The organism is Helicobacter pylori (assembly GCF_003636935.1).
GTDB lineage: Bacteria > Campylobacterota > Campylobacteria > Campylobacterales > Helicobacteraceae > Helicobacter > Helicobacter pylori_CH.
The window spans coordinates 1-57671 of record NZ_MVVH01000007.1 but is presented as its reverse complement, the minus strand read 5'-3'; the positions used below and the strand labels follow the sequence as shown (position 1 = coordinate 57671).

55 protein-coding genes, 4 tRNA genes and 3 pseudogenes (1 of these 62 running past the window's edge) are annotated in these 57671 nt (G+C 38.7%); 27 read left to right on the top strand and 35 right to left on the bottom strand.

What is annotated here, in order from left to right; all coding sequences use genetic code 11:
* Window positions 1–119: the end of a Hop family outer membrane protein HopJ/HopK gene (hopJ, locus tag EAL87_RS05595; protein WP_120913574.1), read on the top strand. Its footprint begins 982 nt before the window's first position; only the last 119 of its 1101 coding nucleotides appear in the window; its start codon lies off the left edge, out of view; its stop codon occupies window positions 117–119.
* Window positions 120–186: 67 nt separating this feature from the next.
* Here hopJ and EAL87_RS05590 read toward each other — a convergent pair whose 3' ends face one another.
* Window positions 187–393 carry a 2-hydroxymuconate tautomerase family protein gene (locus tag EAL87_RS05590; RefSeq protein WP_001115888.1) on the bottom strand — a complete coding sequence of 69 codons (207 nt, stop codon included), beginning with the start codon at window positions 391–393 and terminating at the stop codon, window positions 187–189.
* A gap of 115 nt (window positions 394–508) precedes the next feature.
* Between EAL87_RS05590 and recR the strand changes: the two genes are divergently transcribed.
* From recR to EAL87_RS05535, 11 genes and pseudogenes are all read left to right on the top strand, one after another.
* Window positions 509–1090 carry a recombination mediator RecR gene (gene recR / locus EAL87_RS05585; RefSeq protein WP_033757337.1) on the top strand — a complete coding sequence of 194 codons (582 nt, stop codon included), beginning with the start codon at window positions 509–511 and terminating at the stop codon, window positions 1088–1090.
* On the top strand, window positions 1087–2232 hold the full coding sequence (gene truD / locus EAL87_RS05580; protein ID WP_120913572.1) for a tRNA pseudouridine(13) synthase TruD: 1146 nt from the start codon (window positions 1087–1089) through the stop codon (window positions 2230–2232). The genes recR and truD overlap by 4 nt, the downstream gene beginning before the upstream one ends.
* Entirely contained in the window at window positions 2219–3151 is a 933-nt protein-coding gene (gene htpX / locus EAL87_RS05575; protein ID WP_240444241.1) for a zinc metalloprotease HtpX, read from the top strand. The genes truD and htpX overlap by 14 nt, the downstream gene beginning before the upstream one ends.
* Window positions 3152–3694, top strand: a complete 543-nt coding sequence (gene folE / locus EAL87_RS05570) for a GTP cyclohydrolase I FolE (RefSeq protein WP_001943282.1) — start codon at window positions 3152–3154, stop codon at window positions 3692–3694.
* 15 nt (window positions 3695–3709) lie between these two features.
* The gene (locus tag EAL87_RS05565) at window positions 3710–4621 is read left to right on the top strand and encodes a polyprenyl synthetase family protein (RefSeq protein WP_120913568.1); all 912 of its coding nucleotides are present in this window, start codon (window positions 3710–3712) and stop codon (window positions 4619–4621) included.
* Complete coding sequence (gene surE / locus EAL87_RS05560; RefSeq protein ID WP_120913566.1) at window positions 4618–5421, top strand: 5'/3'-nucleotidase SurE; 804 nt, start codon at window positions 4618–4620, stop codon at window positions 5419–5421. The genes EAL87_RS05565 and surE overlap by 4 nt, the downstream gene beginning before the upstream one ends.
* Window positions 5418–6077, top strand: a complete 660-nt coding sequence (locus EAL87_RS05555) for a hypothetical protein (protein WP_000037493.1) — start codon at window positions 5418–5420, stop codon at window positions 6075–6077. Before surE ends, EAL87_RS05555 begins: the two co-directional genes overlap by 4 nt.
* Window position 6078: 1 nt before the next feature.
* Window positions 6079–6681: a 6-pyruvoyl trahydropterin synthase family protein gene (locus EAL87_RS05550; RefSeq protein WP_120913564.1), complete on the top strand. Its 603-nt coding sequence runs from the start codon at window positions 6079–6081 to the stop codon at window positions 6679–6681.
* On the top strand, window positions 6678–7433 hold the full coding sequence (locus EAL87_RS05545) for a 7-carboxy-7-deazaguanine synthase QueE (RefSeq protein ID WP_120913561.1): 756 nt from the start codon (window positions 6678–6680) through the stop codon (window positions 7431–7433). Before EAL87_RS05550 ends, EAL87_RS05545 begins: the two co-directional genes overlap by 4 nt.
* Window positions 7434–7530: 97 nt before the next feature.
* The gene (locus tag EAL87_RS05540; RefSeq protein ID WP_120913559.1) at window positions 7531–8016 is read left to right on the top strand and encodes a GNAT family N-acetyltransferase; all 486 of its coding nucleotides are present in this window, start codon (window positions 7531–7533) and stop codon (window positions 8014–8016) included.
* Between the two features lie 239 nt (window positions 8017–8255).
* A pseudogene (locus EAL87_RS05535) lies at window positions 8256–8612 on the top strand (hypothetical protein); the annotation flags it as partial.
* On the opposite strand, the gene EAL87_RS05530 reads toward EAL87_RS05535, so the two are convergent.
* The 8 genes and pseudogenes from EAL87_RS05530 to EAL87_RS05495 form a co-directional block, all read right to left on the bottom strand.
* Complete coding sequence (locus tag EAL87_RS05530; RefSeq protein WP_120913557.1) at window positions 8588–9952, bottom strand: MFS transporter; 1365 nt, start codon at window positions 9950–9952, stop codon at window positions 8588–8590. The pseudogene EAL87_RS05535 and the gene EAL87_RS05530 overlap by 25 nt on opposite strands.
* 261 nt (window positions 9953–10213) lie before the next feature.
* Window positions 10214–11925, bottom strand: a pseudogene (locus tag EAL87_RS05525) (DUF262 domain-containing protein).
* A gap of 63 nt (window positions 11926–11988) precedes the next feature.
* Window positions 11989–12702, bottom strand: coding sequence for an amino acid ABC transporter permease (locus tag EAL87_RS05520; protein ID WP_120913580.1), 714 nt, complete (start codon window positions 12700–12702; stop codon window positions 11989–11991).
* Complete coding sequence (locus EAL87_RS05515) at window positions 12686–13456, bottom strand: amino acid ABC transporter substrate-binding protein (protein WP_120913582.1); 771 nt, start codon at window positions 13454–13456, stop codon at window positions 12686–12688. Before EAL87_RS05515 ends, EAL87_RS05520 begins: the two co-directional genes overlap by 17 nt.
* Window positions 13457–13522: 66 nt before the next feature.
* Window positions 13523–14656, bottom strand: coding sequence for an alanine racemase (gene alr, locus EAL87_RS05510; RefSeq protein ID WP_120913555.1), 1134 nt, complete (start codon window positions 14654–14656; stop codon window positions 13523–13525).
* 6 nt (window positions 14657–14662) lie between these two features.
* On the bottom strand, window positions 14663–16015 hold the full coding sequence (locus EAL87_RS05505; RefSeq protein ID WP_120913553.1) for an alanine/glycine:cation symporter family protein: 1353 nt from the start codon (window positions 16013–16015) through the stop codon (window positions 14663–14665).
* A 40-nt stretch (window positions 16016–16055) separates the two neighbouring features.
* Window positions 16056–17288: an NAD(P)/FAD-dependent oxidoreductase gene (locus EAL87_RS05500; RefSeq protein ID WP_120913551.1), complete on the bottom strand. Its 1233-nt coding sequence runs from the start codon at window positions 17286–17288 to the stop codon at window positions 16056–16058.
* Between the two features lie 25 nt (window positions 17289–17313).
* Entirely contained in the window at window positions 17314–17691 is a 378-nt protein-coding gene (locus EAL87_RS05495) for a RidA family protein (protein ID WP_108243033.1), read from the bottom strand.
* A 315-nt stretch (window positions 17692–18006) separates the two neighbouring features.
* On the opposite strand from EAL87_RS05495, the gene EAL87_RS05490 reads away from it, so the two are divergent.
* The 6 genes from EAL87_RS05490 to EAL87_RS05465 all read left to right on the top strand — a co-directional run bounded on the left by EAL87_RS05490 (window position 18007) and on the right by EAL87_RS05465 (window position 20765).
* Window positions 18007–18081 (top strand) — tRNA-Gly (locus EAL87_RS05490).
* Window positions 18082–18122: 41 nt separating this feature from the next.
* A tRNA-Leu gene (locus EAL87_RS05485) sits at window positions 18123–18209 on the top strand.
* Between the two features lie 53 nt (window positions 18210–18262).
* A tRNA-Cys gene (locus EAL87_RS05480) sits at window positions 18263–18337 on the top strand.
* Between the two features lie 48 nt (window positions 18338–18385).
* A tRNA-Ser gene (locus tag EAL87_RS05475) sits at window positions 18386–18473 on the top strand.
* Window positions 18474–18598: 125 nt separating this feature from the next.
* Window positions 18599–20089, top strand: coding sequence for a Na+/H+ antiporter NhaC family protein (locus EAL87_RS05470; RefSeq protein WP_120913549.1), 1491 nt, complete (start codon window positions 18599–18601; stop codon window positions 20087–20089).
* A 313-nt stretch (window positions 20090–20402) separates the two neighbouring features.
* Entirely contained in the window at window positions 20403–20765 is a 363-nt protein-coding gene (locus tag EAL87_RS05465; protein WP_120913547.1) for a hypothetical protein, read from the top strand.
* Between the two features lie 373 nt (window positions 20766–21138).
* Here the strand turns inward: EAL87_RS05465 and EAL87_RS05460 are convergent, their stop codons facing one another.
* From EAL87_RS05460 to accD, 3 genes are read right to left on the bottom strand one after another with little or no spacing between them, the layout of a single operon-like run.
* Window positions 21139–22152, bottom strand: a complete 1014-nt coding sequence (locus EAL87_RS05460) for a LapA family protein (protein WP_120913545.1) — start codon at window positions 22150–22152, stop codon at window positions 21139–21141.
* A gap of 9 nt (window positions 22153–22161) precedes the next feature.
* Entirely contained in the window at window positions 22162–22614 is a 453-nt protein-coding gene (gene rlmH, locus EAL87_RS05455; RefSeq protein ID WP_120913543.1) for a 23S rRNA (pseudouridine(1915)-N(3))-methyltransferase RlmH, read from the bottom strand.
* A 13-nt stretch (window positions 22615–22627) separates the two neighbouring features.
* Window positions 22628–23497 (bottom strand): acetyl-CoA carboxylase, carboxyltransferase subunit beta, encoded by an 870-nt coding sequence (gene accD / locus EAL87_RS05450; protein WP_001917307.1) that lies wholly within the window; start codon window positions 23495–23497, stop codon window positions 22628–22630.
* 80 nt (window positions 23498–23577) lie between these two features.
* On the opposite strand from accD, the gene recO reads away from it, so the two are divergent.
* Both recO and EAL87_RS05440 read left to right on the top strand, forming a co-directional pair.
* Window positions 23578–24192, top strand: a complete 615-nt coding sequence (gene recO, locus EAL87_RS05445; protein WP_162972642.1) for a recombination protein RecO — start codon at window positions 23578–23580, stop codon at window positions 24190–24192.
* A 10-nt stretch (window positions 24193–24202) separates the two neighbouring features.
* Window positions 24203–24859 carry a CinA family protein gene (locus tag EAL87_RS05440; RefSeq protein ID WP_120913541.1) on the top strand — a complete coding sequence of 219 codons (657 nt, stop codon included), beginning with the start codon at window positions 24203–24205 and terminating at the stop codon, window positions 24857–24859.
* 2 nt (window positions 24860–24861) lie between these two features.
* Here EAL87_RS05440 and EAL87_RS05435 read toward each other — a convergent pair whose 3' ends face one another.
* The 19 genes from EAL87_RS05435 to glyS form a co-directional block, all read right to left on the bottom strand.
* Window positions 24862–25428, bottom strand: a complete 567-nt coding sequence (locus EAL87_RS05435) for a hypothetical protein (protein WP_120913539.1) — start codon at window positions 25426–25428, stop codon at window positions 24862–24864.
* A 64-nt stretch (window positions 25429–25492) separates the two neighbouring features.
* Window positions 25493–26125, bottom strand: a complete 633-nt coding sequence (gene rdxA / locus EAL87_RS05430) for an oxygen-insensitive NAD(P)H-dependent oxidoreductase RdxA (RefSeq protein ID WP_120913537.1) — start codon at window positions 26123–26125, stop codon at window positions 25493–25495.
* Entirely contained in the window at window positions 26122–26976 is an 855-nt protein-coding gene (gene lgt / locus EAL87_RS05425; protein WP_120913535.1) for a prolipoprotein diacylglyceryl transferase, read from the bottom strand. The genes rdxA and lgt overlap by 4 nt, the downstream gene beginning before the upstream one ends.
* Before the next feature lie 9 nt (window positions 26977–26985).
* Window positions 26986–27714, bottom strand: a complete 729-nt coding sequence (locus EAL87_RS05420; RefSeq protein WP_120913533.1) for an RluA family pseudouridine synthase — start codon at window positions 27712–27714, stop codon at window positions 26986–26988.
* 11 nt (window positions 27715–27725) lie between these two features.
* On the bottom strand, window positions 27726–28907 hold the full coding sequence (gene waaA, locus EAL87_RS05415) for a lipid IV(A) 3-deoxy-D-manno-octulosonic acid transferase (RefSeq protein ID WP_120913531.1): 1182 nt from the start codon (window positions 28905–28907) through the stop codon (window positions 27726–27728).
* The gene (locus EAL87_RS05410) at window positions 28908–29675 is read right to left on the bottom strand and encodes a zinc ribbon domain-containing protein (protein ID WP_120913529.1); all 768 of its coding nucleotides are present in this window, start codon (window positions 29673–29675) and stop codon (window positions 28908–28910) included.
* A gap of 9 nt (window positions 29676–29684) precedes the next feature.
* Window positions 29685–30416: a GTP cyclohydrolase I gene (locus EAL87_RS05405; protein WP_120913527.1), complete on the bottom strand. Its 732-nt coding sequence runs from the start codon at window positions 30414–30416 to the stop codon at window positions 29685–29687.
* Window position 30417: 1 nt separating this feature from the next.
* Entirely contained in the window at window positions 30418–31314 is an 897-nt protein-coding gene (glyQ, locus tag EAL87_RS05400; RefSeq protein WP_120913525.1) for a glycine--tRNA ligase subunit alpha, read from the bottom strand.
* Window positions 31315–31327: 13 nt separating this feature from the next.
* Window positions 31328–32266: an NAD(P)H-dependent glycerol-3-phosphate dehydrogenase gene (locus EAL87_RS05395; protein WP_000401705.1), complete on the bottom strand. Its 939-nt coding sequence runs from the start codon at window positions 32264–32266 to the stop codon at window positions 31328–31330.
* A gap of 29 nt (window positions 32267–32295) precedes the next feature.
* Window positions 32296–32457 (bottom strand): hypothetical protein, encoded by a 162-nt coding sequence (locus tag EAL87_RS08065; RefSeq protein WP_162972631.1) that lies wholly within the window; start codon window positions 32455–32457, stop codon window positions 32296–32298.
* Complete coding sequence (locus EAL87_RS05390; RefSeq protein WP_120913523.1) at window positions 32454–33839, bottom strand: dynamin family protein; 1386 nt, start codon at window positions 33837–33839, stop codon at window positions 32454–32456. Before EAL87_RS05390 ends, EAL87_RS08065 begins: the two co-directional genes overlap by 4 nt.
* Window positions 33836–36175, bottom strand: coding sequence for a dynamin family protein (locus tag EAL87_RS08060; RefSeq protein WP_162972640.1), 2340 nt, complete (start codon window positions 36173–36175; stop codon window positions 33836–33838). Before EAL87_RS08060 ends, EAL87_RS05390 begins: the two co-directional genes overlap by 4 nt.
* Before the next feature lies 1 nt (window position 36176).
* Window positions 36177–37823, bottom strand: a complete 1647-nt coding sequence (locus EAL87_RS05375) for a dynamin-like GTPase family protein (RefSeq protein WP_162972651.1) — start codon at window positions 37821–37823, stop codon at window positions 36177–36179.
* Window positions 37824–38029: 206 nt separating this feature from the next.
* Window positions 38030–38317: a virulence factor gene (locus EAL87_RS05370; protein ID WP_000271452.1), complete on the bottom strand. Its 288-nt coding sequence runs from the start codon at window positions 38315–38317 to the stop codon at window positions 38030–38032.
* A 69-nt stretch (window positions 38318–38386) separates the two neighbouring features.
* Window positions 38387–38668 carry a DUF3240 family protein gene (locus EAL87_RS05365; protein WP_000880319.1) on the bottom strand — a complete coding sequence of 94 codons (282 nt, stop codon included), beginning with the start codon at window positions 38666–38668 and terminating at the stop codon, window positions 38387–38389.
* A 10-nt stretch (window positions 38669–38678) separates the two neighbouring features.
* Window positions 38679–41738 carry an efflux RND transporter permease subunit gene (locus EAL87_RS05360; protein ID WP_162972637.1) on the bottom strand — a complete coding sequence of 1020 codons (3060 nt, stop codon included), beginning with the start codon at window positions 41736–41738 and terminating at the stop codon, window positions 38679–38681.
* The gene (locus EAL87_RS05355) at window positions 41738–42787 is read right to left on the bottom strand and encodes an efflux RND transporter periplasmic adaptor subunit (RefSeq protein ID WP_162972648.1); all 1050 of its coding nucleotides are present in this window, start codon (window positions 42785–42787) and stop codon (window positions 41738–41740) included. The genes EAL87_RS05360 and EAL87_RS05355 overlap by 1 nt, the downstream gene beginning before the upstream one ends.
* 20 nt (window positions 42788–42807) lie before the next feature.
* On the bottom strand, window positions 42808–44109 hold the full coding sequence (locus tag EAL87_RS05350; protein WP_162972634.1) for a TolC family protein: 1302 nt from the start codon (window positions 44107–44109) through the stop codon (window positions 42808–42810).
* Window positions 44099–46204, bottom strand: a complete 2106-nt coding sequence (glyS, locus tag EAL87_RS05345) for a glycine--tRNA ligase subunit beta (protein ID WP_120913513.1) — start codon at window positions 46202–46204, stop codon at window positions 44099–44101. Before glyS ends, EAL87_RS05350 begins: the two co-directional genes overlap by 11 nt.
* A 115-nt stretch (window positions 46205–46319) precedes the next feature.
* On the opposite strand from glyS, the gene EAL87_RS05340 reads away from it, so the two are divergent.
* The 3 genes from EAL87_RS05340 to gatC are packed head-to-tail and all read left to right on the top strand — an operon-like array spanning window position 46320 to window position 49194.
* A complete protein-coding gene (locus tag EAL87_RS05340; protein WP_120913511.1) occupies window positions 46320–47408 on the top strand; it encodes a hypothetical protein in 1089 nt (362 codons plus the stop codon).
* Window positions 47409–47419: 11 nt separating this feature from the next.
* Window positions 47420–48898 (top strand): 2,3-bisphosphoglycerate-independent phosphoglycerate mutase, encoded by a 1479-nt coding sequence (gene gpmI / locus EAL87_RS05335; RefSeq protein ID WP_120913509.1) that lies wholly within the window; start codon window positions 47420–47422, stop codon window positions 48896–48898.
* 14 nt (window positions 48899–48912) lie between these two features.
* Complete coding sequence (gene gatC / locus EAL87_RS05330) at window positions 48913–49194, top strand: Asp-tRNA(Asn)/Glu-tRNA(Gln) amidotransferase subunit GatC (protein ID WP_120913507.1); 282 nt, start codon at window positions 48913–48915, stop codon at window positions 49192–49194.
* A gap of 122 nt (window positions 49195–49316) precedes the next feature.
* Here gatC and EAL87_RS05325 read toward each other — a convergent pair whose 3' ends face one another.
* Window positions 49317–50627, bottom strand: a complete 1311-nt coding sequence (locus tag EAL87_RS05325) for an adenosylmethionine--8-amino-7-oxononanoate transaminase (protein WP_120913505.1) — start codon at window positions 50625–50627, stop codon at window positions 49317–49319.
* Window positions 50628–50749: 122 nt separating this feature from the next.
* On the opposite strand from EAL87_RS05325, the gene EAL87_RS05320 reads away from it, so the two are divergent.
* The 3 genes from EAL87_RS05320 (at window position 50750) to ftsZ (ending at window position 54991) form a co-directional block, all read left to right on the top strand.
* The gene (locus EAL87_RS05320; protein WP_120913503.1) at window positions 50750–52213 is read left to right on the top strand and encodes a peptidylprolyl isomerase; all 1464 of its coding nucleotides are present in this window, start codon (window positions 50750–50752) and stop codon (window positions 52211–52213) included.
* Between the two features lie 10 nt (window positions 52214–52223).
* A complete protein-coding gene (ftsA, locus tag EAL87_RS05315) occupies window positions 52224–53705 on the top strand; it encodes a cell division protein FtsA (RefSeq protein ID WP_120913501.1) in 1482 nt (493 codons plus the stop codon).
* A gap of 128 nt (window positions 53706–53833) precedes the next feature.
* Window positions 53834–54991 carry a cell division protein FtsZ gene (gene ftsZ, locus EAL87_RS05310; protein ID WP_120913499.1) on the top strand — a complete coding sequence of 386 codons (1158 nt, stop codon included), beginning with the start codon at window positions 53834–53836 and terminating at the stop codon, window positions 54989–54991.
* Window positions 54992–55431: 440 nt separating this feature from the next.
* On the opposite strand, the gene EAL87_RS08145 is transcribed toward ftsZ, so the two are convergent.
* Window positions 55432–55662 carry a hypothetical protein gene (locus EAL87_RS08145; protein WP_240444240.1) on the bottom strand — a complete coding sequence of 77 codons (231 nt, stop codon included), beginning with the start codon at window positions 55660–55662 and terminating at the stop codon, window positions 55432–55434.
* A 153-nt stretch (window positions 55663–55815) separates the two neighbouring features.
* Here EAL87_RS08145 and EAL87_RS08360 point away from each other — a divergent pair, with 153 nt between their 5' ends.
* On the top strand, window positions 55816–55944 hold the full coding sequence (locus tag EAL87_RS08360; protein ID WP_276205129.1) for a hypothetical protein: 129 nt from the start codon (window positions 55816–55818) through the stop codon (window positions 55942–55944).
* Between the two features lie 27 nt (window positions 55945–55971).
* Here the strand turns inward: EAL87_RS08360 and mscS are convergent, their stop codons facing one another.
* Window positions 55972–56793 carry a small-conductance mechanosensitive channel MscS gene (gene mscS, locus EAL87_RS05300; RefSeq protein ID WP_120913495.1) on the bottom strand — a complete coding sequence of 274 codons (822 nt, stop codon included), beginning with the start codon at window positions 56791–56793 and terminating at the stop codon, window positions 55972–55974.
* 118 nt (window positions 56794–56911) lie between these two features.
* Window positions 56912–57113 (bottom strand): annotated as a pseudogene (locus tag EAL87_RS08240) (hypothetical protein).
* Between the last annotated feature and the right edge of the window lie 558 nt (window positions 57114–57671).

Below are 57671 nucleotides of genomic sequence, written 5' to 3'. Positions count from 1 at the left end.
GATTAAAGATCCCTTTAGCGGTCAATTCCTTTTATGAAACGCATGGCAAAGGGTTAAATACCTCTCTCTTTTTCAAACGCCTTGTGGTGTTTAATGTGAGTTATGTTTATAGTTTTTAGGGGGGTAGGGAAACAGACACCCCTTAAATATTGGCGTATCGCAATCTTTGAATTTTAAAAACTAGATTTAGTTTTTTTGCCTCAAATGATGGACGCTCTCGCCCCCAAGACCATAATTATTAGAATCCACCTCATCTATAATGACCACGACAGAAGCCTTATTTTTGTTTAACACCTTAACCATCAAATCTGAAACCCCTTCAATCAATTGTTGTTTTTGCTCGTTTGTTGGCCCTCCATTTTCTGGCACAAGTTTGATATTGATAAACGGCATGTTATTCCTTAAAATTGAGATAACGCATTATAGCGTTTTTTCATCTTAAACCCTCTTTTAAAAACAATAAAAAACCCTTTTATCTCTTTCAAGTCAAGTTGGATATACTAACAGAATGAATACTTATAAAAACAGCTTGAACCACTTTTTAAATTTAGTGGATTGTTTAGAAAAAATCCCCAATGTGGGTAAAAAGTCCGCCTTTAAAATGGCGTATCATTTGGGTTTGGAAAACCCCTATTTGGCACTCAAGATCACGCACGCCTTAGAGAACGCCCTAGAAAACCTTAAAACATGCACATCTTGTAACGCGCTCAGTGAGAGTGAGGTTTGTGAGATTTGCTCTGATGAAAGCCGACAAAATTCCCAACTTTGCATGGTTTTACACCCAAGAGATGTGTTTATTTTAGAAGATTTAAAGGACTTTTTAGGGCGCTATTATGTGTTAAATTCTATAGAAGAAGTGGATTTTAACGCCCTAGAAAAACGCCTGATTGAAGAAAACATTAAAGAAATCATTTTCGCTTTCCCTCCCACTTTGGCTAATGATTCTTTAATGCTTTATATTGAAGACAAATTACAGCATTGCCGCCTCACTTTCACTAAAATCGCTCAAGGCGTGCCTACTGGAGTGAATTTTGAAAACATTGACTCCGTTTCGCTCTCAAGGGCGTTCAATTCAAGGATCAAAGCATGAATTTAAATTTTATGCCCTTATTGCATGCTTATAACCATGCGAGCATTGATTTTCATTTCAATTCTAGCGCTAGGGATTTTTGCGTGCATGAAGTGCCTTTGTATGAATTTAGCAACACAGGCGAACATGCCGTTATTCAAGTGAGGAAAAGCGGTTTAAGCACTTTAGAAATGCTTCGCATTTTTTCTCAAATTTTAGGGGTAAAAATCGCTGAATTGGGTTATGCGGGCTTGAAAGATAAAAACGCGCTGACGACTCAATTCATCTCACTCCCTAAAAAATACGCCCCCTTACTAGAAAAAAACACGAGCAACTTTCAAGAAAGAAACCTTAAAATCCTGTCTTTGAATTACCATCATAATAAAATTAAATTAGGGCATTTGAAAGGGAATCGCTTTTTTATGCGTTTTAAAAAAATGACCCCCCTAAACGCTCAAAAAACGGAACAGGTTTTAGAACAAATCGCGCAGTTTGGCATGCCTAATTATTTTGGCTCGCAACGCTTTGGGAAGTTCAATGACAACCATAAAGAGGGTTTAAAAATCTTGCAAAATAAAACGAAATCCGCTCATCAAAAATTAAACGCTTTTTTAATTTCAAGCTATCAAAGTTATTTGTTTAATTCGCTTTTAAGCAAACGACTAGAAATCAGTAAAATCATTAGCGATTTTAGTTTAAAAGAAAATTTAGAATTTTTTAAACAAAACAATTTAAGCGTTGATTCAAACACTCTAAAAACCCTTAAAAACCAAAATCACCCCTTTAAAATCCTAGAAGGCGATGTGATGTGCCATTACCCTTATGGGAAGTTTTTTGACGCTTTAGAATTAGAAAAAGAAAGCGAAAGGTTTTTGAAAAAAGAAGCTGCGCCTACAGGGTTACTAGACGGCAAAAAAGCTCTTTATGCAAAAAATTTGAGTTTAGAAATTGAAAAAGAATTCCAGCATAATCTTTTAAATAGCCACGCTAAAACGCTAGGTTCTAGGCGGTTTTTTTGGGTGTTTTTAGAAAATGTAACCTCTCAATATATCAAAGAAAAAGCGCAATTTGAATTGGGATTTTACTTGCCTAAAGGGAGTTATGCGAGCGCATTGCTCAAAGAAATCAAGCATGAGAAAGGAGAAAATAATGACGAATTTTGAAAAGATTATCGCGCAAAACAGACTCAAAACGAACGCGGTTTTAGCCACTTATTGTGCGATCTTTGCTTTTATCGGGTTGTTGGTGGATGTTATTAGAATTAATGCTAATGATTTGGGCATAGCTCTTTTTAAACTCATCACTTTTCAAATTTTTCCTGCAATCACCATTATCATGTTTTTAGCGGCTTTTGTCGTTATTGTTGTTTGTATCCAAAATTTTAGCTCTATCATGTTAAGCGGTGATGAATACAAGCTTATTGACACAAGCAAGGTTTTAAGCTCTAAAGAAAATCAAATCCATCGCCTTTTGTTAGAGCTTTTAGAAGAGGCCAAACTTCATTTTGAGCCTAAGCTTTATATCATTAACGCCCCTTACATGAACGCTTTTGCGAGCGGTTGGAATGAATCTAATTCTCTTATCGCTCTTACAAGCGCTTTAATAGAGAGATTGGATAAAGATGAATTAAAAGCCGTGATCGCTCATGAGCTCAGCCATATACGGCACAATGACATCCGCTTGACCATGTGCGTGGGGATTTTAAGCAATATCATGCTGTTGGTGGCTAATTTCAGCGTGTATTTTTTCATGGGGAATCGCAAGAATAGTGGGGCGAATTTGGCCCGAATGATTTTATTGGCTTTACAGATCATCTTGCCTTTTTTAACGCTTATTTTACAAATGTATTTGAGCCGCACACGAGAATACATGGCCGATAGCGGGGCGGCGTTTTTAATGCATGACAATAAGCCCATGATCAGAGCCTTACAAAAAATTTCTAACGATTACACCAATAACGATTATAAAGAAATAGATAAAAATAGCACCCGATCAGCGGCTTATCTTTTTAGTGCTGAAATGTTTAGCACCCACCCTAGCATTAAAAATCGTATCCAATCTTTATCCAAGCGTGTGATCTAAATGGAAAATTTTTTCAACCAATTTTTTGAAAATATCGGCGAAGACAAGAACAGAGAAGGCTTGAAAGAGACGCCTAAAAGGGTTCAAGAATTATGGAAATTCTTGTATAAAGGCTATAAAGAAGATCCTAGAGTGGCTTTAAAAAGCGCGTATTTTCAAGGCGTTTGCGATGAAATGATAGTGGCTCAAAACATTGAATTTTACTCCACTTGCGAGCACCATTTGCTCCCTTTTTTGGGGAATATCAGTTTAGGATATATCCCTAAAGAAAAGATTGTAGGCATTAGCGCGATCGCTAAACTCATTGAAATTTATAGCAAACGCTTGCAAATCCAAGAAAGGCTGACCACTCAAATTGCAGAAACCTTTGATGAAATCATAGAGCCAAGAGGCGTGATCGTGATTTGCGAGGCCAAACATTTGTGCATGAGCATGCAAGGGGTGCAAAAGCAAAACGCGATCATTAAAACAAGCGTGTTGAGAGGCCTATTCAAAAAAGACCCTAAAACCAGAGCTGAATTTATGCAACTCTTAAAATCTTAGGTTATAATTCTATGCATGAATAGCCCTAATTTATCCTTTTATTATAATGAGTGCGAGCGTTTTGAAAGCTTTTTAAACCACCATCATCTACACCTTGAAAGCTTCCACCCTTATTTGGAAAAAGCCTTTTTTGAAATGGTGCTTAATGGAGGCAAAAGGTTCCGCCCCAAGCTTTTTTTAGCCGTGCTTTGTTCTTTAGTGGGTAAAAAAGATTATTCTAACCAACAAACAGAATATTTTAAAATCGCTTTAAGCATTGAATGCTTGCACACTTATTCGCTCATCCATGACGATTTACCTTGCATGGATAATGCCGCTTTAAGGAGAAACCACCCCACTTTACACGCTAAATACGATGAAACCACAGCCGTTTTAATCGGCGATGCGCTCAACACTTACTCTTTTGAATTGCTCTCAAACGCTTTGTTAGAAAGCCATATCATTGTGGAATTAGTCAAAATCTTAAGCGCTAATGGGGGGATTAAAGGCATGATCTTAGGGCAGGCTTTGGATTGCTATTTTGAAAACACGCCCTTAAATTTAGAGCAGCTCACTTTCTTACACGAGCATAAAACCGCTAAATTGATTAGCGCGAGCTTGATGATGGGGCTTGTTGCAAGCGGTGTTAAAGATGAAGAGCTTTTTAAATGGCTTCAGGCTTTTGGGTTAAAAACGGGTCTTTGCTTTCAAGTGCTAGATGATATTATAGATGTTACACAAGATGAAGAAGAAAGCGGTAAAACCACTCATTTAGACAGCGCTAAAAACAGCTTTGTGAATTTATTGGGGCTAAAAAAGGCAAGCGATTACGCCCAAACTTTAAAAACAGAGGTTTTAAACGATTTAAATCTACTAAAACCCGCTTATCCTTTATTGCAAGAAAATTTAAACGCATTATTGAACACTCTATTTAAAGGCAAGACATGAAAAAAATTCTACTCACCAATGATGATGGCTACCATGCAAAAGGCATTAAAGCTTTAGAACAAGCTTTAGAAGAAATGGCAGAAATTTATGTGGTCGCCCCTAAGCATGAAAAAAGCGCATGCTCGCAATGCATCACCATCAGCGCGCCTTTAAGAGCGGAGAAAATTAAGGGCAAAGAAGGCAGGCATTACAGGATTAATGATGGCACGCCGAGCGATTGCGTGTATCTGGCTATCAATGAGCTGTTCAAACATGTCTCTTTTGATTTAGTGATTTCAGGGATCAATCTTGGATCTAACATGGGCGAAGACACGATTTATTCGGGAACGGTGGCCGGAGCGATTGAAGGCACCATCCAGGGCGTGCCTTCCATTGCGATTTCTCAAATCCTTTCTAACAAAAATAAAAACACTCCCCTAAATTTTGATCTGGCTCAAAAGATCATCCAGGATTTAGTCCAAAACATTTTCAAAAACGGCTACCCTTTAAAAGGGCGCAAACTCTTAAACGTGAATGTCCCTAATTGCTCCTTACAAGAATATCAAGGCGAATGCATCACCCCTAAAGGCTATAGGGTGTATAAAAAAGAAGTACACAGGCGCACAGACCCCAAAAATGAAAGCTATTTTTGGCTAGGGTTACACCCCTTGGAGTGGCAAAAGCGTGAAAATGAAGACAGACTCTCTGATTTTGACGCTATCGCTTCAAACCATGCCTCTATCACGCCTTTAAATTTAGACTTAACCAGTTATGATGATTTGAAAAACTTGGAATCTTGGCATGAGGGAATGTTAAAGTGAGTAAAAAGCACCGCTTGGCTTTTTTAGGGCTAATTGTTGGGGTGTTTTTTTTCTTTAATGCATGCCAACACCGCTTGCACATGGGGTATTATTCAGAAGTTACAGGGGATTATTTGTTCAACTATAATTCCACTATCGTGGTGGCTTATGACAGAAGCGATGCGATGACTTCTTATTATATCAACGTGATTGTTTATGAATTGCAAAAATTAGGCTTTTATAATGTCTTCACGCAAGCGGAATTCCCACTAGATAAAGCCAAAAATGTGATCTATGCGCGCATTGTCCGTAACATCTCAGCTGTGCCGTTTTATCAATACAATTACCAATTGATTGATCAAGTCAATAAGCCTTGTTATTTTCTTGGGGGGCAGTTTTATTGTTCCCAAACCCCTACCGATTACTACGCTATCAATGGCTTTAGCGAGCAAATTTTAATGAGCGCTAATTCGCATTTTATTTTGGATTGGTATGATGTGGTGTTGCAAAAACGGGTTTTATACGTGGATGGGAGCGTGAGCGGGAGGACTTGCGGCTATCAAATGCTTTATAGGGATTTGATTAAAAGCACAATCAAGCGCATTGATTTTAACCGCCCTGAACGCTACTACTATAATTTAAGACTGCCCCTTTATCAGCCATGTTATAGGCAATAAAATGGTTATCAGGCGGTTGTATAAATTTTGCGCTAGCCATGTGGTGCGCAATTGCTCCTCTTTAAAATGCGCTCAAAATATCCATGGGCATAATTATGAAGTGGAAGTCTTTATTGAAACCAACCGCTTAGATAGCGCGAACATGGCATTAGATTTTGGGTTGATGCAACAAGAAATGCAGGTTTTCATTGAGTCGTTTGATCATGCCCATCATTTTTGGGATAAAGAAAGCGATGAGTTCCAGCGTTTTATAGAAAATCATTGCGTTCGTTACGTGAAATGCTCGTTTAATTTGAGCGCAGAAAGTTACGCCCTCATGTTTTTATACTACCTGACAAGGATTTTACAAAAAAGCGTTTTTTCTAATGATGAAGGGGAGTTAAAAGTCTCTAGCGTGCGCGTGCATGAGACTAAAAACGGCTACGCTGAAAGCTCTTTAAAAGATTTAGAAAACCCCCATTTTAAAACTTTAGTGCATCCAAACTGCGTCTCTTTCTCGCAAGGCATTCAAAATTTGTGGCAAGATAAGGATTTTTTCAATAAAATCATCAGCGATGAAAAACAATGCTTTTTTCATGCTAAGCCCTTACACCAGATCCCATGAAACTCCCGGTCGTTGAGAGCTTTTTTTCCTTACAAGGTGAAGGAAAAAGGATAGGCAAGCCCAGTCTTTTTTTACGCTTAGGGGGGTGCAACCTTTCTTGCAAGGGCTTTAATTGTAAAACCATATTGGATGATGAAATTCTAACAGGTTGCGATAGTTTGTATGCGGTGCATCCTAAATTCAAAGAAACTTGGGATTATTACAACGATCCTAAACCCTTGATTGAACGATTAGAGGATTTAGCCCCTAATTATAAACATTTTGATTTCATTCTCACAGGCGGGGAGCCAAGCTTGCATTTTAATAACCCTATTTTAATCAGCGTTTTAGAGCATTTTTATCGCCAAAAAATCCCTTTATTTGTAGAGAGTAATGGCTCTATTTTTTTTGAATTTAGCCCTATTTTAAAAGAATTGCATTTCACTTTAAGCGTCAAACTCTCTTTGTCTTTAGAGGAAGAAAGCAAGCGGATCCATCTTAAAGCCTTGCAAAATATCTTAAATAATGCTAAAAGCGCGCATTTTAAATTTGTTTTGGACAGCCAAAACGCCGCTCAATCTATTATAGAAATTCAAAGCCTTTTGAAACAACTCTCCTTAAAAAATAATGAAATCTTTTTAATGCCCTTAGGCACAACCAACGACGAGCTAGACAAAAATCTCAAAACCCTAGCCCCCCTAGCCATAGAGCATGGTTTCAGGCTGAGCGATAGGCTCCATATCCGTTTGTGGGATAATCAAAAAGGGTTTTAAAATCCATCATATCATACAAAGCGTTATTATTTTAAGCTAAAAATTGTTATCATTACATTCATTAAGGGATCATTTTATCTTTGGAAGTTAGAAAATCATGACCATCAGAGTTTTTTCGCCCAAATACCCCACTGAATTAGAAGAATTTTATGCTAATCGCATCGCTGATAACCCTTTAGGGTTTATCCAACGCTTGGATCTTTTGCCTAGTATTAGCGGTTTCGTTCAAAAATTGCACGAGCATGGCGGGGAATTTTTTGGAATGAGGGATAATGGGAAGCTCATTGGGATCTGCGGGCTTAATCCTATCAATAAAACAGAAGCAGAGCTGTGTAAATTCCACATTAATACCGCTTATCAATCCCAAGGGCTGGGTCAAAAACTCTATGAGAGCGTGGAGCGATACGCTTTCATTAAAGGCTATACTAAGATCTCTCTGCATGTGAGCAAGAGCCAGATCAAAGCATGCAACCTCTATCAAAAGCTGGGTTTTTTGCAAGTCAAAGAAGAGGATTGCGTGGTAAAATTGGGCGAAGAGACTCTGATTTTCCCTACGATTTTTATGGAAAAGATTCTGTCTTAATTAGTGCATCCATTTGACACACGCCCAAGCGACATTCAAACTATCGAACTTTCATTAACACAACCCAATTAACGCTAAATAAACCCTAAAACAAACGCTTGTTTTTAAAATTTTGTTTCAATATGAAATTCTAAAGCCCTTGTAAAAATAAACAAACAATCCCCTTGAATTGTATAATAAAGACACTATAAACTAAAAAGAGATAGACATGAAAAAACTATTCATTCCATTTTTATTATTCAGCGGTTTGGCAACAGCTCATCAATCAAAACGCCTTGCCGATCAACTACGCTAACTTAGGGAGTCAAACAAACTACAATCTAAACGCTAGTTTGAACACGCAAGATTTAGCCAATTCCATGCTCAGCACCATTCAAAAAACCTTTGTCACTTCTAGCGTTACCAACCACTATTCTTCAAGCGCTTCGCAAAGTTTTAGAAGCCCTATTTTAGGGGTTAACGCTAAAATAGGCTATCAAAACTACTTTAATGATTTCATAGGATTAGCTTATTATGGCATCATCAAATACAATTACGCTAAAGCTATTAACCAAAAAGTCCAACAATTGAGCTATGGTGGGGGGATAGATTTGTTATAAATTGGAGCCATTAAAAGCGATACGATAAAAGCAATTAAAGCAACCACAAAAATATAAAAGCTTAAACCATAACTTTGCAAACTTTCAGGCGCTGCTATAGCTTTTGCGTTTAACCAGCTTGAAAGTTGAGGGGTAAAGCCAGCGGTTATGGCATAGGCTATGTTATAAGCGAAGGAAATCCCGCTAAAACGGATTCTAGCGCTAAACACATCGCTCATAAAAATAGGGCAAAAATTCATAATGCCTGCGCAAAAACAAGCTAAAAAGTATAAAACTATGGTATTTACTAAACTTGGCGCGTTAGAATAAAATTCTTTGAAGAATAAAAAGCCAAAAAAGCCAAAGGCCACACTAAAAGCCATGCAAACTTTGTGCGGTTTGATTTTATCGGCCAAAAACCCGGTTAAAATAATAGAACTTACAATACCGACAAGCCCTAAAATTTGAAAATAGGTTTTTTCAAAAGGAGTGAAATTAAAATTGGGATACATGAGGGTAAAATTGGGAACAAAAAGGATAAAAATCAAAATACAAGCGGTTAAAACCCAAGTGATAAGCATGGAGATTGATATGCCAAAGCGAGAGTTTTTAAACACCTCTTTAAGCGGGAATTTAACCAAGGCATCGTCCTGCTTCATTTGCTGAAAAACAGGAGTTTCTTCTAAAAAGCGCCTCAAATAAACAGAAATGATACCAAAAACCCCTCCAAGTCCAAAGGCAACCCTCCAAGCCCAATCTTCAACAACAGCCTTATCAAAAACCATATAAATCCCAATATAAACCAAACTCCCAAGCAAAATCCCGGAAACTACAGAAGCGGTTAAAAAACCGATATAAGTGTTTTTTTGGCCTTGCGGAGCATGTTCATGGACAAAAACCCAAGCGCCAGGCAATTCACCACCCACAGCAACGCCTTGACAAATCCTAACAAACACCAAAAAAACAGGAGCTATATAACCAAGATAATGAGCGTTTTTTAGGCTAAGTCCCATGCTATCAACGCCAAAACCCACCAAATGATCAAAAGTTGGCATCAAAGCGAGTGCAAAGGTTGGGATTACCATCAATAAAATAGAGAGCATGAACATGTTTTTACGACCGAATCTATCCCCAAAGTGGGCCATCACTATGCCACCAAGCGGGCGCGCCAGATAACCTGCAGCAAAGATACCATAAGTGTTGATTTCAGACCAAATAGGGCTGAGCGTGTTTGGGAAAAAGTGCTTGGCAATGATGCTTGTAAAAAATACAAAGATAATAAAATCGTAAAATTCTAAAGTCCCGCCAAGCGAAGATAACCCTAAGGTTTTTATCTCTTTTCTGCCTAAATGTTTTATTGATTATCCTTTCACTAAGGCTATCGCCCTGTTTTAAATTTGTCATTTTGAAACTAAGATGGATAAGATTGATTTTATATAACTATCTCACACCTTAAGGGCATTTTTTAGATAACAAGCATTAAATGAAATTTGATTAGCGTTCAAAAAGTGAATCATTCTATCTTTTTTATTATTAAGCATCACTTAAACGAGTTTAAATTTTGTTTTACCCGTTTTGTCAAAACGCTTTACCCGATTATATCAGCCACGAAAACACTCCTATGAAGACTTAGGCAATAACACTTCTTTTAATGTTTTAATGATAACTTCTTCTCTTTTTTCACGAAATGCCTTTATATTTTCCCATTCTAATTCTAGGGTAGGGTCAATATAATTTTTTTCTTTATACTCTTTTATGGCTCGCTCACTTTTATATTCTTCTTTGAGCCACACTTCAGGGTCTTTATCCTTTTTAACAATATTCTCTGCACCTTCTAAAAGCTGGAGGTTGAATAAATAATCCCTCCACTTATAGAAATCTTTATTTAATTTTTTATTTTTCTCATTAAACTTGGACTTTGGATAAATATGGTCTATATGAAAAGTGGTGGTTTTATACTTCAGGTTTGGGTATAAGATTTGCAAGATAGGAAAGACTTGAGGATTGCCGTATTGAGGATACAACACCATCTCTTCTATCATATCGTTAGTGATTTTTAAAGGATTTGTTTCATGTTTGGCTAAATTGTGGTTGAATGATTCAAAGGTTTGCGCATCCTTCATGCTATTGGCTATGATGCTTAATTTTGTATCTGTCGAGTTGCTAAAATAACTTGTGATTTGAGCGTTACGGACAAATTTTAGGGCTTGTTTTTTATCGCTCTCATTCATTTTTGAATTTAAAAAATAAAAATAAGCTAAACTGGATAGGATATAAGCTGAACCCAGATAGCTGGCATAACCAAAATTTTCTAATAGCTCCGCAGCGTTATAAATGCTATCTGTAATTTTCTCCCAATTGTCTTCAATCTCTTTGATATTCTTTTTATTAAAATTTTTTAATTCAAAAGTAGTGTCTTTACCAATGAGAAGCAAGCAGGTTTTTAGCACCTGGTCTTGCCCCATGTTTGAAAAACCTTTTTCTTTTAAAGCATCCATTAGCTCATTCATTTTTTCTCTAATATCGCTTGAAAAGCTTGCTGTCAAAATAGACATCAATAAATCAGAATAGCTCAACTTGACCCCACCGCTATTGACACGGATAAAAATATTTAAAACTTCATCAAGATTTTTTTCTGTTTCTTCAAAAAATGAAATGAGTTGTTTGTCGTGAAAAGCTTTGTTTAGCTTTTCTAATAACTTCAATTTATCACCTTTTATAAATCATGTTCTTGCACATAATTCCAAACATCTTTCAACTCTAAAATATCCCCCACCTTAAACCACCAATGTTTCTTATCGTTTTCAGGCGTTTTGGCATGAAATTCAAACTGGTAATTGTCTTCGGGGTTGTCCATGTTTGGCTGGTGTTTCAAATTCAAATACAAACGCTTTTCTTCATAAGCGTTAGGGTTGTTGGTTTTAGCGTTCTTTTTCTTAAGCGTTCTAGTGCCTTTAAGCCCGATATAAAGCGAGGTTAAGCGTTGTTGACCATCTAGGACAATAGACAAATCATCACGCATGATTTGTTCAATACGGATTTTTTCATTGTGGGGCTTTCGCTCATCGTAATTCTCAATAAATTTATAAAGTTGGAAATTGAGTTTATCGCTATCTTGTTCGTCGCTCTTGGCTATATCCTCTCTTTGTAATTTCCAAAATAAAAAAGAGCCGATAGGATAGCCCCTAAGAATGGAGTCAAAAAGTTGCTCTATCTTTTTTTCATCGGCTTTTTGGAGCCACACGTATTCACGCTGAATGTCAGGCAAAAAATAACGAACATTCAATCCATCTACCACTTCTTTAATGCTCTTATCCAAAAACACACCCATGGGAATTTCCTTATCTTGTATTATTTAGGCTGTATTATAATCAAATATTAGAATGAGCCAACTTTAATTTAAGATTTTCTCCACGCGCTTTTGGACCGCTTCTAAAACCAAGCAAAAAAGCCAATAAATCAAAGCGGCTTCCAAATAAATAGGCAAAAAATCATAGCTGGCGTTCGCTTTTTGCTGCGCGATTCTAAAAACCTCTGCGATAGTTACCACAGAAGCTAAAGAAGTTTCTTTAAAAAGGCTGATGAAGGTGTTACTCAGGCTTGGCGTGGCGACTTTGAGCGCTTGAAAAAAGATGACATGCCAAAAAGTTTGCAAGTAATTCAAACCCAAACTCAAGCTTGAATCCCACTGATCTTTAGGGACAGAAAGAAAGCTCGCCCTTAAAGTCTCTGAAGCGTATGCCCCCACATTAAAGGAAAACGCAATAATGCCTGCCGGGATTGGATCCATATAAACCCCAAGGGCGGGCAAACCATAAAACACCACCACGATTTGGACCAATAAAGGCGTGCCTCTAATGAGCGAGACATAGAAATTCACGCCCGCTAATAAAGCCTTATGCATGAAATGTTTAGGGGGTGCGATTTTAATGAGAGCCACCACAATAGCAATCAATAAGCCCAAAATAAAAGAGATAACCGCTAAAGGCAAAGAAATGCAAAAAGCGGCTTTTAGCATGGGGTAGAAAGCCTCTAATAGTAATTCCAAACGCTCCTTGCTCAAATCTAAAGATTCAAAAAACAAAGACAAATTAGGGCTGGCTGACATCTTTTCCAAAAAATTGTTCGCCTAAGCGTTTTAAAACCCCTTTATTGATCAATCTTTGCATCGCTTGGTTGATAAGCTCTAAGGCTTTTTCTTGGTGCTTGTTAATAACAAAGGAAGCGCCCCCATCTTTTTCTTTGGATTCCCATGCGATTTTAAAGGGGTTATCTTTGTGGGTGTTTAGGTAGTTTAAGATCGCTAAAGAACTATTTAAGGTCAAATCGGCTCGTTTTTGCGCCACTAACAACAAAGCTTGCGCCATAGAATCCACCGAAACGATTTGAGCGTCGTATTTAAAAGCGATTTCTCCATAAGTGGAGCTTAAAGTGTTAGCCGCCTTTAAGCCCTTAATGTCTTTAATATCTTTAATGCGGTTTTCATCTTTTCTAACTAACATGATCGTGCCTGAATAGCTATAAGGCAAGCTTTTATCAAAAGCCGCTTGGCGTTTTTTAGTCGTCAAACTCACTTGGTTAGCGACCATATCAAAACGCCCCGATTTCAAACCTGTCAGCATAATATCCCATGAAGTTTCATGGAATTTGATTTTCACGCCAAGCTCTTTAGCCAGCTCCCTAGCCACCTCCACATCATAGCCGGTGAGCTTGCCCTCTTTATTGTGGTAAGTGAAAGGGGGGTAAATGCCCTCTGTGCCAACACTGATAGTCTCTTTATTGACAAGTTTTTCATACAAGCCAGAAGCGTTCAAAAAACTCCCCAAAAAACTTATTACTAACAAAAATAAAACTTTTTTCATTTTATATCTTAATCCTAAATTTTTCAAGCATTCTAACACAAAATAAAAATTTTGCATGGTTTGATTTTAAATATAAACACGCTCCAAGCGTTTGGATAAAGTGCTGATAGTTTCATAAGGAATGGTGTTTAAAAGCGCAGCAATCTCGCTTGCGTCATTAGCCTTAGCGCTTTTATCCCCAAACAAGATGACTTCATCGCCCTCTTTGGCTTGAATATTATTGAGTTTGACAAAGCACTGATCCATGCACACCTTGCCAATAAGGGGGGCTAATTGGTTATTGATCGCTACTTGAATGCGATTGCCCAAAGCGCGTATTAACCCGTCCGCATACCCTAGCGCTAAAACACCCACTAAAGTCTCTTCATTCGTGTAAAAATGCTTGCCATAGCCAATAAACTCGCCTTTTTTGACGCTTTTGATTTGAACGATTTGAGCTTTTAGGCTGATAACATTTTTTAAGATTGTTGGGCATGATTCTTTCATTCCATTAGAGGGGTAGAAGCCATAGAGCATGATGCCTGGGCGGTAGAGGTTTAAAAAGCGGTTTTCATTCCCGTTACACAAAGAAAGGATGCCGGCGGAATTGTAAGCATGGCGGTATTGGAACTCTATTTTTTGATCCAAAAGCTGCTCTAAAAAAGCGTTAAAGGCTTTCATTTGGTTTTTAGCATGGGTTTTGATCTTAGCGTCAGCGTTGCTCAAATGCGTGAATATCCCCTCTATTTCCAAGCCTTTTAAAGCGCGGATTTTTTTAATGGTTTCTATGCTTTTAAAATTAGGCTCTAAGCCCAAGCGGTGCATGCCGGTATCAATTTTGAGATGAATTTTTAAGCGTTTTTTGGATTTTAAAGCCGCTTGGGAAAAAACCTCCGCTTGTTCAAGGCTAAAAACCATAGCGCTCAAATTGTTATCAATTAACATGGAAGCGTTAGCATTAGGGCTATAGCCTAAAATCAAAATGGGGGTTTTAGGGAAATGAGAGTGCAACTCTAAAGCTTCATCTAAGGCCGCTACCCCTAAATAATTAGCCCCCTCTTGTAAAAAAATTTCGCTCGCTTTAATCGCTCCTGCCCCATAAGCGTTCGCCTTGACAACCGCCATGATATGGGCGTCTTTAGGGACAATGCTTTTGACTGCACTAAAATTATGCCTTAAAGAAGCGGTATTCACTTCTACAAAACTCGCCCTTTTTAACATGTTATTTTATTTGTTGGAGTGCTTGCTAAAATACCAACGAGTTTCAGAATACACCACTTTATGCAATAAAATCAAAGCGATCAAATTAGGGATAGCCATAAGCCCGTTAGAAAGATCCGCTAAATTCCACACAAAATCAATTTTAGCCATAGCCCCCACCATCACGCTCGCTAAAAAGATCAAGCGGTAATATTTCACTTTTTTTTCACCAAAGGCGTATTCCGTGCATTTTTCCCCATAATAAGCCCAACCAATGATCGTAGAGTAGGCAAAAAAGATCATGGTCAAAAAAATCACCACCGTCCCTAATGAGCCTAGAAAATACTCCGTGCTTTTTAGAGTGAGCAAATTAGCGCTTAATTTTTCCCCATTAGGGAGCAAGGTGTTGTATTCTGGCGCCATTAAAATCACGCTCGCTGTTGCCGAACACACCACTAAGGTTACAATAAAAGTTTGGAGCATGGACACTAAGGCTTGGCGCACCGGGTGGCGCGTTTGAGCGCTTGCGGCAATAATGGCTGAACTCCCTAACCCCGCTTCATTAGAATACAACCCCCTAGCCACGCCCGTTTTTATCATTGTCGCTATCAACGCGCCACTCGCTCCACCCACAACGGGTTTAGGGTTAAAGGCTTCTTCAAAAATGAGTTTGATGGCTTGAATGGCTAAATCAAAATGGCTGACAATAATATAAATAATAGCGATCAAATATAAAAGCACCATAATAGGAGCTAAGTAAGAAGTGAATTTACCAATGGATTTAATCCCCCCTATGACAATAACAGCGGTTAAAAGAGTGAGCAATAAGCCTGAAACCCAAGTGGGCAAGTTCGCTTGTTCGCTCAAAATGGAAGAAACCGCATTAGATTGCGTCATGTTACCGGTGCCAATGCTCGCAATAATCGTAAAAATCGCAAACGCCATGGCGAGTTTGGGCATGTTGAGGCCGTTTTTGATGTAATACATAGGCCCTCCGTTGTATCCAAACGCCCCCTTTTCCCGGTATTTCACCGCTAAAATCCCCTCAGAATACTTAGTCGCCATGCCAACAAGCCCAGTAACCCACATCCAAAACACCGCTCCTGGCCCTGCAATGCTGATAGCGGTCGCTACGCCCACGATACTCCCAATGCCTACAGTCGCCCCTAAAGAGAGCATGAGAGCGGAGAATTGCGAAATATCTCCCTTAGATTGGGACTCTTTGTCAAAAAGGATCTTGATTGCATAAAAGATTTTACTGAATTGCAAACCCCTAAGATAAAAGGTCAAAAACAAGCCGGTGCCTACTAATAAAATTTGCATGGGAATCCCCCACACCAAATTAGATAAATAACGCACCACCGAATCAATCGTTTCCATAAAAACTCCTTAACAAACTAGGGTTTAAAAAAGAAATTCCTTAATCCCTAAAAAATGCAGAAAAAAGCATAATATCGGCATTTTTTTCATTCGCTCCGTCTTGGCTTAAATTGGCGATGATTTTACCAATGGCCGGGCCAAAAGTGATGCCAAGCCACCCCAGTCCTGTCGCATGGATTAAGTTTTTATAGCGTTTGTCATAGCCCAAATAAGGAATATCATTAGGGGTTAAGGGTCTGAAACCGCACCATTCTGTGGCGTCTTTCATTTCAAAAGGCTGCGTGAAAGCGGCTAAATTCTTTTTCATGTTAGCGATTTGCTCTTTATCAATGAGAGCGTTATTAGTGTTTAATTCCAGTTTAGAAGTGATCCTAACGGTGTCTCTTCGTGGGGTCATTGCCATGAAAATATCCGCAAATAAGGAAGAGGTTTTGGGTTTTAATTCTTCAGGCATTTTAAAAGTGATGCTATAGCCTTTAGCCCCCATCATTAAAAAATCGTTTTTGGTTTTTTTAATGAGAGTGGGGTTAGCCCCAGTGGCTAGAATGATTGTTTCTGCTTGGATTTTTTCTTTATGCGTGATAACGCCATCAATGAGATTATTTTTAAACTCAAAATCAACAACCTCTTCATTATAAAGAAACTCCACGCCCGCATTTTGTAAATATTGTTGCAAAGAGCGCATCACTTCGCCCGAATCCACATGCGCGTTTTCGGTCAAAAGCACGCTCCCGCAGATATTATCATTAACAATAGGCATGTATTCTTTGGTCTCTTTAGCGCTAAGGATTTTATAAGCACCGCTGTCATCGCAAGTCTTAATCTTTTTTTCAAAACTTTCTTCTAAAGTGTAGATCATTAAAAGCCCGTCTTCTTTATACCAAAAGTCCATGCCGTCTTTTAACATTTGATGATACACATCAACACTCAGCCACCCGTAGCGTTCAAACAACGCCATGGTGCGGTGCGTGGTTTTAGCGTTCGCGCTTTTTACAAACTTTAAAATCCATTGATAGAGCTTTAAATTAAGCCCAAAATGGAATTTTAAAGGGGCTTGGTTTTTGAGCATGAGCTTTAGGGTGTCTAACACCACACCTGGGCATGAAAGCGGGGCTTTTTTAAACGCAGAAATCAGCCCGGCATTCCCAAAAGAAGTGCCGTTTGCGCCATCGCTTTTTTCAATCACGCAGACCTTATGCCCTAATTTATGCATAGAATACGCGCAAGAAAGCCCCACAATCCCACCACCTATGACCACGACTTCTTTTTTCATGCTTGCAAGCCCCTTTTAATCAATATCACTTAATGGCTATCGCTTCAATTTCTACTAAAGCGTCTTTAGGCAGTTTAGCCACTTGAAAGGTCGCTCTGGCCGGATAAGGCTCTGTAAAATAACTCCCATAGATTCCATTCACCACCGAAAAATCGTCTAAACTTTTCAATAAGATAGTCGTTTTAACCACGCTATCCATCCCTAGCCCTGCTTCCTTTAAAATCGCTTTGATATTTTCCATGGACTGCGTGGTTTGAGAATGAATGTCTGCGCCTTTAAATTCGCCGGTGCTCGCATCAATGCCTAATTGCCCAGAGACAAAAACAAGATCGTTAGTAGCGATAGCTTGAGAGTAAGGGCCTATAGCCTTTGGGGCTAGCGTTGAATGGATGACTTCTTTCATGATTGAAACTCCTATAATGATGTGTTATGTCAGCTATTATTATGCAATCAAATTAAAAAGAAATAAAAAATGAGTGCAAAACGCCATGAATTTTCATCTTATTATAAGGTATTGTATATTTTTTACCCATATTTAGAAATTCTTAAACGGGTTTTGTTTGAATGGAAACTCAAAACATTATTGTTCATTTTTTAAATAAAAGGGGTTTTGGCTGTTTTTGATTGGTTTTAAAATCAGTTTTGAAATTTTTCATAAGCCCTTGACTTTTATTATTGAGTTTAGATACAATAACAATCGTCTTTTTGAATAAAGAGTGCGGGAATAGCTCAGTGGTAGAGCACGACCTTGCCAAGGTCGGGGCCGCGGGTTCGATCCCCGTTTCCCGCTCCATATTTTGATTTAACTTCTAGAGCATGGTTTCTATTTAGTTTGCCCAGGTGGTGGAATTGGTAGACACAAGGGACTTAAAATCCCTCGGTAGCAATACCGTGCCGGTTCAAGTCCGGCTTTGGGCACCATTTTTGAGTGCGATTTGATTTTATTTTTTAAACATGCTAGTGTTAAAGTTTAAGGCGACATAGCCAAGTGGTAAGGCATGGGTCTGCAAAACCTTGATTCCCCGGTTCGAATCCGGGTGTCGCCTCCATTGTTGTAGTCATTCAGGGGCTTTTGCAAGGGACTTTTATGAAAATAGCGGGAGATGGCTGAGTGGTTGAAAGCGGCGGTCTTGAAAACCGTTGAGGGTCATACCTCCGGGGGTTCGAATCCCTCTCTCCCGGCCACTTGATTAAAATCTTTTAAGCGATTGGTTTTGGCAAATTCATCTCTTCTTTTGACAAAGAATTTTGTGAATATTGATTGTCTCTTTTAATTGAAATTTAAGGATTAGTTTAAAGGATTTTATTCAGTGGGGTTGTCAGCGTTAAGCCTTATTGTTCCTTTTAGCGTTATCTTAATGGTGGTTTTCACTAAAAGAGTTGCGCTCTCGTTGTTTGCAGGCATTTTAGTGAGCGCTGTTTTAATGCATTCGTTACACCTTTCTCAACTTGTAGAATACATTTATCATAAAATCACTTCCGTTTTTTACACTTATGAGCCAGAAAATGGGCTTCATTTCAATCTTTCCAACCTCTATGTTTTTGGGTTTTTAATCTTTTTAGGCGTTTTGAGTCAAGTGATTTTGAAATCCGGTAGCGTGCAGAACTTTGTCAAAAAAGCTAAAAAATACTCTAAAAACGCCAAAACCCCCGAATTTATCGCCTTTTTTTCAGGCATCATTATTTTTGTAGATGATTATTTTAACGCCCTGACCGTGGGGCAAATCTCAAAGTCTTTAAACGACGCTCATAACTCCACACGAGAGCGCTTGGCTTATATCATAGACTCCACTTCAGCGCCGGTGTGCTTACTAGTCCCTATTTCTAGCTGGGGGGCATATATCATGGGGATCATGAATAACGACAGCTCGCCCTTATTAAAAGATAGTTTTTCGGTGCTTGTGCAAAGCTTAAGCAGTAATTATTATGCGATTTTTGCGCTCATTGCAGTCTTTCTCACCATTTTATGGCAAATCAACCTCCCTAGCATGAGAAAATATCAAAACATAGGCGTGAAGGATTTTTATAGCGAACAAGAAGAAAGCTCTTCAAAACTAGCCCCCTTAAGTTTGTTACCCCTTTCTATTTTATTATTGATTGTGTCAATTTCCTCATTGATTTTTTATACAGGAGTGATCTTAAAAAACACCGATGCGAGTTTTTCGCTCTTTTATGGGGGGTTGTTTTCGCTCATTGTTACTTATCTTTTAGCTTATAAGTTTTTAGAAAAAGGGAGCTTTTTTAAACTCATGTTGGATGGCTTTAAGAGTGTGGGGCCAGCGATACTAGTCTTAACGCTCGCTTGGGCTATCGGGCCTGTGATTAGAGATGACGCTCAAACGGGGCTTTACTTGGCCCACATGAGCAAGGAGTTTTTAAATAATGGAGGAGGCGTGTATATGCCCTTAATCTTTTTTTTAATCTCTGGGTTTATCGCTTTTTCTACCGGCACAAGTTGGGGAGCGTTTGCGATCATGCTGCCCATTGGAGCAAGCATGGCTAATGAAAGCGATATTATTTTGATTGTTTCAGCGATCCTTTCTGGGGCGGTTTATGGGGATCACACAAGCCCCATTTCTGACACGACTATACTATCAGCTACTGGGGCAGGGTGTTCGGTTCAAAGCCATTTCATCACGCAACTCCCTTATGCGACTATTGCGATGCTTTGCAGCGCGGTGAGTTTAGGGGTGGCAAGTTTTATGCATTCGCACTCGCTCGCGCTTGTAATCGGTATAGCTTTGCTTGTGGGGGTGTTTTATCTTTTAAAAAGGTTGTATGGTGAAAATCTAAAAACTTGAATATTGACTGAAGTGAAGCTTAAAAATCCCATTTTTTAAAATTAAAATAAGGTTTTAGCGATCCCTATTGGATTAAAAAGAGTCTTATTCCATTATCAATCAATTTAAAAAAATTATTCAAAAATAACCACCAATTGTAAAAATCTTCACAAACCTCTAAATCGTAACGCTTTTAAAAAAAATACGTTTTTTTTAATTTTTTAATCAACTATTAAGGTGTTTTAAGTTAAATTTCCTTATCTGTTAAACATATGGGTAATGTTATATCTTAAGGAAAGAAAATGGGGTTAGGACACTAATAAGTTTAGGGATTTTGTTAAGCGTTTTGAGTGGCGATGATCTGAGATTGTATTCAAAACCTTTAGTCTATTCGGCTGGAAGTGGGATTATTGGGATTGATATTGACAAACGGACATTTTATAAGCGAGCGTTCGCTTTCACGATGAAATCGTTGTTCGGTGAAAACTTGCTTTTGTTTGTCAAATTAAAGCATTCTGCGTTGACGAGCAAACACATGAAAGGGCCTTTAGAAAACCGCCATCATCATTCTTTCGCTAAAAATTATGAAAAAGCGGTTAATGGTTGTCAAAAGTATTTCCATATCAAATTGCCTGAAGGCGCTCCTAGCAACTTCAAATCAGGTTCATACATGGCCACTATGGTGGTGCGTTTTTAAAGTTTTATTTGGGGTATTCTTAATACCCTTATCTTTAAAAACACAAATTTATTTTTTAGCCTTTTTTTAAATCTTCTTAGGACTCTTTATATTGATTGAGTGGAGTGTTTTCAAGATATGGATAAAAATTCATAGAAGAAAAATAAAAAGGCTCTGTTTCCATCAAATACGGGTTACTAAAACTTTTTATGGTGGGTTAAAGCGTATTTTTGGCTTTAATTGTTTCTTTTAGGGTTAGTTTCATCAAGGTTTAAAGCATTAGCGTCTTTCCTCTTATCATTTGGTGCTAAAAGCGATCCAATTAGCCCATTCCTTGAATTTTTTGTAATCATCTGTTTTTATCCGCCTTAAAAATGTGGGGCAAACAAACCCCCTACAAAAACGCTTCTAATTTATAGGCTTTTTTATGCTCTTGTTTCAAATCCATGTAAGCGTTTAAAAGCATGTATTCTTCAAAGGATAAAACCGCTAGATGCTCCTTAGCGAGATCGTTCATTTCTAATTCTAACAACACGAATAAAAAGGCTTTTTGCGCCTTATCGTCTTCTTGGCTTAAAACCTCAAAAAACTGGAACCATTGATCGGGGACAAGAAATTTTTGCGCTTTTTGCGCGAGCTTTAAATAATCGTTCTTGTCATAACCCACCCTTTTGCAAAGCTCTGAAATCTTTAAAGTATCCGTGTTTAAAGATTTTTCAAAAAAGGCTTTTAAAAAAGACTTCACGCATTCTTTATCCAAGTTCTCTTGCATCGCATTCAAAGCCTTTAAAACCTCTTTTTTGTTGCCTTTTTGGGCGATTTCTATAAAAGCGTAGCGGCGTAATTCCAAAGGGATTTGCGCGTTTGTTAGAACTTCAAAGGCGTTTTTCAAATCGTTATGGATGAAAGCCTTCAAGCGTTTAGAAAAATAAGCATGCTCATAAGCCAGAGAGTGCTTAGCGTGATCTTTGGGCTCAAGGGTGTTATTTTCTATATTGTGGTAATGCTTAAAAAGGTTATCCACTTTTTCGCACCCACTGCTTGGCGTGTTTAAATCAGCCTTTAAATCATAGCGGGCTAAGATTTGGGAGAGATTTTTAGCGAGATCGCTTTTAAATTTCGTTTTTAAAAAAGTCTTTTGGGTGTCTTGGGACAGGATTTGTTTGAGCAATTTGTCAAAATCCCTTTTTTCGTGGTATAAGCGGATTTTATGGCTAAGGTTGTGCTTGAATAAAAAAACCCATGAAAAAAAAGCGAACATGCCCAAAACGCCCATAAGCCATACCGCAATGGGAAGATTAAAGCTGTAGCTCCCTAAATTGAAGGCGTAAGCTTGCGGATCAATACTATAAACAAACACACCAAAACCCACAATGAACAAAAATGTAAAGATAATGTAAAAACGCATGCGTACCTCCTATTTATGGTATGGATGCTTAAAAATAATGCTTAAAGCCCTATAAATTTGCTCGCACAAAACAATTTTAGCCACTTCATGGCTAAAAGTCATCTCGCTCAAACTCCAAGCTTGACAATCCTTTAAAAAATTTTCTTCAAACCCATACGCTCCAGCGATAAAAAAATTAATATTAAGATGATTTTCTAACATTTTACTAAACGCAAAGCTATCGCCCCTTTGAGCTTTAGGGTGTAAAGCAATATTTTTTGCCTTAGGGTTTAAATACGGCTCAAAGGCTAGAGAGTAGCTTTTTTGAGCGAGTTCTCTAGAAACTTTTTGAGCGTTGGCGGTATTTTTAGGGAATAAATCCACTAATTCCAGCTCGCAATCAAATTGCTTGCATTGCTTTTGATAGCTTTTTAATAACTCTAAAGGCGAATTTTTAGCGATAGAATACACCACGCAACGCATCAACGTTGAAACTTTAAAAAATCTTTGAAGTCTTATGCGTCATCATAGCGATGAGATCACTCAAAGTTTTTTTCAAATCCTTCCTGTGCACAATCATATCAATCAAGCCATGTTCTAATAAAAATTCCGCTGTTTGAAAGCCCTCAGGCAAATCCGCCCCTATAGTTTGTTTAATGACCCTAGGCCCTGCAAAACCTATCATCGCCCCAGGCTCTGCGATAATGAGATCCCCTAAAAACGCAAAAGATGCACTAACGCCCCCATAAGTGGGATCGCTTAAAAGCGAAATGAAAGGGAGTTTAGCCTCACTCAATCGATTCAAAGCCGCACTCGTTTTAGCCATTTGCATGAGCGAATAAGTGGATTCTTGCATCCTAGCCCCCCCACTCGCTGAAACAATCAATAACGCTTCTTTTTTAGCGACCGCGCGATTGATCGCTCTTACGATCTTTTCGCCTTCCACAGAGCCTAAACTCCCCCCCATAAAGCTAAAATCAAACACCACGATCTGCAAAGGCATGCGGTTGATTTTAGCCTCACCGCTGATCACTGAGCTTGGGCGGTTAGTCCTTTTTTCGTATTTTTTAATGCGTTGTTTGTAGCTCTCTTTATCCACGAAATTTAAAGGGTCATTAGGCCGTAAGTGTTTGTCAAACTCTTCAAAACTCCCCACATCGCATAAAAATTCAATCCTTTCAGCCGCTTTCATGCGGAAATGGTAATGGCATTTCAAACACACGCTGTATTTACTAAACACTTCTTTATGATACATTAATGCATAACATTTAGGGCATTTCACCCAATGGCTTGGTTGTTCTTCCTTACTTGGTGCTGTCCGCAATTTATTGATCTTAAAATTTTTAAAGAAATCTGCAAATCCCATGTTTTTCCTTAATTTTGCAGTTTTATTAGGATTGTATCCAAGTTTTGCTTATAATAGACAAAATTAGCTTAAGAGTAGTGATGCAAGGGTTTCTTTTACAAACACAAGGCATAAGAGATGAAGATTTGATCGTGCGCGTTTTAACCAAAAACCAGCTCAAAACTCTCTATCGTTTCTATGGCAAACGCCATAGCGTGCTGAATGTGGGGCGTAAAATTGATTTTGAAGAAGAAAACGATGATAAATTTTTACCCAAGTTAAGGAATATTTTGCATTTAGGCTATATTTGGGAAAGAGAAATGGAACGCTTGTTTTTTTGGCAACGCTTTTGCACTCTTTTATTCAAACATTTAGAGGGCGTGCATTCTTTGGATAGCATCTATTTTGACACTTTAGATGATGGGGCTAGCAAACTCTCCAAACAGCACCCCTTAAGAGTGGTTTTAGAAATGTATGCAACGCTTTTGAATTTTGAAGGGCGCTTGCAAAGTTACCATTCTTGTTTTTTATGCGATAAAAAATTAGAAAATTCTGTCGCTCTAGCGCAAGGGTTTATTTTAGCGCACCCCTCTTGTTTGAAAGCTAAAAGCCTGGATTTAGAAAAAATCCAAGCCTTTTTTCGCACTCAAAGCACGATTGATTTAGAATTAGAAGAAGTGGAAGAATTATGGCGCACGCTGAATTTAGGGTTTTGAAAGGTTAAAGATGAAATTTAAATTTTTAAATATGGATAATGAGAGCGGTTTTATTTTGATTGAAAAAGAATTGAAACGATTGAAAATTACCGCTCAAGTCAAAGAAGATTGCATTGAATTAAAAGGCGAGAATATCAAACAAGCGAGAATTTATCTTCAAACGCTTTTTAACTCCAATATGGTGGAATTAGACGACAACAAAAAAAGCGCAAACGCTTTAATAGAGCGCTTGAAATCTTTAGGCTTAAAAATGGCGGTGGCTGAAAGCTGCTCTGGGGGGTTATTATCGCATGCATTCACTTCCATTAGCGGGGCTTCAGCGGTTTTTATGGGGGGTGTTGTGTGTTACAATGAAGAGGTTAAGCGCGAATTATTGAAAGTCAATGCCACGACTTTAAAAGTCTTTGGGGTTTATAGCGAAGAATGCGTGAAAGAAATGCTATCAGGCGTGTTTTTCAATTTTAAAGTGGATTTAGCGTTGGCGATCAGTGGGGTGGCTGGCCCTAATGGGGGGAATAAGGCCAATCCTGTAGGCACGATTTATATTGGTGCACAAAAGTTAGGATCTCAAGCTCTAATCGATCGCTGCTTTTTTGAAGGGAACAGAGAAAGCATTCAAAATAAAAGCGTAGAGCATGCCTTAAACATGCTCGCTAGAATGCTATAAAACTACCTTAACGCGCAAACGCTACCAAATTCTTTTTGAGCGACCTTAGCGATATAAGCGATTTCATTATCGTTAAGGTTTTCAACGCTCGCTTTTAAATACCTTTTGATTTGCTCAATCTGGCAACCCACTAACTTGATTTTCACCACAGCCACCTCCGATTTTAAATTCGTATAGGTGTCGGATACCTGGATCTTAGTCGATAGGTAATTATAGACAGCGTAGCTGATATTTGTAGCCGTTTGCTCGGACTCATGGAATTGCTCCATGAAGCGTTTTTTATACTTCATCATGATTTCATGAAAAACCACGATCAAGCTCAATTTAGCGTTTAAAGTCGCTTGCTCAATCCCTAAATATTTGTTATTAACAGGGATATACGCCACGCCCATTTCTTCGTAGGGGACTTTAGGGTCTTCAAAAACCCAAGCAGGAGCATCAGACAGTTCTGATTTCATGCCCTTTAAATCAGAGACTAAAATCCCATCATCTCTTAAAAGACTCTTAGCGCTTAATGAAACGCTTGAAAACACCCCTAAAAGAGCGATTAAAACCATTCTTTTAAACAAAATGCCACTCCTTAAACTTTAATTTAGGTTTGATTATAGTTAAAAAGTTTTTGATTTTGTTTAATCACAACCAAGTAATTGCATCAATCTTTGATTTTCTTGATTTTTGGCTCGCTTCTGCCACCCTCTTACCCAAAGCGATCAAGCATGCGATTTTAGGCTTATTGATACGCTGTTCTAAAATCTCGCCCACTTTTAAAGGATCAAAGCCTCCAATAATGCAACTATCCAATCCCATTAAGCTCACGCCCATGCAAATTTGCCCCACAGCGATATAGCACTGCTCTAAAATATAGCTTTCTAATTTTTGCATGCTGTGGTTGAATCTCACGCCAAGCATTTGAGCAAAAGAGGGGATCACTCTAACTTTATAAGACTCCGGATAAAGGTTTTGCATGTAGTGGCTGTGTGGTAACAACTCGCTGGGTTTTAAAGAGCATACCACCATTAACGCTGAAGCGCTTTTAATCATTTCTTCATTGAAATATCTGTGCGCTGCAATTTGTTTTTTTAAATCCTTATTGGTAACCATCACAAAATGCCATGGCTGTGTGTTGTAAGAGCTTGGCGATAGTCTGGCGATTTCAGCGATTTCTTCTAATTCTGTGCTAGAAAACTCATAATGGCTATCAAACATCTTACAAGAATGGCGCTCATTCAATAATTGTCTTCTTTTTTCTTGATCCAAAAATTTCATTGATTTTCCTTTATTTTTTTAGAATTTTTCGTAGCATACAATAAAATCCCTAACGAAACAATTACCATAAGTAAGCTTAAAATCTGCCCCATGCTCAAATCCAAAAAATAAACCCCCATTTGGCTGTCCGGCTCTCTGTAAAATTCCGCAATAAAGCGCATCAAAGAATACCCTAAGCCATAAACCACAATGAGCAACCCATGCGTTTTGGTGTGTTTCTTAGCCCACATTACCATTAAAAACACAATAACCCCTTCTAAAAACGCTTCAATCAATTGGCTGGGATAACGCAATTGATTATCCACCATAATGCCTATGATTTGCCCTAAATGGCTGTCTTTGGGGACAACCCTCCCCACAAGCTCCTGATTTAAAAAATTCCCAATCCTCCCAAAAACATACCCTAAAGGCAGGCTGATCGCAATCAAATCCAAATAAATCAAAAGCTTTTTCAAATCCTTACGGCTATAAAGATACGAAGCGATCAAAAACCCTACTAGCCCCCCATGATAGCTCATCCCACGAATGCCTATAAAATTCCCATGGCTATCAAAAGGGTTAAAGATTTGCCAAAAATGCGTCAAATAATAGCTGGAATTAGGCTCATAAATAAGAATGTATCCTATCCTTGCCCCTAGCACAATGCCAAGCTCCGCCCATAGAAAATAGCTCTCAAATTCCTTCCTTTCAATGGGGAATCGTTTGGGGTCTTTTTGGATCATTCTTAACGCCATGTAAAATGCGATAACAATCGCGCACGCATACGCCAAACCATACCAATGCACTTCAATACTGCCAAGACTAAAAGCGATAGGGTTAAATTGATCATAAATCGTATTCCAAGCGTTCATGATCAATCCTTAAAATTCAAATTCTTTAGGGGGGATCGCTTCAAATTCATACCCTAGTAGCGCGATTTTATGTGCATGGAGCATCAAGCGTTTGGCGGAGTGTTGGCTATCGCCATAGATTGTATCGCCTATAATGGGGTGGTTGATATGCTTTAAATGGACTCTGATTTGGTGGGTTCTTCCGGTTTTAATTCCCACTTTTAAAAGGGTTTTTTTGTTGATGATTTTTAAGGGCGTGATGATTGTAACCGCTTCTTGCCCTTTTTTAGAGATTTTACTGAAAGCTTTAGTGGTTTTAATGGTAAGAATGGGGGCGTTGATTTCTCGCTCTTCTTCTATAATGCCTTGAGTGAGCGCTAAATATTCTTTTTTAACCGCCCTGTCTTTAAAAGCCTTTTTAGCTTTTAAGTGGAATTCTGAATTTTCTTTCACCAATAAAACCACCCCGCTTGTTTCTTTATCCAAGCGGTGCAACAAAACCCAACCTTTGAAAAAAGAAACCAAATCATAGCTCTCTATAAAGGGGGGTTTAAAAAGGGCTAGAACGTTTTCATCTTCAAAAATCACGCTGGGTTTTTCAATTTTTTGGACGCTAAAGCGCGTGTTTTTAGGGAGTTCTTTTCTGGCGACCATCAATTTCTTCCCTCCTATACTCACTAACCCCAAATCAATCAAAGCTTTGGCTTTTTTATGCGAAACGTTTTCTTGAACGCTCAATATTTTATAAGCTTTTTCCATGTTTATCCTTTTTAATGTTTGATGAAGGCGAGCAATTCGTTTAAATCATGCCCGTTTTCTAAAAAACGCGCCACGCCTAAATTTTTGTAATCTAAAAGAGCGTCTAACAAATCCTCTTTTTGAACGATTTTATAAGGCTTGATTAATTCAAACAACGCTACCTGGTTGAAAAGATGCTCCCCTGTGATTAGGCGCGCATTAAAAAACGCCGGCTCTAAAGGGTTATGCCCCCCCATTTTGACAAACGAACCCCCTAAAATGACAATATCAGCGATCGCATAGAAGTTATTCAATTCCCCCAAGCTATCCACTAGCAAAATATCGCATTCCACAAAACCCTTTGAAGAAAAACACTCTAAACTAAAACGAGTCGTTTTTAAAGCATCTTGCAACAAATTCTGCACGCTTTTAAAACGCTCAGGGTGGCGCGGCACGACAATCAGTCTTGCATTTTTAAAAGTCTTTTTCAATTCTAAAAACGCTTTTAACCCTAATTCCTCCTCGCCCTCATGCGTGCTGGCTAAAACAATGTTTAAAGCGCTTGGGTTTTTAGGGTAAAACGAAGTGATCACAGGCTTTGAAAAACGCTTGATATTCAAAAAATCCACCACTTTTTTAGCCCCTAGATTCAATAAGCGCTTTTTATCGTCCTTGCTTTGCGTCAAAATCAAATCAATGCGTTTGAATAAAAGCGCATAAAAGAAAGAAAAACGCTGGTACTTAGGGTAAGAACGGACGCTGATGCGAGCGTTAATGAGCATGGTTTTTGCCCCTAATTTTTGAGCCGTATCAAACACATTAAACCACAATTCCGCTTCTGTAACCACCAAAGTTTTTAAGCGTTTTAAGTTTTTTTTCCATGCAAATAATAGGGTTTCAAAAGGCAGGTAACGTACTTCTATGTGTTGAGAATGCTGATAAGTTTGAGCGGCTAATTCAAACCCGGTATTAGTGGTAACGCTGATTAAAATCGGCTCTTTTAAAGCTTGAATGATCGGCTCTAAGGATTTGACCTCCCCATAAGAGCATGCATGGAACCAAAAAATCGGCTCGCTTTTTAAAAGATTGTCTTTGAGAAAAAAACGAGCCTTTAAAGAATGGCGGTATTTTTCCTTAAAACTCAAAAGCAAGATGAAAGGCACACAAAAAAGATGCCCCAAAGTTAACAATAAAAGGTAGAAAAACTTAAACAATCAAACGGATTCTTGGCTTTCTTTTTGTTGGCTTTCTTTTGGAGGTTGAGCGTTACTTTCATACGCGCCCTCAGCGTATAAAATACGCCCGCAATACGGGCAAGTGATCATATCCCCACTCGTTAGCACTTCAGTATAAATCTTATCGTTCAATCTAATAAAACAACCCCCACAAGCCTGTTTTTTGATCGTTACAATGCTCGTGTTTTTCGCCCATCTTCTAATCCTTTCATAAAAGCTATAGATTTTAGGCTCGGTTTTTTCCACAAGTTCTTCTTTCTTTTTAAAGATGATCTGTTGGGTTTCTTTGATGTTTTTGACTTCGTTTTCCACCAAATTTTCCAATTCCAGCGCTAATTTTTCAAGCTCTAGCATTTCTTTTTTCAAATCCTCTTGTTTTTCGCTTTTATGTTTGATTTCATTTTGCAGGTTTTCAATTTCTCTGTTGGCTTGGTTGGATCGCTCTTTAGCAATATCTTCTTCAATGTTTAAAGAGCGCAATTCCCTTTCGGATTTGATCTCGCTCATTTTCTTTTGGATACTGGCGATTTTAGCGTTCGTGTCTTGTAGGGTTTGCTCGTTTTTAGAAACCTGTAATTTTAGGGCTAATTTTTCCTCTTCTAAATTCAAAATCGCTTTATTTTTAGCTTCTTTATCATTCAAGGCTTTATCCAAGTCTTTTCGTTTTTCTCTGATCAACGGCTCTAAGGAGTCAATTTCTTTATCCAAATGCGAAATTTCAATCAATTGTTTGAGATGGGTGTTCATCGCTTTCCTTTAAATGATTTGCAAGGGGTTTTTAAAATTCTCTATTGTAACCAAATAATTAAAAGAATGCAAAATTTCAGCCACAATGAGTGCAAAACCCCTTTCGCTATAATAATGCGTGGCGTCAATCAAGCTTATCCCTAAAGATTGAGCGATCATGGCGTCATGGTATTTCACATCGCCTGTAACCAAACAGCTTTGCGCTTTTAAAGAAGAGAACATGGACGCCCCCGATCCGCACACAAACGCTACATCTTTAATGATTGGAGAACTTTTGACACACGCCAAGGATCCCACCCCTAAAGAAGATTTAATCCTTTCTACAAGCGTATCAAATTCTGTATTAGCGTTTTCTTTCACTAACATAAGGCCTTTTTCCATCAAGCCATCAAACCCTAAAAGCGCGTGCGCGAAATGCTTGTTTAAATGCGTTTTGTCAAAATTCGTGTGCATGCTAATGACTGAAATGTTTTTTTGGATTAGGATTTTTAAAATATTCCCCGGATAAGCCTCATCATTAAGCGTTTTTAAGGGCTTGAAAATTAAAGGGTGGTGCGTGATGATTAGGGCGTTTTTGGGAGCGTTTAGAGCGATTTGAAGCGTGATTTCTAAGCATGCGACAATCTCGCTAAACTCATGGTTTTCACTCCCCACATTCAACCCACTATTATCCCACGATTCTTGGAGTTCAAAAGGCGAAACACGCCCTAAAACTTCCAACACTTCCTTGACTAACGCCATTTTAAGCCTTTGAGAGAGCGTTTTTTAAACGCTCTTCCCTCTCTTCTTCTTGCTCTTTATAAAGAATGGCACACCCTTTGGCTAAATCCCTGATTTGTAAAATATAATTTTGCCTTTCAGCCACCGAAATCGCTTTTCTGGCGTCTAAAATATTGAAAAAATGCGAGCATAGCATCACCAAATCATAAGCCGGTAAGGGGAGCTTGTTTTTTAAGCAATGCAAGGCTTCGACTTGGGCGTTTTTAAACATTTCTAATAGCCTTGTTACGCTCGCCACTTCAAAATGATACTTGCTGAATTGGTATTCGCTTTCCAAATGCACTTGCGCATAACGCACGCTTTCATTATCCTTTTTAGCCCATTCAATCTCTAAAATATTTTCCACTTTTTGGACATACATGGCTAATCTTTCCAAGCCGTAAGTGATTTCCACAGGGATAGGGCTGCAAGGAATGCCCCCCACTTGCTGGAAATAAGTGAATTGCGTAACTTCCATGCCATCAAGCCACACTTCCCAGCCAAGCCCCCACGCCCCTAAAGTCGGACTCTCCCAATTGTCTTCTACAAATCGTATATCATGCTCATTAAGGTTTATCCCTAACACTTCTAAGCTTTTTAAATACAATTCTTGGATATTAGAAGGGCTTGGCTTGATGACTACTTGGAATTGGTAATAACTCCCCAAGCGGTTAGGGTTTTCCCCATAGCGCCCATCAGTAGGCCTTCTAGAGGGCGCGACATACGCGACATTCCACGGCTTTTTATCCAAACTCCTTAAAAGCGTGGCCGGATGGAATGTCCCCGCTCCTGCAGGAATATCATAAGGCTGGATCACCAAACAGCCTTGATCTTTCCAATACTCTTGTAATTTTAATAATAAACTTGAAAAATCTTGCATGCTCTCTTTCCTTTTAAGCGCGTCTGATCAAATCGTTCATGCTCTCTAGCACACTCTTACCCTTTAAAAGCAAGGCTAATTCGCTCGCAATGGGCGTATAAATGCCGTATTTTCTAGCGATTTCCACAATGGCGTTGGTCGTTTTCACCCCTTCAGCCACTTCGCCCAATTCTTCTAAAACCACCTCTAAAGGCTTGTTTTGGGCTAGCCCCAAACCCACACGATAATTCCTAGATAAAATAGAATTAGCGGTTAAAAACAAATCCCCAGCCCCAGAAAGCCCTAAAAAAGTCTCTGTCTTGCCCCCAAAGAACGCCCCAAAGCGTTGCATTTCCACTAAACCACGAGACAATAAACTCGCTTTAGCGCTATTGCCTAATTTCAAGCCATCACAAACCCCCCCCGCAATGGCTATCACGTTTTTATACGCCCCAGCGATTTCACCCCCTATGATGTCTTGTTGGGCGTAGGCTCTGATAAAAGAGGGGGTTTTATTGGCAAATTCTAGCGCTAAAGCCTGATTATTGGAATGAATGACGAGCGCGCAAGGCAGGCCTTGAATGATTTCAGCCGCAAAACTCGGGCCCGCTAAAAAACACAAAGAATTAGGATCGATAAAATCCTTTGCAATCTCGCTCACAAACGCCCTGTTTAAAACCTCTATCCCTTTAGAAGCGATTAAAACCTTAGCGTTTTTGGGTAAAGAAGCGTTTTGAAACCATTCCCTTAGATGCTGCACGCTGATAGCGATCACATAGAGTGCGGCTTTTAAGCCTCTTTGTAAATCCACTTGCTCTATGGGGGCAGAACCTTTAGAAATCAAAGCGTCATTGAGCTTTTTTAACGGCTCGTTTAAATCGCGCCTTGAAATGATTTTGACTTCATTCTTTTCTCCAAAAGCAAAGGCCAAAGCCCTCCCCCATGCCCCGCCACCAAATACTGCAATTTCCATTAAATTCCTAATCTCATTGATTATAAAACTCACCATTTTACAATAATAAGTTTAAAATAGCCCTTACAATCAAAACGCTGTCTTTGATTAAAAATAAGGTAGTTTAAATCAGAAATCTCTTTCACGCTCCGATCTAGATCACCGCCGTTTTGTTCTCCTCCACTTTCGCAAATCGTTTTGAAGCTCCTCATCGTTTAAAGCGATCCCTAAAATATAGCGCCATTTCTTTGATTTCTTCAAACTCTCTGTAGTTTGCTTCGTCGTCCTCTTCGTCGTCGTTTTGTTCTTTGTATTTTTCAAAAGTGAAAGCGCTCACACGATCAAAAACCTTATCAATACTTTCTTTAAACAAGTCAATCACTCCGTTGAGTTGCGCTAAATTCTCTCTTTTAGATTGCTCTTGCTCGGAAAATTCTTTTTTGAGCGATTCCATTTTATTAAAAGTGTCATCGTTGAAATCATCAAAGCCCTTTTGCAATAAATCCAATTTGACAGAATGCAAAGCCTTTTGGTAGCGTTTGAATCGGTTAGCGTCTTGCTCAATAGCCTTTTCATACATGGAATGCACCTCGTATAAATACCCTAAAATTTCGTTTTGTTTCTCGCTCCTTTGATTCAACTTCATTAGAAATTCCTCAAGCGAGTCAAAAACTTTGCTTTTTTCGCTGAATTCTTTATATTCTTGATACCTTGTAGCGCTGTAAGCGCAAATCCCTAAAAACTCAATGCCATGATCTTTTAAAGTTTCTCTAATTTGTTTAGCGACTTCTTCTAATTGGCTTTTGGTACGCCTATCAGCCCTACTCAATACGATAAAAACCTGCTTGCCCTCTTCTTCGTATAATTCTTGCAAAAACTCTAAATCATCGCTTTCAATACCCCCACGCTCGCAACTAACAAGCCATAAAATGTGTTTAGCGTGCTTTAGGGATTCTTTAGAGGCTTCTTTGTCCCCACCCGTATAGCCTTGATTGCCGGGGTTATAGCCAGGCGTGTCTATGAAACATAAAAATTCAAAAGGCACGCTAGGAGCGCTCAAAAGCATGGAAGGCATGATTTCTTTTAAATTAAAACCAAGGGATTCTAAAAACTGATGGTCAAAAGTGAGATGGGGCAATTCCACCATGCCTCCATTTTGAGAAAACCCCATTAAAACTTCTTTTTTACCTTTTAAGCAATAAGTGGGGATGGCTGTGGTGGGATTCATGTCTTCAGGGAGTTTTAATTTCAAACCCAACAAGTTGTTTAAAAAAGTGGATTTGCCCGCGCTAAACCCTCCCCCCACCGCAACGATGGTTTTTTGGAACAAACTAGGGTAGCTCGCTACCAATTGCAATTCTTTTTGGATTTCTTGGAGCATCAGTAACGCTATTTCCTTTTCTTTGAGCGAATCCACGCCGCTAGCGAACTCTAAAAACTCGTTATCCAAGACGCTCTGGTATTCTTCTAGCCTTTCATTGTTTGTTTTGGCGTTTAAAATACGAGCGATTAAATCGTAGCGTTCTTTTAAACCCTCTGTATTGTGGTGGTTTTCAGCCCTGCTAAATTTGTCATTAAAAAAATTAACGCTCATTGAATCCCTTTTAAAGCCTTGATTTGCGCGTCTAATTGAGCGATGGATTGTTCTTTGTTTTGCACTTGATTGTGCAAGTTTTGCATGTCTTTTTTAAGCTTTGAAAGCACCCCATTAGCAAAATCTTGTTTTTTTAGATTCTCTTCTAAATAAGCACAGTATTTTTTCACATCGTTTTTAGTCTCAGTCCCAAAACCTCTCACATGCGTTCCCACACTTTTTATGAATTGAACGGCTCCATCGCCTTTTAACTCACCCGTTTTCCCCCCTATCTCGCTAGGAAGCTTATCAGTGTAATCAAACTCTTTAAATTCAATGGAATCTAAAACAGCCATCACGCTTTTTTTGAAAGCCATCTCATCAATCAAATCATCATCACCGATTATTTGACGCAAGACAGGAAAGACTTTAGCGTAGAGTTCTTTTTTAAAATTGATTTTAAAAGATTTAACGCTGTCATTCAAAGCATTTTCGCAGCGTTCATGCATCTCTATTAAATAATCAAGCACTGCTCCGGCTTTAATGACTGCTCTTGTGCGAATCACTTCATCATAGCCCGCATCATCATCAGCCCAAAATAAAAAATTCCTTTTAAAGCTCCCCCAAGTACCGCCTTGCTTCACTCTTTCAATATAACGCTCTTCTTCCTCTTCTTTTTGAGCGCCCACCTTAGCCGTTTGGATAGCTTTCGTTAAGGTTTCATTCAAGCCATCTCTAATGTTTTTGATGAAATGCACAATAAATTCTTCATACGCCTCCCTAAAATCCGTTTCAATTTTACCAGAGAGGTTTTCATAAGCCTTTATTTGCTTTTTAATCACGCCCATATCAGCGTTTTTAACCCTCTTTTTTTCATCTTCCAAATCTTGCAACAGCTGCGCTATCAATTTATGGAGGTTGTTCGCTTGTTTTTGTGCATAATCTTGCAATTTTTGAGAAATGATCTCTTCTTTCCTTTGAGCGGCTTTTTCTAAACGCTCTTCAATCGCGCCCATATTGCTTAAAAACAATAAGCTTTCTTTAGACTTATCATCGCTATTAAAAGCGTCAGGGTAAAAATCTTTTAAATTCCGTAAGGCATTGTGATACTCTTCTGTTTTTTGGTTGCTTTCCCAAGAAGCTTGGTTGTTGAAATCCTTATACATGCTAAAGCAAACCCCTGAAGCCAGAATGACGCCATTTTTGATCGCTTTTTCAAAAATCCCTCGTTGGTTAGGGTAGTTTTGAATCAACGCTCCCATAATGCTATTTAATTGAGATGAAAGGACTTTTTGCGCGTTTTCTAAGGCTGTAGGGAGGTGTTGGTTGGATTTTTCCACTTCACTCATAGAAAGAACAGCACCGTCGGCTTGGCTTGCCACAAAATAAATTTCTTGAAGGCCTTCTTTATTAGAAACCCTATCAAACAAATCCATATCGCTATCCGTTAAAAACTGACCAGAAGGGCTTACAATAAACACCACATCGCAATCTTTCAATAAGGCTTTGGTGCGTTCTTCCCTAGAAGCGATCGGATCATTCACTCCTGGGGTGTCAATCACTTCCAAATCTTTAAGATTGGGGTTATTCAAAGAAATTTGCACCGCTTTAGTGTAGGGCATATACTTCCCGTCCGCGCCCACGAATTGGAGCAATTTTTGATTCAGCTCTTCTAAATTATTGGCTTGAATGCGCGGATCCAATTTTTCCGTGTTGGGCGATCCGCTTTTTTTCATTCTTTCGCATTGATCGTGTGATGAAACGAGTCTCGCATCCTTTTCTAACTCGTTTTTAGCGATCCTTTCGGCCCTTTTGTTGATTTCTTCATCGCTTAAAACCCTCTCTTTGGGCGCTTCTTCATGGCTTTTGTTTCCGCTAAACTTGTTGCCCAAACTCTTAAATCCCTCTTTAGCCCTGTTTGAAAGACTCTGTTTTTCTTTTTGTTTGTTGACTTCTTCTCCAACAATCCTGTTAAACTCCCTTACATACCGTTCATATTCGTTTTCAAGCTCTGCAATATCCTTTGGGCTATAAAACTCCACTTCAGCGCTCAGGGTCTCGGCGTATTTTAAAATGGTAAGGCTAGCCGTCATGGGCGTTGCCGCTTTGGGTAAAACCTCTACACCCTCAAAAATCAAAGCGTTTAGAAGCGAGCTTTTGCCCGCTTTCACGCGTCCGATGATACCGACTTTAAGATCCCTATCTTCAGCCTGTATTTCTTTTAGCGTTTTCTCTAACTCTTCGGTTTTGATCACAGCGTTTTCGCTGATAAAAGGCCTAGCTCTTTCTTGCAAGCCTTGTTCTTGTAGCGTTTTTTCAACTAAAGCGCTTTTTTTGATGAGTTCTTGCGCGTTCATTTTAATCCTTTAAATATTGTTGTTCTAAATCGCTTAAAGCGTTGATCTTGTTTTCTAAGATTTGTTTTTGATTTTCTAAATCGTTAAGGTGTTTTTCTTTTTCCTTTTGAGCGAGCGCGATTTCTTGTTTTTTATGCGTGATTTCTAATTCGCACCGATCTTTTAAACCTTTTAGGGAATTTTCCAAGCATTCATTAAACAAGCCCGGTAAAACTTTTTTAAGATTGTATTGAACCTCTGGTATCACTTTAACTTCAATCAGATTTTCTAATTTCGCCCTCTCTTTTTCCTCGTTTCTAAAGAATGAAGCGATGATATTGGGCAATAGGATCAATAATTCTTTTAAAAGAGGTTTTAACCCTTGTAAGATCAGCGCGAAGGGTCTTGTAACCGGGTTCTTGGATAAAATCACGCTTAAGGCGTTGATCCCTAATTCAAGGCTATGCTCTAAATTCACAGAAAAACCGCTAGAAAGCTGCGTGTTGTTCAAGCTTGCAAATTCCGCACAAAAATCTTTTGAAAAAGAAAGGTTGATCTTTTCAATCTCTAATTTAGCGTTTTTGATCAAGCTTTGCTGCATGATGCTTTCTATTTCGCTATTGAACTCGTTAGGCTTGTTGGTTAAAGAGGCTAAATAGGATTTTTGCTCCCTGACCTCTTCTACTACTTTTTTAACCACCGATCCCACAGCCACGCTAGAATATTCTTCTTCTAAATTAGCCCTTAATTTTTCATAGGTTTTTTCAATGTCTTTAACGCTCAAATCCAAAGCTTGTATTTCTTCTAACGCCTTTTCTTTAGAATAATCAAAGCTTTTAATCACGCTTTTTAGGCTGTTTTGTAACTGGGAATTTAAAAACTTCAATCGTTTCAAATACAAAGCGCTAAAAAGCTTTTCAGCGTCTATTTTATCCGCTACCTCTAAAAGAGCGTTATTGTCTTTATTGGAATAAATAAGATGCGTTGTCAAATCAAGGTGATCCTGGATTTGATCTTGAATGTAGTGAGAGATTTCTCCCACTTGCGAAGCCGTTCTTAAATCCGTTTTACTCAAAATAAAGCTAAGGCCTTTGTCAAACTCTAAAAGGTTTTTCAATTCCCTAACCATGCGTTTAGTAAGGTTGCCCTCTTCTACGCTTGTGAGGATGACAAAATGCACGCCCCTTTCTAAATATTCCAAAATGGCATGGGTGTGGCTTGAAATGGGGCTATCAAACCCGGGCATATCCACAAACACTAAAGGAAGCACTGTTTTCAAAGCTTCATTATTCAAATAAACCTTAAGGTAGGAATACTTCATGGCATTGTCTTTAATCGCTTCAAAACTTTGCTCATTCAGTTCAAAACTCTCTGCTTTTTCATCATTGTTTGAAAAAGCTTCTATGCGTTCATTAGTGCTATAGTGCAACTCAGTGGCTAAAGAAGTCTCTGGCGTGATACCGGTAGGCAAAACGCTACTGCCTAAAAAGCGGTTTAATAGCGTGCTTTTGCCTGCACTGAAATTCCCCACAACGGGTATCACAAGCTGTTGTTTTTGAATGCTTTCTAAAAGAGTAGAGCATTCTGTTTTATCGATCTCCACTTCTTTTAAAACTTCTAAAACCTGTTCTAAAAACTCCACAAAATTCGTCTGTGCACATAAAACCATCATCAATCCTTTAAAATTAAAAATTAAAAACTAAAATCTAAACAAGACGCAAAAATCCCCAAAAAGGGTTTATATGGGTATGGGTTTATATGGGGGTGAAAAGATAAAACGGCTGACTAGAGAGAGAGAGAGAGAAAGCGGATTTTTAAGAATAATAGTCATTACAAACTCCTAGCACCATTTAATGGTGGGTATTATACTTGATTTCATAAAACAATCTTGATAGCCGGCATTAAATCGTTGTTTTCTTCTATTTTTAACATTCTCACATCTTTAACACAAACCGCAAAACTTGGTATTTGCTTGGCTAAAATTTGCACCGTAGCGACGCAAGTAACAGCGTTGATGGTCTCATCGCCAAAATACACGCTACCTTGTTGCCATTTAAAGCCATGTTGTTCCATGAATTTAGCAATATCAGAATAAACTTTTGACAGATTCACTGCGTTTTCATTCAAGCAATTGGTGTCAAGATCAAAAGTTACAGCATACATTTTAACTCCTTTATTGGTTTGTGTTATAGCATGTTTTTACTTAGAATTTCGTTTGATAACCCATGCGTTTTACAACCCATGCGTTTGAGAATAAAACAATTTCATTTCTTTAGAAGCGAACTGGTTTTTTAAAGCTTGGGCTAGAGATAAAGCCACTTCATCGCTTAAAAAAAGCTTGAATTTAGCGTAGTCTTTACGCCCGCTCACCTGCTCTTTTTGGCTTAAAAGCAGCGAAGAAGCGGCGTATTTATAGCACTCCACATAAAAAAAATCATCAAAGCCTTTTTCAAATAAATAATCTATTAAAGCGTCTTTCAAACAAATATCAATATAAATTTCTAAAGCCAGCATGTAAAATCCCTTAATTGATTTTAATCTTTTTAGCAATGAGCATGAACATGGGCGGCAATAAGAGTAAGGTTAGAGCGCTTGAGGTAACTAAGCCCCCAAGCACCACGATCGCTAAAGGTTTTTGGACTTCTGATCCCACGCTATGAGAAAATAATAAAGGTATCAAACCCAAACCGGCAATGCAAGCGGTCATTAAAACCGGCCTCAAACGCCTTTTAGCGCCCAATAAAACGCATTCTTCTACGCTTTTTCCTTGCAAGAGAAGCTCTTTAAAATAGCCTATCATCACCACGCCGTTTAAAACCGCAATCCCAAAAAGAGCGATAAAGCCCACGCTCGCTGGCACTGAAATATACTCCCCTACCGCAAACAACGCAATAAGCCCTCCAGTAACCGCAAAAGGGATATTCAAAAGAATGAGCAAAGCTAAAGGAATGCTTTTAAAAGTGAAAAAAAGAATGAAAAAAATCGCTAAGATGCTTAAAGGGATAACGGTGGAAAGCCTTTTATTGGCCCGTTGCTGGTTTTCAAACTGCCCCCCATAAGTGATATAGTAGCTAGGAGGGAGTTTGATGTTTTGAGCGATCACTTTTTTAGCCTCTTCTACAAAAGAGTTCAAATCGCGCCCCACCACATTACTGCGCACCACGCTCATGCGCATTGAATTTTCACGCACGATAGAAACAGGGCCATCCACTTCTTCAATCTTAGCGATAGAAGTGATAGGCACTAAAACCCCATATTTGGAAGTCAAGGCTAAACTTTTGATTTTAGTGATAGAGCTTGCAAAATCGATCTCTTGGCGGATCATCACCGGGGTTCGTGAAATCCCTGTAGGGATCACATCCACGATCAAACCCTCTAAAGCGGATTTTAAAAACTTGGAAAATTCATCGCTAGTGATCCCCACATTCGCCATCGCTTCTTTATTAGGGGTTACATACAAATAATTCACGCCCTCATTGAGCGTGGTTAAAACCTCACTAGAGCCTTTAATCCCTTTTAAAACTTGCGCGATTTGAAAACTCAATTTATTCAATTCGCTAATATCATCTCCAAAAATCTTAACCGCTAAATCCCCCCTAACCCCTGTAAGCATTTCAGAAATTCTCATTTCAATGGGTTGGGTGAAAGAAAAGTCAATCCCCTTAAAGTCTTTTAAAGAATCCATGATCTTTTCTAACAATTCATCTTTATTCTTCACGCTCCATTCTTTTTTAGGGATGAAAGAAATAAAAGTATCGGTTTGATTCAATCCCCCCAAATCCAGCCCCAATTCATCGCTCCCTGTGCGCGCGACAATGCTTTTAACTTCCTTGACATGCTTTTTAATCGCGCTCTCAATATTTAACATGAGATCTTTAGATTGATCTAAAGAAATAGAAGGGGTGGTTTCCACGCTCAAAACCACATCGCCCTCATCTAAAGCGGGCATGAAATTCTTCCCCACAAAAGGGAATAAAGAAAGGCTTGCGATTAAAAAAACAAACGCTCCTAAAATCACTTTTTTAGGGTTACGCACAAAAAATTCCAATAAAGGGGCGTAGATTCTGTTTAAAAACCTCGTTAAAAAGGTTTCGCTATGGGGCGTGGCTTTTAAGACAAGAGAGCTCACTACAGGAATGATAGTGATGGATAAAACTAAAGTGCCTAAAAGCGCATACACAATGCTTTGCGCTAAAGGCCTAAACATCTTGCCCTCTAAACCCTGTAAGGTCAAAATCGGCACAAAAAACACAATGATAATTACCACCCCGCTCACCACTGAAACAGCGATTTCTTTGCATGAGCGATAGATCGCATGGAGTTTAGTGGTTTTAGTGTTAGCGCTCAATTTTTCAAAAGCGTTTTCCACCACCACCACGGCTGAATCAATGAGCATCCCTATAGCGATAATCAACCCCCCCAAACTCATCAAATTTAAAGTCAAATCGCTAAACTTGATAAAAATAAATGCCACGGACAAGCTTAAAGGTAAAATCACCCCCACAGCCACGCTCGCCCTCAAATTCCCTAAAAATAAAAAGAGCGTGATGATGATTAAAACAACGGCTTCAATGAGCGTTTTAGAAACGGTGGCAATGGCTTTTTGCGTGAATTCAGATCGATCATAAAAAACATTAATGGAAACGCCGCTCGGTAAAAGGGGTTTTAATTCCTCTAATTTTTGATACACTTGAGTGATGATTTCTTTGGTGTTAGCGTCTTTTAAAGAAAGCACTAATCCTTCTGTGGTTTCGCCCACGCCATCTTTAGTAACAAACCCCAAGCGGGTGCGAGACTGGCTGATGACTTTCGCAAAATCCTTAATGTGCAAATGCCCTAAATTCGTGGAAACGGTGATTTTGCCAATGTCTTCCAAACTCAAAGAAGCGGTTTGGATTTTGACTAGAAAGGTTTCGCCATCTCTATCCACGCGCCCCGCTCCGCTGTTTCTTAAATTCACTCTTACAGCCGCTTCTAAATCAGAAATACTCACCCCAAGCCTTGCCATGTCATTAAAATCCGGCACGATCACAAACGCCCTGCTAAAGCCTCCAATGGAATTGACATCCGCCACGCCGCTAATCATTCTTAATTGCGGGCGGATCACAAAGTCTAAGAGCTGTCGTTTTTCTATTTCAGTGATATTGCCATCAATGGTGAACATAAAGATGTCCGATAGCGGTGTAACAATGGGCGCCATGCCCCCTTCAACCCCCACGGGCAAATCCTTCATCACGCTGCTCAAGCGTTCATTAACAATGTTTCTCGCTAAATAAATATCCACGCTGTCATCAAAATCTATCGTAATGTCTGAAATAGAATATTTTGAAATACTTCTTAAAGATTTTTGCCCTTTTAAGCCTAAAAGCTCCAATTCTAAAGGGCGCACGATGTTGTTTTCCATTTCTTCAGGGCTAGAGCCAGGGAGTTTTAAAATGATTTTAACTTGAGTGGGCGAAATATCCGGAAAAGCGTCCACTGGAGTGTTGATAAAACTATAAGTCCCAAAAAATAAAATAAGAATCGCGCCAACAATCACGATCACTCGCTGGCGTAAGGAAAATTCAATAATGGAAGCGAGCATTATTCTTCTCCTAAATTGTTGATCATGCCTTTTAACCCTATCAATGACCCCACTGCCACGCTGTCATTAGGGTGTAAATTTTGAGCGTTCACGATAAAAATCTTGCTGCGCTCTTCTAAAACTTGAACCACCACAGGCCTAAAACCTTTAGGCGTCCTCACAAACACCAGGTAATCCTTTCCGTTCCTTATTAAAGCCTTTGAAGGGATTAACACCGAGTCTTTAGGTTGAGAGCCTTGAATATACATTTCTACCATTTCCCCCACATGGTAATTGCCCTCATCTAATAAAGCGGTGGCTAAAATCGTGTTAGAGCCTTTGTCTAACACCACCGAAACGCTTTGGATCTTCCCGATTTTTTCCCCCTCTTCATTATAGACCGGCGAATCTCTTTTAATGGTTTTAGAAACGCCTACAGGCAATTTGATTTGAGCGATCAAATCATCGCTTTTTGAAATACGCACATAGCTAGTGAAAGCCAGAATCTTCTCGCCCACATTTTTAGGCGCTAACGCTAAAAGACCGCCATCTCTAGCCACAATCCTAAAACCATACTGCCCTTTAGGGTTTTTGGGATCCACGCCAAAGCTTTTAAAAGTGGATTCTAATTGCTCCACTTTCAAACCCATTTCTTCACTGGTTAGAAAGCTCGTTTGATATTCTCTTTTAGGGATCACCCCAGCCCTATAAAGCTCTAAATCTTTTTTAGTAATATCTTTAGCGATTTTTAATTTATTTTGGTTGTTTTGTAATTCAAAATACAAATTGCTCAAATCAATGGAGCTCACTTCACAGATCGCATCTCCAGCCTTCACCTGCTCGCCCTCTCTTTTATAAACCGCAACCACAGACGCATCAAAACTCAAACTCTGCACCACAGAACTTTTACTATCAAAATCAATATAAGCGTTAAAAGGAAGCCCTTTACTGAAAATCTCTTTATCTAATTTAATCACCTTTAACCCCATGGGTTGCAAGTTTTTTTCTTCTAAAACAATTTCTGGATACTCTTTAGCTTCCAAAAAAACACCCAAAACGCCCATTAACATAAGCCACCATAACGCCCGATTCAATGCAATTCTCCTAATCTGGTCAAGCTCTCCCCTAAAGTCTCTTCTAAAAGCGCACTAATATCAATGTATTCAATCTTCGCTTCCGCTAGAGTGATGAGGGCGTCCATGTAAGAATTTTGATAAATCAAGTATTCAAAAAGCCCGATTTTTTGGGCTTCATAAGCGATGCGCCCCATTTCCATCAAACGCTTCTTATTGGCAATGGCTTCTTTTTGGGTTTCAATGTATGCTTCTTTGGTTTTGAGCTGGTTTAAGTAGGAATTGGCGTTGATCCTAATGTTTCGTTTCATCACTTCATTTTGCGCGAGCGTCCCGCTTTGCAAATCCAAGAATTTACGCTTTTGATAGATATTTTTAGGCGTTACCGGTAAAGGGATACGCACTTCTATAGAAAGGTTAGTGGAAGAGTTATAGCTTTCAGAGCCAATCCCGAACTCAAATTCATTAAACACATCTCTATTAGCCAATTTCGCATTCACTTGATAATCTTTAGCCGTTAGATCCAAAATATCCACATACAACGAGCGATCCAATTTGAACTTTAAGGCTTCAGGTTCTAAATGCACATACTCAAAATCCAAACCGATCACCTTGACATCATGCAAATGATCTAAATAAGTGTCAAAATGCGCCCCCTCTTTGACCGGCTCCACAATCGCTAGCATCGTGTCTAACATTTTTTCTAAATCTATGAGTTTGGTTTCCACATTGGTTTTAGCGAGTTTGGATTCCAAATAAGAGTTATTGAAGTTAATATAGTCCTTTTCGCTCATGCTACCGGCTTTGACTTTTTCTTTAGCGATTTTGAGCTGCGAATAAAAGTTCGCTTCTCGTTGCGCATACACCTGATACTTTTCTTTAGTCATCACATAAGTCAAATAAAGGCGTTTAGCGCCAATAAAAGCGAGATTTTTATTCAATTGATAGCTTTTATCGTATTGAATGGTTTTAATAGAAAGGCTTTTGGATAAAAGCGAGCTCACCCATGGGAGCTTGGGCCTTACCATTAAAAGGGTTCTGGGTTGCGCTTCTATAATGCCTTGGAAGTTTTTCACCATAGAGGTTTCATTCTCAATGAAAGGGAAATCCCAAGCATTCACGGAGCGTTGCTCATTCAAACGGCTTTTAAAATCGGCTTTTTTACCGATCAACTCCATTGAGTTGGTTTCCACTTCTTTAAAAAATTCTTGTAGGGTAAAGATTTTCGCGCTAAGCACACCCGCACTAAACATGCTTATTAAAAAAGTTACCCCCAAACAAAAACGCCGGACTTTGTGTTTGAAAGAATTAAATCGCAATTTCTTTAATATCCCCAATTTCTAAGAAACTTTGATACACGCCCCATAAGAAATTTTTACGATTTTTTTGGATTTCTATGTCTTTATCCATGACTAGCACGCTTTTAAAATACTCTTCTAAGGGCGCATGCAAACCAAAATAAGCCTCTATTTTGCTATCCAAACTCTCAAAAGCGCTTGTTTTGATCGCGTTGAACGCTTCAAAAAGGGCATGCTCTTCTGGTTCTTTGAAAAGACTCGTGGAAAACTCGCTTGATTCGTTAGGGTTTCTGTCTTTATTAATATTGGCTAAGCGTTTGAAAGCGCTAAAAAGCAACTCTTTTTTTGGGGCGTTCTTGGGTTCATCTAAAAAGCGTTTTAAGGCTTTGACTTTCTGGATGATTGTAACAATGTCTCGCTCGTTGGTGTTTAACACGCTTCTTATAATAGAGGGGTTACAATCTATTAAATTATTAAAGCGTTCTAGTAAAAACTTTTCTAAAATTTCTAAATCAAAGCTTTGATAAACGGCCACTTTTTCAAAGAGGTTTTTTAAATCCGCTTTCAGATCAAATTCTAACCCATAATGCGCAATGATTTTCAATAATCCAAAACTCAAGCGCCTTAAAGCAAAAGGATCTTTAGATCCGCTAGGGATTTTACCTGCACTAAAAAGAGAAAATAAGCTGTCTAATTTCAAGCTCAAAGCCACGATCGAGCTAAAAACGCTAGAGGGCAAGGGGGCGTTTTCGCTTGCGGGCAAATACTGCTCTTTCACACTCAAGGCGACCAATTCGTTTTCATTTTGTTTCAAAGCGTAGTAATAGCCCATGATCCCTTGAAGCTCGCTAAATTCATACACCACTTCACTGAGTAAATCCGCCTTAGCGATTTTAACGGCTCGGCTAACCAATTCAAGGGCTTTTTCTAAAGGCATATTTAATGATAAAGCGTATTTTTGAGTCAAATATTGGGCGATGATTGATTCGCGCTCCATTTTGTCCTTTAAAGTCCCTAAACCTTGCACAAAAACCACGCTCTCTAAAGGGGCGTTATCTAGGGGCTTTTTAAGATCGTTTTCATAAAAGAAAACCGCATCGCTCAAGCGGGCTTTTAAAACCTTTTGGTTGCCTAAAATGATTTTTTGCTTGTCTTTATTGGTAGCGTTACTCACCACGATAAAGCCGTTGTGTAATGTTGGGCTTTCTTCTTGACTTTTTTGACTAAAGGCTGCAAAATAGCGTTGGTTTTCTTTCATGGAAGTGATAATAATTTCATTGGGTAATTTTAAAAACGCCTTGTCAAACTCCCCAAAAAGTGCACTGGGGTATTCCGTGATCGCTACAACCTCATCTAATAAATCCCTATCCATTTCTACGATAATGTCATGCTTTGTTTCTAGCTCTTTAATTTCTTGCAAGATTTTCGCTTCGCGCTTTTTAGGGTCTAAAATGACATGGTTTTTTTCTAAAACTTCAAAATACGCTTTAGGGCTATCCACTTCAATAAAATCAAAACCCTCTTGTCGGTGCGCTTTTGTGGCTTGCCTGGTTTTAAAACCATACTCTTTGACTTCAATACCGTTAAAATTTTCCCCATTAAACAACACGCAAATATTATGAATGGGTCTGATAAAGCTTTTTTCCACATTGCCCCAACGCATAGACTTCCCGAAATTCAAACCCTCTAAAAACTCTAACACAATGGGCATGATCAAGTCTTTTGTAGGCTCTTTTTCATGGATTTTAGCGTGATAAAGCACCTCTTTATTGTTTTTAAGAGCGGTTTGGAAATGCTGGTGATCCTTTAGTCCTAATTTTTGATAAAACCCTAAACCTAGCGCGTTCAACCCTTGCGTTTTATCTTGATGATTGCATGCGATTTTAACCGGAGGCCCAAAAAATTCCTCTTTAGTTTCTTGGGTTAAAAGGGGAAAGTCTTTAATAAACAAACACAAGCGCCTAGGGGTGTAAAAAATCTCTATATTTCCCACTTCTAAAGCGCGCTTTTGAAAAAGAGCGTGGAGTTTTTCAGGCATTTGTTTATATTCATTCAATAACGCTTGCGCAGGCAATTCTTCAACTAAAATCTCTACTAATAATTCATCTGAATGCAAAATCTCAATTCTCCCTAAAAAACAAAATCACTCTTTAAGTCAGCTAAATTGTGTTAGAATTATACTTGAATTTACACTCAGTTTAGTTTATTTCTTAATACAAAAGGTAGGCGTTTTGAAACATTTAACCCCACTCACTCACACCATCTTTAAAGCCTTATTTCTAGGCACAGCCTTAAAAGCATCTTTAAGCTTAGTTGCAGCAGAAAGCCCCGCTAAAACAGAGCCTAAGCCCGCTAAGGGGGTTAAAAACAAGCCCAAATCGCCCGTTACTAAAGTCATGATGACCAATTGCGACAACCTTAAAGACTTTAACGCTAAGCAAAAAGAAGTTTTAAAAGCCGCCTATCAATTCGGCTCTAAAGAAAATTTAGGCTATGAAATGGCAGGCATTGCATGGAAAGAGTCATGCGCAGGGGTTTATAAAATCAATTTTTCGGATCCGAGCGCTGGCGTGTATCATTCTTATATCCCTAGCGTTCTAAAAAGCTATGGGCATAACGATAGCCCTTTTTTGCGTAACGTGATGGGGGAATTGCTCATTAAAGACGATGCGTTCGCTTCTCAAGTGGCTTTAAAAGAGTTAATGTATTGGAAAACGCGCTACCACGACAATCTAAAAGACATGATCAAATCTTACAATAAGGGCAGTCGTTGGGAAAGGAATGAAAAATCTAACGCTGATGCTGAAAAATATTACGAAGACATACAAGATAGGATCAGGCGTTTGAAAGAATCTAAAATCTTTGATTCGCAGTCTAGCAATGACCAAGAATTGCAAAAAAGCGCTAATGGCAACCTGGATTTAGACCCTGTCGGCAACGCCATGCCTCAAACTTTAGCCGCCAAAAAAACTCAAATAGAGGAAACTCAAGTAGAGGAAACTCAAGTAGAAAAATCTCAAACACAAAAATCCCAAGAAATGAAAGAGGCAACTAGCGAGCAAATAACCAACAATCCAAAAAAAGCAAAAGATAAACCCATGTATTTGGCTCAAAATAATAGCGCTGATTTTGCACCCGCTAAAAAAAGCCCAGAAAAACTAACTAAAGCCAGTCCAAAACGCTCCCCCAAAAATAATATTAAAAATAACACCAAAACCGCTTCCAAAAATTCCAAAAAACAAGAAGTGTGCAAAAATTGCTCCCCAGGGCAAAGGAATGCGATTTTAGCTAACCGCATCACTCTCATGCAAGAGCTTTAAAAGTCTGAAAAATGGCGCAAAAAACTCTTTTGATTATCACTGATGGCATTGGGTATCATAAAGATAGCGATCATAACGCATTCTTTCATGCTAAAAAACCCACTTATGACTTGATGTTTAAAACCTTGCCTTATAGCCTGATTGACACGCATGGCTTGAGCGTGGGCTTACCTGAAGGGCAAATGGGAAATTCTGAAGTGGGGCATATGTGCATAGGGGCTGGTCGGGTGCTCTATCAAGATTTAGTCAAAATTTCTTTAAGTATTCAAAACGATGGATTAAAAAACAACCCTGCTTTTTTAAACACGATCCAAAAAAGCCATGTGGTGCATGTTATGGGTTTGATGAGCGATGGAGGCGTGCATTCACACATTGAGCATTTTATCGCTCTGGCTTTAGAGTGTGAAAAATCCCGTAAAAAGGTCTGTCTGCATTTAATCACCGATGGGCGCGATGTCGCTCCTAAAAGCGCTTTAACTTATTTAAAACAAATGCAAAATATCTGCAATGAAAACATTCAAATCGCTACGATGAGCGGCCGTTTTTATGCGATGGATAGAGACAAGCGCTTTGAAAGGATTGAACTCGCTTATAATAGCCTAATGGGGCTTACTGACCCCACGCCCTTAAGCCCTAGCGAGTATATCCAAAACCAATACGATAAAAATATCACCGATGAATTTATTAAGCCCGCTTGCTTTAAAAATTATTGCGGCATGCAAGATGATGAAAGCTTTATTTTTATCAATTTCAGGAACGATAGGGCTAGAGAGATTGTGAGCGCTTTAGGTCAAAAGGAATTTAGCGGCTTTGAGCGCCAAGCTTTTACAAAACTCCATATCGCTACCATGACGCCTTATGATAACACTTTCCCCTACCCTGTTTTATTCCCCAAAGAAAGCGTTCAAAACACGCTCGCTGAAGTGGTCTCTCAACACAACCTGACCCAAAGCCATATCGCTGAGACTGAAAAATACGCGCATGTAACCTTTTTCATCAATGGCGGAGTGGAGACGCCTTTTAAAAATGAAAACCGGGTGCTTATCCAAAGCCCAAAAGTAACCACTTATGATTTAAAGCCTGAAATGAGCGCTAAAGAAGTAACCCTTGCGGTGTTAGAGCAAATGAAACTAGGCACGGATTTGATCATTGTGAATTTTGCTAATGGCGATATGGTGGGGCATACGGGGAATTTTGAAGCGAGTATTAAGGCGGTAGAAGCAGTGGATGCATGCTTAGGGGAAATCCTTTCACTGGCTAAAGAATTGGATTACGCCATGCTTTTAACAAGCGATCATGGGAATTGCGAGCGCATGAAAGATGAAAACCAAAACCCCTTAACCAACCACACCGCTGGGAGCGTGTATTGTTTTGTTTTAGGGAATGGAATCAAATCCATAAAAAACGGAGCCTTGAACAATATCGCTAGCAGCGTGTTAAAACTCATGGGCATCAAAGCCCCAGCAACGATGGACGAACCCCTATTTTAAACTAAAGGAAAAGAATGCAAATTGATGATAAACTATTGCAACGCTTAGAAAAATTGAGCATGTTAGAGATTAAAGACGAGCATAAAAAGAGCGTTAAAGGCCATTTAGCGGAGGTTTTAGGCTTTGTAGAAAACATTTTCGCTTTAGAAACTAGCACGCTAAAAACAGATACAGAACTATGCACCCCCTTAAGAGAAGACGAGCCTAAAAGCCAACCTAACATCGCCAAAGAGATTTTAAGCCAAAACAAACACAGCCAGGATCATTATTTCGTTGTGCCTAAAATCATTGAATAGGTTTTATTGAATAGGTTTTATATCAAGTTAAAAGCTTGATTTTAAAATCAAATAGACAGAAAAGAAGTGATCGCTTGATTAAAATCAAGCTTTTTTACATTTTATTTTTTAAAAGCGCTTTTTCAGCCTTTTTTTAACTCATCAATCACTTCCACTAACCCCGCAACCGCCTTTGTGATTTCTTCATGCGTGATGATATAAGGAGGCATGAGGTAAATGGTGTTGTTTAAAGGGCGTAATAACAGGCCTTTGGTTAGAGCTTTTTTAAAAACCGCCAAACTCAAACGCTCTTTAGTTTGAAGAAAGACTTCAAAGGCAAAGACCATGCCCAAACGCCTTAAATGAGACACCACTTGTTGCTCTATCAAGGGTTTTAACGCGTTTTGGAGCGTATTAAAAATAAACTCGCTTAAAGCCTTGTTTTTTTCAATGACATTTTCTTTTTCAAAAATATCTAGCGTGGCGTTTGCGCATGCACAAGCTAAGGCGTTTCCTGTGTAGCTGTGCGAATGCAAAAACGCTTTATTGTCTTCATAGGGGGCGTAAAATCGGTTATAAATTTCATTGCGGGTTAATAGCGCGCTTAAAGGCAAATACCCCCCACTAATCCCTTTAGACAAGCATAAAAAATCAGGCTCGATCCCACATTGCTCATAAGCAAACATGCTCCCTGTGCGCCCAAACCCGGTAGCGATTTCATCAAAAATAATGTGGATGTTTTTTTGCTTGCACAATAAAACGGCTTGTTTTAAATATTTTGTGCTATAAATATGCATATTCCCTGCACATTGCAAAAGAGGCTCTACAATAAAGGCGCAAATTTCTTCATGATGTTTATCTAACAAACGCTTTAAAGCGTTCAAACTATTTTCTATTTCATTGTCGTTTTTAGGCACAGGCGTGATGAGATTCTTAAGCAATAAGGGGGTATAAGTGTCTTTATAAAGTTTCACATCGCCCACGCTTAACGCTCCCAAAGTCTCGCCATGATAGGAATTAGAAAGCGATAAAAAAAGCTTTTTGCGGCGCGTTTGGTTTTTTAAAAAATGGGCATGATAGCTCATTTTCAAAGCGATTTCAATGCAAGATGAGCCGTTATCCGCATAAAAGCATTTGTCCATACCGGTGAGCTGGCAAAGCCTTTGAGAGAGCGTGATGATGGGCTTATGGCTAAAAGAAGCCAAAAGGACATGCTCTAAACCATCAATTTGATTTTTGAGCTGTTGGCTGATGTAGGCGTTATTATGCCCAAAAAGATTCACCCACCATGAGCTGATTAAATCCATGTAAGCGTTATCATTGAAATCATAGAGATAAATCCCTTGAGCCTTTTTAATGGGGATAATGGGGAAATTTTGATGCTCTTGCATTTGCGAGCAAGGGTGCCAAAGATACTCCAAATCCAAAGCGGCTAAATTTTCTTGAAAATTCATGTTAAAAACTCTCTATAATAAGGATAATTTTAATAACCTTTGGTTAAAATAAGGTTATTTGATTTTACTATAAGGTTGTTTAAACCTAAATTTCGTGTTTTTAAAAAGGGATTAGAGTTCTTATGATTGAATGGATGCAAAATCATAGAAAGTATTTAGTGGTTACAATATGGATAAGCACGATCGCTTTTATTGCTGCCGGAATGATAGGCTGGGGGCAATACAGCTTTTCTTTAGATAGTAGTAGCGCTGCCAAAGTGGGACAAATTAAGATTTCTCAAGAAGAATTAGCCCAAGAATACCGCCGCCTTAAAGACGCATATGCTGAGTCTATCCCTGATTTTAAAGAACTCACTGAAGAGCAAATCAAAGCCATGCATTTAGAAAAAAGCGCTCTCAATATTCTCATCAATCAAGCTTTATTGAGAAATCTTGCTTTGGATTTAGGGCTTGGCACTACAAAGCAAGAAGTGGCGAAAGAGATCAGAAAAACGAGTGTTTTTCAAAAAGATGGCGTTTTTGATGAAGAATTGTATAAAAATATCTTAAAACAAAGCCATTACCGCCCCAAACACTTTGAAGAAAGCGTTGAAAAGCTTTTAATCGTTCAAAAAATCAGCGCTCTATTCCCCAAAACCACTACCCCTTTGGAGCAATCCAGCTTGTCGCTTTGGGCGAAATTGCAAGACAAATTAGACATTCTTATCCTAAAGCCTAGTGATGTTAAAATCTCTCTCAATGAAGAAGAAATGAAAAAGTATTATGAATCCCATAAAAAGGATTTTAAAAAGCCCACAAACTTTAAAACACGATCTTTATATTTTGACGCTAATTTAGAAAAAACTGATTTGAAAGAGTTAGAAGAATACTACCACAAAAACAAGGTGTCTTATTTGGACAAAGAGGGGAAATTACAGGATTTTAAAAGCGTTCAAGAGCAAGTCAAACATGATTTAAGCATGCAAAAAGCGAATGAAAAAGCCTTAAGGAGTTATATCGCTCTAAAAAAAGCGAACGCGCAAAACTACACCACGCAAGATTTTGAAGAAAACAACTCCCCCTATACTGCTGAAATCACGCAAAAACTCACCGCTCTCAAGCCCCTTGAAATCCTAAAACCAGAGCCTTTTAAAGATGGTTTTATTGTGGTGCAACTCATCTCTCAAACTAAAGACGAATTGCAAAATTTTGATGGAGCTAAAAGCGCTCTTAAAACCCGTTTGACTCAAGAAAAAACCCTTATGGCGTTGCAAACTTTAGCTAAAGAAAAGCTTAAGGATTTTAAAGGCAAAAGCGTGGGCTATGTAAGCCCTAATTTTGGAGGCACTATTAGCGAACTTAACCAAGAAGAAAGCGCTAAGTTTATCAACACTCTTTTTAACCGCCAAGAAAAAAAAGGGTTTGTTACTATAGGCGATAAAGTGGTGCTCTACCAAATCACAGAACAAAATTTCAACCACTCCTTTAGCACCGAAGAAAGCCAGTATATGGAGCGTCTGGTTAATAACACTAAAACGGATTTTTTTGATAAGGCTTTGATGGAAGAATTGAAAAAACGCTATAAGATAGTCAAATACATTCAATAAAGGGGAAATAATGGAACATAAAGAAATCGTTATAGGGGTTGATATAGGCTCTAGAAAGATTTGCGCGATAGTGGCTGAATTTAAAGACGGGATTTTGCGTATCATTGGCACCGCCCATCAAGATTCTAAAGAAATCAATTCAAAGGCCATTAAAAGAGGGCGTATCAATAGCCTTGCCCATGCTTCTAGCGCCATTAAAGAAGTGATCAATAGCGCTAAAAAAATGGCGGGTTTGAACGCTGATGAAGACAAGAATAACCCCATTTCCTCCTTTAGAGAATCGTATTACCCTAAAACTAAAGCCATTGTCTCTTTTTCTGGGGCTTATACTGAAAGCATTAGAGATGTGACCGGTGTGGCTAGCACCAAAGACAATGTGGTTACTATAGATGAAATCAATCGCGCTATCAATAACGCATGCGCTAAAGCAGGTTTAGATAACGATAAACACATTTTGCATGCCCTCCCTTATCGCTTCACTTTAGACAAGCAAGAAGTGAATGACCCCTTAGGGATGAGCGGGACTCGATTGGAAGTCTTTATCCACATTGTCTATACAGAAAAAAACAACATTGAAAATTTAGAAAAAATCATGATCCAATCTGGCGTGGAGATTGAAAACATCGTGATCAATTCTTATGCAGCCTCGATTGCCACCTTGTCTAATGACGAAAGGGAATTGGGCGTGGCTTGCGTGGATATGGGAGGAGAGACATGCAACCTTACGATTTATAGCGGCAATTCCATACGCTACAACAAATACTTACCCGTAGGCTCTCACCATTTAACCACGGATTTATCGCACATGCTCAACACCCCATTCCCTTACGCTGAAGAGCTTAAGATCAAATACGGCGATCTTTCTTTTGGAAGCGAAGAAGAAACGCCCTCTCAAAATGTCCAAATCCCCACCACCGGATCGGATGGCCATGAAAACCATATCGTGCCGCTTAGTGAAATCCAAACTATCATGAGGGAAAGGGCTTTAGAAACTTTTAAAATCATCCACAGGAGCATTCAGGATAGTGGGTTAGAAGAGCATTTGGGTGGGGGCGTTGTTTTAACCGGTGGGATGGCTTTAATGAAAGGGATCAAAGAATTAGCCAGAACCCATTTCACTAATTACCCCGTGCGTTTGGCGACCCCTATGGAAAAATACAATATCATGGGCATGTTTGAAGATTTGAAAGACCCTCGCTTTTCGGTCGTGGTTGGCTTGATTTTATACAAAGCAGGAGGGCATACCAATTATGAACGAGACTCTAAAGGGATTATCCGCTATCATGAAAGCGATGATTACACAAGAACAGCCCATCAATCAAGCCCTACCCCCCATATCCATTCATCGCCTACAGAAAGGAATTTGAGCGATTTAAAAGCCCCTAGCGCTCCTTTAAGCACCGCTAAAAATGACGACTTCCTGCCTATAAAACCCGTCGAGCAAAAAGGTTTTTTTAAAAGTTTCCTTGATAAGATTTCTAAAATCTTTTAAGGCATAGCGGTTTCTTTATGCGATAAAACGCTTTGATAGTTATCAAAAGCTAGAAAACATGGTATAATCCCCCAACTATCTATCAAAGTTTAGATTTGCAAAAATCGTATCTCAAGGGGAAAGTGGTTATGGTTCATCAATCAGAGATGGAAAATTATAATATCGGTCAAGCGGATATTGAAGAAGTAAGCGATCCAGCTTATAAAGGGGCTAAGATTGTCGTCATCGGTGTTGGAGGCGGGGGGTCTAACATGATTAAACACCTGGTTGAATACGGCGTGCATCAAGATGTTACCCCCATTGCAACGAACACTGATGGCCAACACCTCAAAAACAATCCCGCTCCGGTTAAAATCCTTTTAGGCAAAGAATCTACTGGAGGTTTAGGCGCTGGGGGAGTTCCTGATATTGGTAGGAAAGCCGCTGAAGAAAGCGCTAATGAAATTAGAGAAGCGATTAAAGACGCCAAATTAGTCATTGTCTCTACAGGGCTTGGAGGAGGGACTGGGACTGGAGCCACCCCCACTATTGTCAAAATCGCAAAAGAAGTGGGAGCGCTCACGATTGCTATCGTTACCAAGCCTTTCAAATACGAAGGGTCTCAAAAAAGCAAGAAAGCCGAAGAGGGATTAAAGGAGTTGGAGCAATCTAGCGATTCTATTTTGGTTATCCCTAATGACAAAGTTCTTTTAACGATGAAAAAAAACGCTAGCACTAAGGAATGCTACAAGGAAGTTGATGATGTCTTAGTTAGGGCTGTGAGCGGTATTTCTACGATTATCACTAAACCTGGGGATATTAATGTTGATTTTTCCGATTTAAAAAGCGCTCTTGGTTTTAAAGGGTTTGCGTTAATGGGTATTGGTGAAGCCACTGGCGAAGATTCTGCTAGATTAGCGGTGGAAAATGCGATCCAATCGCCTCTTCTTGATGACACTTCTATTGATGGGGCTAAGAGCATTATTGTCTTTTTTGAACACCACCCTGATTATCCTATGTATGCTTATTCTCAAGCTTGCGAGTCCATTCAAGAACGAGCCAATCAAGATGTTGATGTTAAGTTTGGCCAACACACCAGTGAGAACATCCCCCTTGATCATGTGCGCGTTACCATCATTGCAACCGGAGCTGAAAGAAACAGCAATGGGGCGAGTTTGGAGTCTATCGCTACGCCTTCTCAGCCTGTAGTGAAACCAACAAGAAAAGTGGGTAATGGCGATTTTTTAAGAATCCCTACCGAAGAAGAGCTATCCACACCCACAGCCATAAGGATTCAGAGAGATTGAGGTCTTGCTTTTCTCCCCTATTTTTATAGGGGATATAATAAAGCAGTTTGTTGGGTTTGTTCTCATTGTTTTTTAGAATAAAATTAAGAAGCTTTGATTTTAATGGGTGTGCTTTAGAGATTTTAGGGGATTTTAAGGCGTTTAAAGGGGGAATATCCCAAACACCCCCTAGTTAATGAAACGCTAGAAACTCATTTGGCAAAAACCAAGGGCTTTGTTTTTCATGCTTGCCACCCATAAGTTCATAAGCTCCGTTATAGATTTGTGGAGTCAATGCATTTTTAATTTGATTGGGCTTCACATCTCATCAAATACAGATAATATTTTTCCTATCAAAATAATTGATAGCAGTAGTGATTTTATCAGACAAGTCATCACTTGCTTTGATAATCTTTTTCAAAGGATCGCGCGCATCAGTGAAAAACTCTCGTTCATTGACTTTATGAGTCTTCTAACACGCCCGTAATAAGGTTAACGCTCACGCTCTTACCTTGTGATAGAGCGTTAGAGATTTTAATGATTTCAAAGTTTTGTTTCGCACTCAATCTATAACTCTTACTCAAATTCCGCTTCTCATAGTCTTGGCTTTTAATGGTTTCTTTTTTACTTATCTCATCAATGGCTCTGACTTTAAAACCTTCAATTCTTTCTAAAAAATCATAGTTTAGCAACAATTTGCTAGAGCTAACCACTCTATCACTTGCACTATACTTTAACGCTGACTTTTTCCTATCACACTCATTTAATTGAGCCAATAAAGATTGGTTAGGATTTTGAGAGAGATTTTGAGAGAGGTAGCTGCTTTTTAGCTTCCCTAATATTCCTTGAGATTAGTATCAAGGATAGATGATAACGAATGGGAATTGATAGGGTTTTTTTCGCTATCCAATAAGTTAGACTGGGTGCGTTTAGAATTATCCGCACCGATGAAAAGGTTTTTTGAAATCGCTTGATATAGGGTCTCTTTTAAAATCTGGGTTTTATGGGTTGGGAGAGTCTTTGATAGAAATATCTAGCTTGTTGAAAGGGATTTCAATATGGTTAGCGTCTAGGGCGTTTTTGATGCGTTCAATGAGTTCGCTGCGCACATTAAAAATCCCGTCTTCAATCTTTGCCCAAACTCTAATAGTGAAATTCAATGAACTTTGTCCAAAATCCGTGATTCCAATAAAAGTGGGCATGTTTTTATCAATTTTTTCCATTGTATCAATGACATCTTTTATAGTCTTATGAACTAGTTCAATATCGCTCCCATACCCTACCCCACAAACCCATTCAATGCGCCGACACGCCGTATTATTACTATTGATAATATTGGAATTAGCGACACTCCTATTGGGCAAAACCGCCAAGCGTCCATCATGCAAGCGTAAAGAGGTGTTAAAAAAATTGAGCGCTTCTACTTTGCCCTCTAATCCAGAAATTTCAATGATGTCTCCTTTTTTGAAAGGGTGCAAGATAATAAGGATTATCCCTCCCGCAATGCTTGAAAGGTAATCTTTTAAAGCCAACGCCACCGCAATCCCCACCGTTCCTAAAACAGTGATAATAGAGGTGGTTTGCACGCCTAAAGTGCTGAGCGCGATGATTGTAGTGATGATAAGGATTAAGATAAAAGTAACTTGCGCGACAAAATTCGCTAAAATCTCATCCTTTTTGGATAAAAGCTTCATGGTTTTGTTCCGTAAGAAAAACGAAAAATAAAAACCTATACAAAAAACAATGACCGCCTTGATTAAGATTATCCCAAAATGCTTTGCCTGCGGAAAAAAATCCACTAACAGCGTTTTAATTTCATCCATAAATTTTTCCTTTTAAAAATCGCTCAAAAGCGATGAGATAATTTATTTTATATATGAGCTAATTTTAGCATGTTTAAAACTAACCTTATATCACCACTCACAAACGCCTAACCCTGCGTTAGCGACAAAGAGAGTGGCTTTTAACACACTGTCTAATGAAAAGGGGTTTTTGGGTGTTGAACCTAGAGATTACTTTGCGCACACCCTCTGCGTGATGGCTATCGCTCACTTTATAGGTTTTTCCCTAGCTTGGCTTTAATGGATTTTATCGTTACGCTATCAACAAATACCGCTCTATAAGATTTTTGTATAAAAACAATGGTGTATTTAAAAGTCTCTGAGTAATTCTTTAAGAATTTAGGGGAGTTGGGGCTTTCTAAATCAATATTGATGTGGTTAGCAATCTTAATTTTTTGATCTCTTTTATAAGGCTTATAACTCTCCCCTTCTTTTTCTCAAAGAATTAAACTTTCTAAAAAATTGGATTTTAGATCTTATGTTATGACTTTAAGTTTTATTTTATCGCTTCAGATTTTATTTTATGATTTCAAATTTATTTTGTTTTCAAACTCGCTTTCTTAAACCCTAAAAACCTTTGAATAAAACAATAAATCCCAACCCAAAAAAGTTAAAAACAAAAGAAATAAAAAAGCAATACCGGCGGAATAAAGAATAAAGAATAAAGAATAAAGAATAAAGAATAAAGAATAAAGAATAAACCCCTAAAACCCTTAAACAAACAAAAACAAGCAATCAAATAATGAAATCAAATAAAAAAGCAAGACAAGATTAAAACATTTCCCTATCCCTGCACCGACCTACATTCCCACTCTTGAAAAGAGCAGTATTATCAGCGATGAAGAGCTTGACTTCCAGGT

Coding starts and splice junctions, on each gene's coding strand:
- recO (WP_162972642.1), top strand. CDS start 23,578: ATGCAAGGGTTTCTTTTACAAACACAAGGCATAAGAGATGAAGATTTG.
- EAL87_RS05405 (WP_120913527.1), bottom strand. CDS start 30,416: ATGGCGTTAGTCAAGGAAGTGTTGGAAGTTTTAGGGCGTGTTTCGCCT.
- lgt (WP_120913535.1), bottom strand. CDS start 26,976: ATGAACGCTTGGAATACGATTTATGATCAATTTAACCCTATCGCTTTT.
- rlmH (WP_120913543.1), bottom strand. CDS start 22,614: ATGCGTTGCGTGGTGTATTCTATCGCTAAAAATTCGCCTTTAGAGTTA.
- EAL87_RS05550 (WP_120913564.1), top strand. CDS start 6,079: ATGGTTATCAGGCGGTTGTATAAATTTTGCGCTAGCCATGTGGTGCGC.
- htpX (WP_240444241.1), top strand. CDS start 2,219: ATGACGAATTTTGAAAAGATTATCGCGCAAAACAGACTCAAAACGAAC.
- EAL87_RS05505 (WP_120913553.1), bottom strand. CDS start 16,015: ATGGAAACGATTGATTCGGTGGTGCGTTATTTATCTAATTTGGTGTGG.
- EAL87_RS05545 (WP_120913561.1), top strand. CDS start 6,678: ATGAAACTCCCGGTCGTTGAGAGCTTTTTTTCCTTACAAGGTGAAGGA.
- EAL87_RS05390 (WP_120913523.1), bottom strand. CDS start 33,839: ATGAGCGTTAATTTTTTTAATGACAAATTTAGCAGGGCTGAAAACCAC.
- ftsA (WP_120913501.1), top strand. CDS start 52,224: ATGGAACATAAAGAAATCGTTATAGGGGTTGATATAGGCTCTAGAAAG.
- EAL87_RS08060 (WP_162972640.1), bottom strand. CDS start 36,175: ATGAACGCGCAAGAACTCATCAAAAAAAGCGCTTTAGTTGAAAAAACG.
- EAL87_RS05460 (WP_120913545.1), bottom strand. CDS start 22,152: ATGCGTTTTTACATTATCTTTACATTTTTGTTCATTGTGGGTTTTGGT.
- rdxA (WP_120913537.1), bottom strand. CDS start 26,125: ATGAAATTTTTGGATCAAGAAAAAAGAAGACAATTATTGAATGAGCGC.
- EAL87_RS08065 (WP_162972631.1), bottom strand. CDS start 32,457: ATGAGGAGCTTCAAAACGATTTGCGAAAGTGGAGGAGAACAAAACGGC.
- EAL87_RS05370 (WP_000271452.1), bottom strand. CDS start 38,317: ATGTATGCTGTAACTTTTGATCTTGACACCAATTGCTTGAATGAAAAC.
- EAL87_RS05325 (WP_120913505.1), bottom strand. CDS start 50,627: ATGAATTTTCAAGAAAATTTAGCCGCTTTGGATTTGGAGTATCTTTGG.
- gpmI (WP_120913509.1), top strand. CDS start 47,420: ATGGCGCAAAAAACTCTTTTGATTATCACTGATGGCATTGGGTATCAT.
- EAL87_RS05365 (WP_000880319.1), bottom strand. CDS start 38,668: ATGCTGGCTTTAGAAATTTATATTGATATTTGTTTGAAAGACGCTTTA.
- EAL87_RS05495 (WP_108243033.1), bottom strand. CDS start 17,691: ATGAAAGAAGTCATCCATTCAACGCTAGCCCCAAAGGCTATAGGCCCT.
- EAL87_RS05420 (WP_120913533.1), bottom strand. CDS start 27,714: ATGGAAAAAGCTTATAAAATATTGAGCGTTCAAGAAAACGTTTCGCAT.
- accD (WP_001917307.1), bottom strand. CDS start 23,497: ATGGGATTTGCAGATTTCTTTAAAAATTTTAAGATCAATAAATTGCGG.
- EAL87_RS05440 (WP_120913541.1), top strand. CDS start 24,203: ATGAAATTTAAATTTTTAAATATGGATAATGAGAGCGGTTTTATTTTG.
- gatC (WP_120913507.1), top strand. CDS start 48,913: ATGCAAATTGATGATAAACTATTGCAACGCTTAGAAAAATTGAGCATG.
- EAL87_RS05320 (WP_120913503.1), top strand. CDS start 50,750: ATGATTGAATGGATGCAAAATCATAGAAAGTATTTAGTGGTTACAATA.
- folE (WP_001943282.1), top strand. CDS start 3,152: ATGGAAAATTTTTTCAACCAATTTTTTGAAAATATCGGCGAAGACAAG.
- EAL87_RS05395 (WP_000401705.1), bottom strand. CDS start 32,266: ATGGAAATTGCAGTATTTGGTGGCGGGGCATGGGGGAGGGCTTTGGCC.
- ftsZ (WP_120913499.1), top strand. CDS start 53,834: ATGGTTCATCAATCAGAGATGGAAAATTATAATATCGGTCAAGCGGAT.
- EAL87_RS05410 (WP_120913529.1), bottom strand. CDS start 29,675: ATGAACACCCATCTCAAACAATTGATTGAAATTTCGCATTTGGATAAA.
- recR (WP_033757337.1), top strand. CDS start 509: ATGAATACTTATAAAAACAGCTTGAACCACTTTTTAAATTTAGTGGAT.
- EAL87_RS05590 (WP_001115888.1), bottom strand. CDS start 393: ATGCCGTTTATCAATATCAAACTTGTGCCAGAAAATGGAGGGCCAACA.
- mscS (WP_120913495.1), bottom strand. CDS start 56,793: ATGGATGAAATTAAAACGCTGTTAGTGGATTTTTTTCCGCAGGCAAAG.
- truD (WP_120913572.1), top strand. CDS start 1,087: ATGAATTTAAATTTTATGCCCTTATTGCATGCTTATAACCATGCGAGC.
- glyQ (WP_120913525.1), bottom strand. CDS start 31,314: ATGCAAGATTTTTCAAGTTTATTATTAAAATTACAAGAGTATTGGAAA.
- EAL87_RS05520 (WP_120913580.1), bottom strand. CDS start 12,702: ATGTCAGCCAGCCCTAATTTGTCTTTGTTTTTTGAATCTTTAGATTTG.
- EAL87_RS05565 (WP_120913568.1), top strand. CDS start 3,710: ATGAATAGCCCTAATTTATCCTTTTATTATAATGAGTGCGAGCGTTTT.
- surE (WP_120913566.1), top strand. CDS start 4,618: ATGAAAAAAATTCTACTCACCAATGATGATGGCTACCATGCAAAAGGC.
- EAL87_RS05375 (WP_162972651.1), bottom strand. CDS start 37,823: ATGGTTTTATGTGCACAGACGAATTTTGTGGAGTTTTTAGAACAGGTT.
- EAL87_RS05355 (WP_162972648.1), bottom strand. CDS start 42,787: ATGTTAATGGGCGTTTTGGGTGTTTTTTTGGAAGCTAAAGAGTATCCA.
- EAL87_RS05540 (WP_120913559.1), top strand. CDS start 7,531: ATGACCATCAGAGTTTTTTCGCCCAAATACCCCACTGAATTAGAAGAA.
- EAL87_RS05500 (WP_120913551.1), bottom strand. CDS start 17,288: ATGAAAAAAGAAGTCGTGGTCATAGGTGGTGGGATTGTGGGGCTTTCT.
- alr (WP_120913555.1), bottom strand. CDS start 14,656: ATGTTAAAAAGGGCGAGTTTTGTAGAAGTGAATACCGCTTCTTTAAGG.
- EAL87_RS05515 (WP_120913582.1), bottom strand. CDS start 13,456: ATGAAAAAAGTTTTATTTTTGTTAGTAATAAGTTTTTTGGGGAGTTTT.
- EAL87_RS05360 (WP_162972637.1), bottom strand. CDS start 41,738: ATGCTCGCTTCCATTATTGAATTTTCCTTACGCCAGCGAGTGATCGTG.